A 55,127-nucleotide genomic window follows, 5' to 3' on the forward strand; every position below is an offset into this window, starting at 1 on the left:
GTCAAGCCCGTAATCGAGCTGGTCGAGCGGCCCCTGATAGATGACCAGGGTGCCGGCGGAAAGGCGAACGAAGGCGGAGCGGGTCATGTTGGGGTCTCAGCGAAGGGCACGACGTAGATGCGGATGGGACCTGGCACGGCGTAGATCCGGTGCGTCGGCGGGCGCTGGGCGTCGCCGATGGAGTAAGCGAGGCGAGCATCCTGCTGCGCCCTGCCCTGCACTGCGTAGGCCATGGGCGCATCCGTCTGCACGGTCAGGCCTTCGAGGATGCGATAGGCGATGCTGGCGTCCGCGGTGACGACCTCGCGCTCGAGGACGCGGTACGCGATACCGGCATCAGCCCGAGCCGCCTGCCGGACAAGGTAATGCGCAACCGCATCGGCGAACGCTGGCGAGCGGATGGCATAAGAGGCGGATGCAGACGTCTGCACGGCACCACGCACTGCATACCCGAGCACCACCTCCACGCCGACGGCGCCGGACACGCCGTACTGGATGGGGGCGTCGGCCTGGACAGCACTGGCCGACAGGACGGCATAGCGGATTTCGACATCGGCTGCGACCCGCCCCCGAGCACGGTACGAAACGGGCGCGTCTCCACGTGCGACCCCACGGATGGCCGCAGCAAGCACCGCATCGGCATGGACCGATCCACGCACGCGGTACGAGAGCTGCGCCTCGGCCCGCACGCCAGCACTGACCGTGTACGAGACCGCTGCACTCGCTTCTGCCGCCGCTCGGACACTGTATGCCAGCGCGGCAGAAGACCCTGCAACGCCTCGCACCGCATAGCGAATGTCGGCGCCGGACTGAACGCCACCCCGGATCCTGTAGCTGACCGTGGATTCCGCTTGCGCGGCGCGCCGCACCGCATATGCGAGGCCGGCGTCCGCGACAACCGTGGAGGTGGCGGCGCCGGTGTCGAAGAAACCAGGATCGAAGAAGCCGGGCGAGAAGAAGGCGCTCATGTTGTCACCAGGGCGTCATGAGCAGGGGGTGACGTTTGCGGCCTGCGGGGCTGAGCGCATCGGTCGGCGCGGGATCGCCATCCGTGCCAAATCCGACCGCAGCGATACGCACCCACCCCGAAGTATTCGAGCTGCCCATTGCGCCAAACCCGAAAAGGCCATCGGAGGTGATGCGGTTCGCAGCAGTGTCGGTCAGCGCGATGAAATCGCCAGGTTCATGTGTATTGGTCGCCCACACTTTCGCTCCGAACCGCACCAACGTCGGCTCAGTCTCAACTCTCACACGCATGCAATACACTGTTTCTGCGAGTAACGGAGCGGTGAAGTTTCCGAATCGCACAGATTCAGCGCCACCGACGCGTCGCCGAAGCTCGAACGCGGTATTGTCTCGGTGATGCAGCGCTTGATAACCTGTCGCCCCGGCAGCAGACGCTACGGTTCCTCGGAGCACCAACATCGGTATTGTGCCCGCCGCTACAGTCGAGTAGTAACGCATGTACATCTCTGAGACGCCGCTTGTTTTGGGCGCGTTCGGGATGTACGCAATTGCGCGGCGATTACCAGAATCGCGAAACGAGAGACACCCGCCGACGATTGTCGTCGCATCGGTAGTATCCCAGATGCGTACAATGCTGGACGGAAGCGGGCCATCGGGGAGGCCCGAGAAGTCGGCGAAATATTGCGCCATCATTCGCCCCATTGAACAGCCGCGACAACGTCCGCGACGGTCTGAGCGGCGTTGATTGCCGCTCGCATCACCTGGCTCTGCACATGAATCGCACCGCGCCACTGCAACGCAGCTACGCCGAATTCGATCATTTGCGCGGGCGTGAGCATATGCGTGATGTTTTCGAATACCGTCCAGGGCATCACCGGATCAACAACGCCCGCAGCATTGAGCGCGATAGCCCCCGTGGTCGATGCGGTGAGGTCCGACTTGACTTTATCCGTCATTTGATTGTGATGCGTGTCGCCGCTGGGATACAGATACGGCATCAGCCCACTTTGCCGCTCGTTGCGCTCGGCTTTGACGCGCTGCCACGCGAGTTCTTTAGCGGTTTCGGGGGATAGATCCTCGACAACCCAGGCAACCACATGGGGCACTCGTGACGTATCGATCTGCCGCGCACCCTGCTGCTGCCACCATTCGAGCGCCGGGCGGGTGACGGCGCAGCGGGCAATGCCGTGCTCTACCAGCTCGTCGTCCGACAGCCGCTCGGGGTTGATGATGTGCGGCAGCAATGTGCGTAGATTTGCGATCGGCTCGCCACCTGGTAGCGTGTAGTACATCATCGTCATGCCACAGTTCCTCCATCGCCGACCCAGCCGCCCGGCGTGCCGCGCAGTACGATGCAGTTCTGTGCATTCGCGGCATCGCTGAACTCCGGTGCTGAGCCGCCGATCCAGGTCACGCTTGTTACCGTGACGGCATGGCCGCCGGCGTTGTCGTTGGCGAAGATAAGCGTCAGGTGCTCGGTGGTGCCGACAGCAACAGACGGCAGCGTCAGTGTGACGTTGCCGGTCAGCGTCGCGGTCTGTACCGACCCATGCGCAAGGTCAATCGACACCGCGCCATTGATGCTGCCGAGTTCGTGCAGGGCACAGACGTGGTCCTCGTTCCACTGCGGTTCATCGATTACTGCCGTCGTCGTTTTGTGTCGTAGCCTCATGCCACTGTCCTCCCCTCGCAGTATTCGCCCAGCGTGCCGGGGCTGTACTGCTGCGGCGTCGGCAGCCCCAGCGCCTCGGCGCACCACTCGCTGCAAAACGCACCGAAGTCATTGCCGGGCCGGTTGAAGACCTGGCGCTTGATGAGATCGAGCCAGCCGTAGGGCTCGCCCTGGGTGCTCCGGAAATACCACTGGACCTGCTCGGCATCTGCCCAGGGCAGTTCGATGTAGTCCCAGTGCGCCGGATTCGGCTCGAGGCGCTTGGCCCGCACGCCGCCATCGCGCACGCTGGATGAGTACCAGATCTCGCCGATGACGAGCTCGCAGTGGCTGTACGGGCTCTTCGTCCACCAGCGGATGAGCGCGTTGCCGAGATTGCCTCGGCCCTTGTAGAGCGCGAGCTTCATGGTGGTCACGGGTTGGTGTCGCACTCGACGCGGATGAGTGCGGTGTCGAGGATTACCGTAGTGCCAGCGCCGACGGTGCGGCGTATCCAGATGGCGCGGTGTTCGCCGGGCAGGATGTCGCCAAGCACGATGCCGGTGCTGTAGTCGCTGGACACGACGAAGGCGACATCAACTGGCGCGGTTTTCTCGTCTGCAATGGTCTGCTCGGTAGCGCCGGCCGCGCTGGTGCCCACCCCGAGGTCGAATGTTGTAGTGGGGCTAGGGGTGTTCTCTTGCATCCATGCGCGTGTGCCGAGCATTGTCAGGGTAGCGTGCGCGTTGTGGATGTAGATGCAGCGGTACTCGACGTGCCCAGCGACGGCTTCGACGCTGGGCACGTCATCGAAGATCGACAGCGGCATGGCGGTGCCGGATTTGGCGCCGCCGAGCGAGGCGTTGGGGTCGGCGTTGGCGGCGCCGCCGGAGAGGCGGTAGATGATGTCGGGGGTGTCGATGGGCATGGTGATCAGTCCTCAAGGATGGCGGTCAGGCAGTCGTCGTTGATGGCTTTGCAGCGGGTGCACCAGGGGTAGCGGCGCGGGGTTGATTGGCACGGCCGATGGCGTCGACGAGCATGCGGAAAGCGTCAGGATCACGATTGCAGTCAAGACGCGCGGCGGATGCGATGACTTGTTCATAAGCGGCGGCCTCGGTCAGGTGACGAGATGCGGTCTGTGCGTCACGCGCTGCAGCCTGGGCGACGGCACGGGTTGTGGTGTCGAGCTGACGACGTGCAGCGTCGAGCGTGTCGGCAGCGGTCTGTACAGCGCCGCGGGCATCGCGCAGTTCGGAACGCGCAGCATCGCCTGTGCCCAAGCGGTAACCGCCCAGGCCACCCAGACCGAGCCCCAGCACAACGGCAACGAGAACAAAGCGGATCGAGGCCACATCACGCCCTCCCCGTGCCAGCCAGCGCCCGCGCGGCGGCTTTGGTCCGCTCGGCGCGGTCGGCGAGGCCGTTGTAGCCGCCGTTGATGCCCTTCGTGACGGCTCGGACGTCGTCGCGATCCGCCTGGGGGTTGAGGTTTTCGGTGTGCCAGTACCAGCCTGCCGACAGCGCTGCGTACAGCGGCTCTTCGAGCATCTCAGGGTGCGCAAGCAGATCCAGCCCCAAGCCGATGCCGCACTGGCGGTACCGGTCGCGGCCGGTGATCTGGATCAGGCCCCGGCCACGGTAGCGCCAGCCGTCGCCGCTCTTGACGGGGCCGTTGCCCATCCGATCGGCGTAGGTCAGGTTGGCGATGTCGGCCGGACGGAGGTGCAGGATGCGGGCGGTGGCATTGGGTGCGCCGTTGAGGGCGTAGCGCTGCGGCCAGGTGCGAGCCAGGCCTTCGGCCGAGTAGTTGAGGTTTTCGACGACGGCCGAGAAGCCGGCGGACTCGTGCGCGATCTGCGCCAGCCAGTGGGCGAGGCGCTGAGCGGTGTCGATGTGGTAGCGCTCGGCGGCGATGCGCAGCGGCTCGACGTACAGCGCGGCGTTGCGCTCGGTGGCGCCGAGGGCCTGCAGGACGGCGGCGGTGATCATGATGCCCCCCGATCGAGGCGACGCCGGGCGATTTCCTGCCCCCACGCCCTTGCCTTGTTGACGCCGTACAGGCTGATGACGGACGAGATCGCCCCGCCCCAGGCCGGGGCGAAGCCGAACTGAACGGCCAGGTAGGTGATGACGAAGCCGAGCGATCCGCACAGCCCGACTTCGAGCAGCTTGCGGATCCAGCGCGGTTCCTTGTCGTCGTACATGACCCGGAAGAAGGCGATGACGGTGCTGAAGAGCGCTGCGCGGACAGGCTCGGGGAGCGCGTCCCAGACGGCGAGCCAGAGGGTTGGGGATTTTTCAGGCATTGGCCTGTCCTTTTTGGGCTGTCGGAATCTGGAGCGTTCGTTCGCGCGCGGCATCCGCGGCGCGCTCCGCGTCGATCTGCTCGACGTCGTCGCCATTGGCGGCCACCACCCCGGTGCGGCTGCGGAAACCAGCGTCGACCTCCATCTTTTTGGCTTGGACGTCTTGCGTGGGGTGGATGTAGGGCCAGGCGTGAGGCGACCAGGTGCAGCGGCAGAACTCGGCGAGTTCGGTCTGTTTGAGCAGACCGGCGAGTACGGCAGCACGGCCGACGGTGTCGCGCACGGGCTGGCAGAACTGCGGGATGATGAGCTGCCACTGCTCCTGCTCGCAGGCGCGGCGGAACTCGTTGATGACGATGCGCAGGGTGCGGTCGGAGACGTCGCGGATGTCGCCGGTTAGCAGTTCGTAGGGCGTGCCGCCGCCGGCGGCAATGCCGAGGTGCTGCTGGCGCATGAAATCGGCGTAGTTGGCGCCGGCATCGGGCGGGCTGGAGAACTTGACGTCCTCGCCGGGTGCCAGTTCCTGGACGAGCCCGGGTTCGAGACCGATCATTGGCGCGCCGTCGTGGTCGGATTCAACAGGCTGGCCGGTGGCAGGGTCGATGATGGGGTCACTACCGGCCGGCTCGCGGGTGATGAAGGCGGCGTAGAGGTTGCTCAGCTCCTGCCGGAACACGACGGCGTCGTCGAGGTTGTCGACGCTGCGTTGGCGGGTCATGACCGAGACGTTGTTCGGCACGCCGCGCAGCGCGCCGGGGCGCGCGGGCTTGTAGATGTGCCGCATTTCGCTGGCGGGAACCCGGACCAGATCGGCATGGCTGACGGCGATGGTGGGACCATCGCCAGGGTGCTCACGGTAGCACCAGTACGCGGCGCGGCGACCGATGCGATCCAGTTCGATGCCCTGGCGGATGCGGTGCCCGATGGGCATGCCGGGCCAGGTGTCGGCGTCAAGTGTCGGCACCATGTCGGACTCGAGCAGTTGGACCTGCAGCGGGACCATCAGGCCGTCGTCGAGCCGGCGCGGGCGGAAGCGGACGAAGACTTCGCCGGCGGACTTGAGGGTTTCCACGGCGAGGGTCTGCTGACCGTAGAAGTCGAGCACCCCGTCGGCATCGGAAGATGTGACGAAGGCATCCCAGATCTCGGCGAAGCGCTGCTTGCGGGTCGCGGACTTGGATTCGGAGCGAGCGATGATGCCGACCCCGATCAAGTTGGTGGCCCAGACGCGAGCATTCGCGGCGCCGCTCCAGGTGTTGCGGGCGGCGTCGCGGGCGCGGTTGCGGATTGTGTTCAGGCCCGCGAGCGCGCGGTTGGGGCCGGTGCCGGGGGCGCGCCAGCCGCGGGTGCGGCGGCCGTGGCCGGCGGCATCGTATTGGGTACGGGCGATGAGGACGGGGCCGGCGGCGACTGCGACCGGCGCCGCTGCGGGCGCAGCGTGGGCGGCGTGCTTGGCGGCCTTGCGGGCTTTCTTGTTGCGCTTGCTCACCGGAAGCCCCTCCCGGCGTGGTACAGGCGGGCCGCGCGGCGCCGGGGCTTGCCGGCGGCGGCGGCGGCGTCTTCGGCTTTCAGGCGGGCGAGGTAGTCGCGGGCGCGGATGAGGTCGGAGACGGATCGATACTCGACGGTGGAGCCGTCCGCTTTGCGCACGAGCCGCTCGCCAAGGGCGATGGCGGCATTGAGGTCGTCGATATCGGTCTGGGGGATCGGCATGATTCGCTCAGTTTGCGTTTTTTGGCTTTTCGGCGCCCTTACGCGGATGTCCCTGCGGCTTTTTCTTTCGACCAGGGGGCAGCGTGAGCGGCAGCTGTTCCCAGTGCGCGCCCTGCTCTTCCGCTTTCGGCAGGTCGGGGGGGAGGAGCCCGAGCGTTTGAGCAGCCAGCCGATACCGCCGAATATGGCGGACGGATCGGCCGTTTTTTTCCTTTATCCCGTGGGCAATTGCTCTTTCCGAGAACCCCATCTTTGCCAGCTCTGCAACCTCGCGCATTTTTCGCAGCCGGAAAAACTCTTCGTTGCCCGGAATCCTGACCGTTTGCCCGCCGACCTCAGCGCATAGCCTGGCGGCCGCGTTGGCGCCAAGCAACAGAGTGAGCGCGTGCTGCGGGTGCGGCGTAGTTGGCACGTAGATGACCTGCCGGCCGAACACGGCGATCAACCGGCAGGCGGCAGAGAAGCCAAGCACGGCGCCTAGGTCTTCAGCGAATCCGTTCTCGTGGTCACCGATCATTTTTTGGCCTATCGGGCGAGGTAGCGAGACTGCGTGGCGCGGCGCGCCGGGCGGTGGCGGGGTTGCGTGGGCTGGTTCGTTGAGGCGGGAGGTGGCGCAGGCGCAGCGGTTGCGGCGGCGGCCGGCTGGGGGTGGTCGGCGGCTGCGGCGCCGGGCGGCTTGCCGGCCAGCGCGGCGATGCGCAGCTCGTCGGCGTCCCAGTCTTTGGCGGACTTCTTTTCGAGCTGCAGTTCGGGGTGTTGGGTGGCGGCCCAGGCATAGACCAGGGTGTCGAGTGGCTCGTTGCGGGCGGCGCCCTTGCGCTTGACGTAGCGGCCCTTGGCGGGGTCGAAGATTTCGGAGACCAGGCCACCGAAGTAGTCGTCGGACAGGCTGTCGGGGAAGCGGAAGTGCCGCAGGGCGGGGTCTTGCTTCTTCGGGTCGGCGGCGGCCTGCTCGACCAGATCCGCATCTGCGGCCAGGCGGCGGTACAGGGTGTGCTTGATGTTGACGGTGCCGACCGTCCAGGTGCGCAGCGCGTTGTCGGAAGTGTCGGCCTTGCCCTTGTAGGTGGTGTCCTCGATCTTAGGTTTGGACAGCGGCACGGCGTTGGCAGCCTTGGCGCCGAAGATGACCATGGGGCGGCGGATGAGCGCCTTGCGGGCGTAATCCTTGACGGCTTGGGTACGGTGGCCGCGGCCGTCGATGGCGGTGGCGCTGATTGGCAGCAGGAGGCCGGATTCGTGGCGGATGCCGCGGTTGATGAGGTCGGTGAGTTCGATCCAGACCTCGTCGTGCTGCGGGTCGCCGAGGATGACGACGTAGCCGAGGATGGCACCGCGGCGGTTGCGGCCCCAGCCGACGATCTGCACTTCGAGCCGGTCGTCTTGGGTATCGACGCCGGCGGTGATCCAGACGACGCCCCACGGCGCGACGCCGAGCGGGATCGGCTCGGCGCGGTCTTTGATGAGATTGGCGCGGACGTTCTTCAGGCTGCGCTCTTCCCAGGCGCGGGCGAGGCGGTCGTTGACGAAGGTCTTGAGCGCGGCGGGGTCGCCCTGGGCTTCGAGCCACATGCGGACGAGGTCCAGCCAGCGCGGGCCCATGCCGATCTGATAGTAGAGGCAGTTGATGTGGTAGCCGCGGATGCGCCGGCCGGGATGGGTCGGCACCCAGCGGGCGATGCCACCGGCCTTGGCGTCGCGCAGCATCTGGGTCTTGTGGTGTTCCTCGATGAGCGCGCCGCATTCCCGGCAGACGTACCAGACTTCCTTCAGCGTGTCGGCGGTGGAGCCTTCAGGCCAGGTGAGTCCTTCCCATTCCAGCGACTGCAGCTCGCCGCAGTGGGGGCACGGGACATTGTAAAGGCGCTGGTCGGAGCGCTCCCACAGATCGGTGGTGCGGCAGGCGCCGCGCACGCCAGGGGTAGAGACGTAGCCGCGCTTGTAGCGGGATGGGAAGGCGCTGGTGCGGCCTTCCAGCATCTTGAGGGGGTCGTCACCATCCTTGAGGCTGTTCGCGAACTCGGTGAGTTCGTCGACCAGCAGGTAGCGAACGGTGGTGGATTTGAGGCGTGCGGGGCTGCCGGCGTGCTCGACGTAGAGCTGGCCGCCGGCGAAGTCCTTGAAGTCTTTCTGGTTGGCGGCGTTGCGGCTGGCGGTGCTGGTGAGCACCTCGCGCACTTTGGGGGTTTCGTCGATCAGTGGGTTGAGCTTCTGGTTGATCCACTTGTTCATCGAAACTTCGCCCGGCAGGCAGACCATCAGCGGGCCGGGGGCATGTTCCATGATGTAGCCGACGGCGTTTGTTTCGACCTCACTCTTGCCGAACTGGATGGGGAACATCAGCACGATGTCCTGCACCGGGCTGCGTGCCGAGAAGCAGTCCATCGGCTCGCGCAGCGGCGGGTTGTTGTCGGTGCGCCAGCGGCCGGGCTTGGGGCTTTGCTTGCTGGAAAGGTATCGGTGTTCATCAGCCCACTCGGAGACGGTGAGTGCCTTGCGTGGGGCAACGGCTCGGGTGATGGCGCGCGCGACGGTGGCAACGGCTGTCATAGCTACCGAATACGGTTGAACAGGCGGCGCAGCGCATAGCTGCGGGCGAGACTGACGGCGGTGAAAATGAGGCCGATGGCGAGGTGCTGGCCGGCGCTGGCGTGCAGGCCGAACAGCGGGAAGACGGCGGCCTGGGTGGCCACGGCGATGCCGTAGCCGATGGCGACGTTGGCGATGGCTTCGAGGGCGGAGTGGCGGCGGGTTTGGGGCATGGGGCGGGCTCGGCAGGCTAGGCGGTTTGGGGCGCTTCGGGGAAGGGGTCGCCGGTTTCGGCGTGGATGGCGCGCTGACCGGTGAAGTTTTGCCAGCGGCGGACACCCACGTCGACGTAGTGGGGGTCGAGTTCCATCGCATAGCAGATACGGCCGCTCTGTTCCGCCGCGATGAGCGTGGAGCCGGAGCCGCTGAAGGGCTCGTAGATGAGGCCGCTGGGCGGGCAACTGTTGCGCATGGCTCGGGCCGGCAGCTCGACGGGCTTTTGAGTGGGGTGCTCGTAGCTGAGGCGGGGGTCGCGTTTCACCCGCCAGACGTCTGACGCTTCGTCCAGCGTGCGGCCTGAAAACCACATTTCCTTGCACCGGCCCTCTCCCTTCCAGCCGAAGTAGATGACCTCGAACTGGCTGTGGTAGTTGTTCCGGCGCAGAACCATGTTCTCTTTCACCCAAATGAGCATGGCGGGCGCACTGCGCAAGTAGGCGTCGAAAAGGCCGTAGTACATCTGGACGTTGGACGCGCCGCCGCAAAAGTAGAGGCGTGCGTGTTCCCGAGTCGCGATCTCGATCGCGTGCTTGAAGGCGATAGGGATTGCAGCCTGCGTGATGTCGCCCGCGATGGATTTTGACGCGGAGCTACCGACGTAGGCGACGCCGTAGGGCGGGTCTGTGAAAACCATGTCGGCACGCTCACCCCCCATCAGACGGCCCACGTCGCCCGATTTCATGCTGTTTCCGCACATCACCCGATGCTTGCCGAGTATCCACACGTCGCCCAGCCTGCTGATGGCGTTCGGGCGGGGTTCCGGCACGGCTTCGGCGTCGCCCAGCTCTTCCCCTTCGGCGCCGTCGGCGTCGAGCTCGCCCAGCAGGTCTTCGAGTTCGTCGGCGCCGAAGCCGGTGAGGTCAAGATCGAAGTCGAGCGCGGCGAGGTCGCGCAGTTCTTGCGCGAGCAGGTCGTTGTCCCAGCCGGCGTTGAGGGCGAGCTTGTTGTCGGCGATGACGTAGGCGCGTTTCTGGGCTTCGGTGAGGTGCGCGAGGCGGATGCAGGGGACTTCGGCCAGGCCGATGGAGCGGGCGGCCATGACGCGGCCGTGGCCGGCGATGATCTCGCCGCCCTGGTCGATGAGCACGGGGTTGGTGAAGCCGAACTCGCGGATGCTGGCGGCGACCTGAGCGATTTGCTCGGGGCTGTGGGTGCGGCTGTTGCGGGCGTAGGGGATGAGGCCGTCGATGGGCTGGTGTTCGATGGCCTGGGGAATGGTGGGCGTCATGCGGGGGTTTCCTTGGCGATCTTGTCGAAACGGGCGGCGAGGTTGCCGAGGGCGGCTTCAATTTCGTCGGCGAGCAGCAGGCGGACGCGGGCTTCGTCGGTTTCGGCGGCGAGGATGGGGGCGATGCTGTCGGGCAGGTTTTCGAGTTCGGTGCGGATCACGCTGGCGGCGTTGGCGATGGCGCTGCGGACTTCGTCGGCGGGCAGGAGCTTGCCGATGGCGACTTCGTAGTCGCGCTTGGCCGACATGGCGAGGTAGCGTTCTTTGACGGCGCGGGCGGCCTGGTAGGTGTTGCCGATTTTTTCGGCGCCGGCGGCGGCTTGCTGGACGGGGCTGGGGTCGGGGGCGACTTCGGCCGGCGTGCGGGCTTCGGCGTGGCGCTGGGCGACGTCGGCGCGGGCGGGGTTGCGGGTGGCTTCGATGCGGGCGACGGATTCGGCGACGCGGACGCGCTTGCCGTCATCGGTGAGGACGAGGCGGCCGTCTTTTTTCAGCGCGGTGATGTAGCTGGGCCGGAAGCCGAGGTAGTCGGCGAATTCCTTGAAACTGAGGGTGTCGGGCTGGCCGGCGTCGGTCATTGCTGCGGGCTCCAGGGCTGGACGTGGTCGAAGTCGCGCTCGAAGGAGCGGATGCCGTCGAAGAAGCCGCGGTAGAAGTCGGCCAGGCTGGTGTCGATGTGCAGGGCGGTTTGTTCGGCGCGGGGGTTGGTGTTGATGTTGGCGGAGGATTCGAGGACGTAGCCCTGCCCTGCCGCGTCGTAGCCGGCCATGATCTTGCTGTGGTTGCGGAACACGGCCAGCCGGCCGCCGTGGGCGTGCAGGACTTCGGCGAGCAGGACGTGCTCGTCGGGGTATTGGCTGGGGAAGATTTCGCCGCAGTAGGCGTCAACACGGCCGATGCGGCCTTCGAGCAGCCAGCGCTCGATCTGGGCGACGTCGTCGAGGGCCATGCACCAGGTGGAGAACAGCAGGTAGTCGAGCAGGGCACGGTCGAGCAGGAGCGTCAGGTAGCTGAGGCTGTCGATGTCGCCCTGGCTGATGAAGTGCCACGACGTGCCGGGTTCGAGCTGCTGGGGGAAGACTTCGGCCAGGGCCGCCGTGGATGCGGCGCGGCGGGTCGCCCGCCGGGAGGCGCGGCGCGTGGCCTGGACGTGTGCCTTGTGGTGCTGTTCGTGCACCAGGGCAGCGGTCGCGGCGAGGAATTCGTCTTCGAATAGGTCGGTCATGGTTTGGCGCCTTCCGCCTTCCTGGCCTTCAGGCAGGCTTCAGAGGCGTTGGAGAGGGTGACGGGTACAGCTCCGGGGCTGAGGGCGCCCAGCGGGCCGATACGGGCGTCACGCAGGCCCTCGATGAGGCCGAGGTGGTGGCAGGCGCGGGCAAAGGCGTGGAACTCGGGGAATTCCTGCCGGAGCCGGGCGTTGAAGGCTTCGACGTTCTCTTCGCTGCACATAAGGATTTTCGGCTGCTGCGTTTCTACTTCCACTTCTTTTCCTTTCAGGGAAGAAAACAAAGAAGTAAGGGGGGTGTGCGGCATGTGCGGCATGGTGTGCGGCATGGTGTGCGGCATGAAACCCGCGTAAACGCTGGGATGTGCGGTATGTGCGGCATGTTTACGCGTATACGTGAGGGGAAAACGCGCGCGCGTCGTGGGCGTGCTTGTTTTTTGGTCCACGTGCGCGGGCGTTTTTATGCCGCACATGCCGCACAGCCCAATAACGGCGCGGGTTTGATGCCGCACAGGTCGCCGCACAGGTTGCCGCACATGCCGCACAGAATTGGCCGAATTACGCATGCGCGGCCCCATTCCGGTCTCGCAGGGCATTGCGGAACGCGTCGATGTGATTGCCGATCCACATCGGCTCGGACATGTCGGCAGGCTTTTCGGGGTAGACGTTGCGCGTATTCCCGTTCTTTCCGGGGTGCTGCACGGGGATCATGCAAACGCCGTGGGGGCCGTAGGTCTTGTAGCCGTCCGACCAGCGCTTGCGGGCGATCTTCAGGCCATACTTTTTCTCGAGGATGTGGAGCAGCCTGGGCATGGGGGCCGCATGCACACCGATGGACGCGCTCCATGAGGTGTAGAGCTTGTACAAGTCCTGGCTGAGCACGACGATGCCGGGCTGAATGCCTTCGATGTCGCCGCGAATGAGCGTGAGCCAGAAGCGCACGGTGCTGTCGAGCCCGAGGCTGATCAAGTCGAGCTTGGACTTGGTCATCGGCGGCTTGGAATGGACGTGGAAACCGTCCAGCGGCAGGGTGAGCAGGTAGTGATGCAGCGCGGCCACCCCGCCGCTGTCGATTTCGCGCTGGACATCGAGGTAGAAGTCCTCGGAGAGCGCGTCCGGCGTCCAGATGACCAAGTGGCGGCGGTCGTCATCTTCGAGTTGGACTGGCTGGACCTCGTTGGACAGGAACACCAGATTCACGTGGTTGCGCTCGGGGTAGGGATTGACGAACTTCGGATCGACATAGACGGTGTCGCCGGTGATCAGATCCTTCAGCGCATTTTTGACGTGGTGGAGCTCCTTTCGCGCGATAACTTCCTCGGCCAGGATGTACAGCCGGCTGGCAAGCCAGGTGTTGCGCGTGCTCTCGATGGCGGACTGATTGATCGTCAGCGCGTAATTGCCGTAGATGGCGCCGACCGCCTTGAACAGCTTGCTCTTGCCGGTGCCTTGCTTGCCATGCACTACGACTGCCGATGCCATTTTGGCGCCGGGGTGCTGGATGGGATAGGCCAGCCACTTGAGCAGCCAGTCGTAGAACTTCGCGGGCGTTGGATTCTGCACTGCACAGATACCAGAGCAGTTCGAGCAGCCGTTCGCAGCCCCCCTGTTTCGGCACCGTCGGCCAGCCCGCATACACGTTGCAGATGACGGACTCGTCGGTGCCAGCGGGGTCGAAGCCGACGTTGTCGAGCATGCAGAACTGCCGATCGGGGGATTCCGTCCAGCGCGCGTAGACTTCGCGGCTGAGGGTGATGTTCTGCACGTCCTTGATCTTGACCAGCTTGTGCAGTTCGCGGTCGAAGACCACGTCGCCTTCGCCGTAGACGATGACGAAGCGTTCCAGCAGTTCGGCGATGCTGGTCACCGGCCGTACCTCGGGGACAGATGGCTTTCCCCCTCCCCCCCTTGGTTGTGCCGCCCCGCGGCGTGCCGGTGCGGGGGCAACCCCGGCGGCGGCCAGCCCTTCCTCGATCTGCGCCCGCACCGCGGCGAGGTTGGTGCCGGCGTGCAGGTCGTTCCAGTCGGTGATCTTGCGGGCGTGCTGGATCCATTGTTCGCGGCGGGCGGCTTCGTCCAGCCAGCGCGGCGCCAGCACGAAGCCGTTGACGGCGAGCGCGGCGGTTTCGGCGGCTTCGATGCCGGCGTTCTTGCGGCCGTGCAGCTTGCCGCAGCTCGGGCAGGATGGCGATTCGGCCACCACCAGCCGAGCCTGGCAGTCGCGCTCGCGGCATTTGGCGAAAGAATCGTCGTCGGCCAGCAGACCGATGCGGACGCGCTTGTACTTCTTGCGGATGGCCTGGGCGACCGGGCCGAGGTTGTTGGCGTCGAAGGCGATGGCCACGGGCAGACCGGTGGCGGCATGCACGCTGGCGCCGGTGGCGTAGCCTTCGGCGATCAGCACCACATGCTCGGGCACACCGCCCAGCCAGTGGAACTTGCCGACCTTGTCCATGCCCTGCGGCCAGTATTCCTTGTCGCGGCCGAGGCGTTCGATGCGTTCGCGGGAATGGGCGCGGGACAGGATGAACTGCAGGCCCCAGACGCGGCCGGCAGTGTCGCACATCGGGATGCAGAGCGCGCCGGACACGTCGGCTTCGTACACCTTGCCCTCGGCGGTCTCGTAGTCGATGCGCGTGCCGGCCGGCGCGAAGCGCACGCCGTGTGCGCTGACGCCCTTGCGGGTCAGGTAGTCGTGCTCGCCTTCCGGCGCCAGCTCGCCCCATTTGCGTTCGGCCTTCGCCGCCGCAGCTTCGGCCTGGGCATGGCGCAGGCCTTCAGATCGTTTCTTGTCGTCCTTCAGGCGGGCGCGCAAAGCGGCCTTCTGGTCATCGGAAAGCTGGCGGCTGCGCAGTTCGATCTTGCGGTAGCCGTTGTCATCGCCGTACCAGACGCCGTAGCTGCCGACCAGCACCTGGTCGCCGCCGTCGAGCGTGATTTCGTGCAGGGAGTACCAGCCGCGCTTCTCCGCGTCGCCTTCGACTTTGCAGCGGGTGAGCTTGCCGATGTTCAGGGACTCGAAAACCAGTCCCGCAGATTGAAGCTGCAGGATCACATCATCGTAGTTGGCTGCCATTTCAGTGTGTTCCGACCCCGCTACCTACACCGATTTCGAGCCTCTCCGTCCCCTTGTGCATGGCAGACGCGTAGGGGCCCCCGCCCTGGCTGATGCACCAAAAAAGTGCATTTGCTGAAATTTCAGCGGGTGAAATCGAATCGAGGGGGCGCCTCACACTCTCAAAGGGGCGCGGGGATTTGGTGGCGATGGTCATGTGATGGACATCCCCTGCATGCGCTTGCGGAGCTGCCAGTCGTCGCGGCAGTCGGCATTGCAGAAGGTCAGGCCTTCAGCCAGGAACTCGTCGCAGTTGTAGCAGCGGCCACACGGGACGGGTGATGATGCGGATCTCTTCCGGGCTGCCTCGATGGCCAGGGCGGTGTCGATCTGCTCGCGCTCGGCAGCAATGTCGGCGGTGTCGGGCATGGGTTATCGAACTCGTGAGATGAGGAAAGCGGCGTAGGCCACGACATCGAACAAGACATCCCGCGCCTGGGTGCGCTCGGCAACGCTTAGCGGCTTGCCGGTTGCCAGGCGGGCGATGGTGTCGTGCAGCTTGGCCTCGACCAGCGGCGGGAAGGTGGCGAAGGCCTGGGCCAGGTCACGGGGCGCGCTGACCTCGACAGCCCTGGGCGACCGCGAGATGGTGATGCAGTCGGCCAAGCTGGCGATCTCGGCCACGGCCTGCCGTGCGCCGGGGCCGAGGGCCTCGATGACCTGCAGGAACGTATGCACCGTGGGCGCGTGATCCCAGCGCGTGGGGCCGAACTGGTTGCGCAGCGTGGATTCGTTGCGGTCGATCAGATCGGCCACCTCTGCCACCCCGCTCTCGACACCGGGCGCGCAGAAGCGCTGCATGCACACGTACAGCGCACGCATCACCGGGGCGTACTCGACCTTGAGCCGTTCGCTGTGGGACGTGGGGCCGTCCAGGTCTTCAGGGGGGTGGGTCATTGGGAAACGCGCCTATGGTTGAAGGGCTGGCCTGCATACGATGCAGGCCAGGACGAAACGGGCGGCACGCCCCAGGCGGATAGAATGCGAGCTCTCACACATCACACTGTCACCACCGGAGCGCACCATGAGCTGGTACTACGAGTACGGCACCCCGTACGGAGATTTCCGCATCGAGCAGAAGCGCGTCGGCTGGGTGCCGACATTCGACGGCGAGCCGCTTTGCGGCGGCTACCACACACCGGACGAGGCGCTGGAATCCCTGATGAATGGTCACGCGGACACGCCCCCTTTCGGTTCGGCGGCATCGCTCGGCGTGTCGGCGGCCTTGGACGATTGGGACCGACTCAAGTAGTCGATGGCGTCGAGCATCTGCCCGAACTCTTCCTGCGGCAGGCGCATGCACACCGCCACGGCCCGCAGCGCGAGATAGCGCATCTGGTCGGGGGGCAAACGCATGCGAATGATTTCGCCGGTTTCCGTCTCGAAGGACAGCAAGACCGGCTTGTCGCCCTTGGCCAGCGCGTTGGACGTGCCACGCAGCCGGGCGAGCGGCGGATAGTTCTCGGCGTCGACGCATGCACCGTCGAGGATCGTCACTCTGTCAGCCTGGCCGGGATCCGGCTTCTTGCCCTTGAGCCAGTCGTTGAGCATCTGACTTGCGACATCAGGGTAGTGCACCGCGCGGTAGCTCTCCATCCAGGCTCCATTCGGGGCAAAGATCGAAAGCCGGTAGCCATGCGGGGTCACGTTGACCAGCGCTCGGCAGCCATGCCGGTCGTATTCGTCCCCTTGGTAGGGCGTCATGTCGAACGGCGCGGCGGGGCATATGCCGCTTTCAGCTACGCCGGCCTTCAGGCCGGTGGCGTGGGAATGCGGCATGTCAGGCGGACTCCTGAAGGTTGTTGTAGATATCGTCATATGTCACACCGATACCACGCTGGGAGGCCGTCTGAATGATTCGCCCCGCCACTGCTGGACTCACGGCTTGGCGCCCCGTTTCGATGTGCGAAACGCTGCCTTGCGACACCTTTATCGCCGCGGCGAACTCGGCCTGAGTCATCCCGAGGCGCTTTCGGATGGACGTGATTGCATTCATTTTTGGAATATTAGTCCGACTGTTTGAAAATATCAATAGTCAGGCTATTTGACTTGTTATCAGCCTGCCTAATAATCAGCTCATGCCAGCCCAACCCCTATCCCCAGAACAACAAGCCGACGCTGCGCGCCTAAAACAGATATTCGAGGCGAAGAAAAAGGGTCTTGGGCTTACGCAGGAGTCACTTGCGGCACGGTGCGGATGGGAATCCCAGGGCTCAGTGAGCCAGTACCTCAACGGCAAAATTCCTCTTAACCCTACGGCGGCCTTGAAGTTCTCGCAGCATCTCCATGAGCCGGTCGAGGCGTTCAGCCCTGATCTGGCGTTCGCAATTGCGCAGTTTCGCGAGTTGAGTGCTGGAGATCTCGTGTTCGGCGGCGACATACATCGGTATCCTCCGCCGACGCAGAGCGTGGTTGAGCTGCACGAGCCAGGAACAGACTTGGCCTCGGGATATGTCCGGCTTGAACATCTGTCACCACGTCCATCGATGGGCCACGGGCTGGTCATTGATGAGCCAGTGCATGTCGTCAGGCACCTCGATGTCCTTGAACGATGGCTACGGGACGAGGTGGGTTCACTCGACCCGCGGCGGATCAAGATTCTGACGGCCATAGGCCGTAGTAACCTGCCCAGCATCAAAGACCGCGACCTGGTCTTCGTCGACGTCGGGCAGCAGTACTTCGACGCACCAGGCTTTTATGTGCTCGATGTTGGCGGGCGATTCCTGCTAAAGAAAGTGTTACTCCAAGCCAGCGGTCACATCATCATCCGAAGTGACAACGTTGAAGAATTCCCGGATGAAGAGCGATACACGCTTGAACGGGCAGCCGATGAAATCACCATCAGCGGCAAGGTGCTTGCCTGGTGGACGCTGAAAAAAGGATGACGCCGAAAATGGAAGAAGCTGCACAGCCCAGGGGGCGACACCCTGCAGATCGCGACCATATCCGTGCCGCTATCCAGGACGGCAGCGGGCTTGAGGTGATCTACTTTGGTGGCTCTCATCCAGGCATGAAACGTATCATTTTCCCACGAGCGATCGTTGGGCACTTACTCCACGCCCACGACGACCGATCTTCGAGCTATCGCAGCTTTCGCCTCAACAAGTTGTTTACGTTCTCGCCAGACGATCCCGCGGAGTGGGTTCCGAAAGCCTTGAAGCACACCAAGATCGACGATCCGAGGGAATTCTTTTCTGCGTGGCACTATGTCATCCGCCCCGAACTGTGGCCGGCTCTGGGCGTCACGCTACGGGAGTACATTGACCCAGCGCCGACGAAACGAGCACGGGAAGCGGCACTAGCCAAGGGGCTGGACAAGAAGGCCGTGGCGCGCATTTCCGTGACCATCATGTGTTATGCGTCTGCCGGCCGGGATGCTATCGAATTCCACGAAGGCGACATCTTCTACGGACAAGGCTCGTCCGACCCAGCGTTACAAGTTCTACGTGTCGGGCGCTACCTTGAAGTGCATGCGATCGACAAGTTAACACCATCACGCAGCCCTTACCGCATAACTGCGGACGAATTCGCCGACTGGCTTGAAACAGGTGCTGTGCCTACACATGGGCGCATTGCGCCTATGGAGAGCGACGTCAAAGCCCTGTTCGACCACATGCGCTAGCCGCTACAGGTAATCCGCTAATCCGCCCGTGCATGAACAAGGCAGGTTGAGTTGTGGGTTAATTTATTAGTCCGACTATTGCAAAATACAAACAGTCGGGCTAATATTTGGTCACTGAAACGCTCCATAGACCGAAATCATGACCCCCACCGCGATCTCGAACGAAAAAGCCCCTGTCCCCGAAACGACCCTGCCCACCGGCCAAGTCGTGCCCGCCTTCCTGGTGGACCGATTCCACTTCTCCCGCCGCACCGATGGCCGGCCGTGGGTTCGCATCAACTACCACGAGGCCATCGCAGCCGCAGCTGCAGCCGGCGGCTACCTGATCTTCGAAACCCAGGCGCTGGCGATCGCCCATCAGATCGCCCAGCAGCCGGAGAACTGGACGGGCGGCGCCGTGGGCGAAGGGAAGATTTTCCAGGGCCTGCACGAGGGCACGGTCACCGAGGTGCAGTTGCCGGACTACGAGTCCGACGACCCCGAAGAGCGCCGCTGGCATGTCCTCGCGAACGGCGAGCGCATCTATGACTTCGCCGGGCACCTGTATTCCTGGGTGTTCGACGATGTGCAGGGACGCGTCGACGGCCTGGTTGGCCGAGCATTTGCCGACGACTCCCCGAGCATCGCCACCGCACCGCACGGCAGCATGGAGGAGGGCATGGGCTGGTATCCGCCTGCCGGTTGGAATTGGTCCGGCGGCGCCCTGCTCCGGGGCGGCTGCTGGTACGGCGACGCCGGCGCGGGCGTGTTCAGCCTCGGCCGCGACTGGCCCGGCAACCGCAACGGCAGCGTCGGCTTCCGCTGCACCTACCCCAGTCTCTGATCCCCGGTCCCGGGTCGCTGCGTAGCAGTGACCCTCCCTGCCCATTCCAGCATGGCGCCGAACGACATGAAAAGCACTGCCACCCTCAACCGCATGCAGATCCGCCGCCTGCAGCGCCAGATTGCCGAGCTGCTGTCCGAGCTCGATCAGGTCAGCAACCCGGAAATACCGCGAGGCCATCGAGAACCTGCTCGCGGAGCACCGCGCGAGCATTGCCTGGTGCGAGCGAGAAATTGCGCGCGAAGCTACCGCCGGGGTGGCGGCATGAGCCAGCGCATCCTCAGCTACACCACCGGCACCCGAACCGGCGGCGCCCTGTGTTTCAGCCTCCGGCCCGACATGTTTGAGGGAGCGCCCTTTGTGGACGGCACCGCCAGGTTCAACGAGGAAATCGGCTGCCTCGACGCCCCCCGCTGCCTCCCGGGCGGCCCTACGACCGTCGAGGACAGCTTGACGTTCAGGCACGTCAGCCAGCGGCTGATTCTGCGGCCTGACTGATGAACACCCTTTTTTTCCTGCTTGCGTGGCTCGCCATCGTCTTGATTGCGGCGCGCGTGCTCGGCTTCAACCACCTCGACGACGATGGAGCGATCGATGAATGACAACCTGATCCTGATTCCCGAAACCACCCTGTCCGACGGACGTGTGGTGCCGGCCTTCCGCGCGGGTGCGTACCACTGCAGCCGGGGTCCGGACGGTCTGGCGCAGATCACCGCCGAGGACACGCCCTGGGTGCGCATCAGCTACCACGAGGCCCGCGCGGCGTGCGCGGCGAGCGGCGGCACGTTGATGACCGAGAGCCAGGCCATCGCGCTGGCGCTGCACCTGGCCGACCAGGCGGAAAACTGGACGGGCTGCCTGTACCAGGGCCTGCACAAAGGGACAGTCGACAGCCCGATGCCGGGCACCTTCGAGCCGGAGGACCCGTGGGAGCGCCGCTGGCATGTCACCGCCACCGGCGATCGCATCTACGACGCCGGCGGGAATGTCCTGTCGTGGGTGTTCGACGATATCCAGGGCGACGAAAACGGCCTGGTCGCCCGCGCGTTTGATGAGAACTCCCCCAGCATCAGCGCGGCGCCCTTCCCGAGCCGCCAGCGCGGCATGGGCTGGTATCCGCCTGCCGGTTGGAATTGGTCCGGCTACGCCCTGCTCCGGGGCGGCTGCTGGGACGGCGACGCCCTCGCGGGCGTGTTCCGCCTCGGCGACGGCGGGCCCGTCAGCCGCGACGGCTTCGTCGGCTTCCGCTGCACCTTCGGCCTCTGATCCCCGGTCTCGGGTCGCTGCGTAGCAGTGGCCCGCCCAACAGGAGCACACCCCATGTTTTCTCGCATCCTCAACCTGATCCGCCGCGCACGCCTCGCGATGGCCGAATCCGACCTGCAATTCCTCGAGGCCCGCGCACCGATTGCGATCGAAGCGCAGCGCGAACTGGTGAGCCAGCGCCGGGCGGCCCTCGGCCTGCCGGCGATGCCCTGCGACGCCGAAACCGTGCGCCGCGAAGTCGAGCACCGTGCGAAGTGGGGTGCGGTGTGAGCAAGCCGACCCCAACCCTGCTCGAGCAGATCGTGCGCCACCTGGGCACGATCGATGACGCCACCTCCAGCACGATCGCCAAAACCCTGAAGCAGGCAGACTACCCGTCGCGCATCGTCACCGCACTGAATACGCTGCGCGCCGATGGCATCGTGGAATGCGAAGCCCGCAAGGGCAAGACCCTGCACTACTGGCTGGCGATGCCGCTGGAGCAGGCATTGACGATCGTGGCACCGGCGACGGAATCCGCCGGCATGACCTTCGACCTGCCGCCCAGCATCAAGCCCGGCACCCGCGGCGCCCAGATATGGCGCGCACTGCGCGGCGGCGCCCGAATGAGCGCCCGGGAACTCGCATCGGCGGTGCAATGCGCTACCGGCGCGCTCGACCCGCTGCTGTCCAGCCTGATCAAGGACGGCACGCTGGCCCGGGAGCGCCAGGGCAGCGTCTACAAGTATCACCTGCCGTGCAACACGGCACCCCAGCCGGCGGTGGGTCAAAACACCGGCAGCGACGCATCGGGTGGCTCTCCCGCCGTGACTCTCCCCGAGGGCGTCGCCGTCCATCCTCAACCCGCACCGGATGATGCTGCTCCCCCAGCATCTCCGGTTGCGGCGGACGATAGCCCGGCAACGGGCGAGGACATCGACGTGTGGCAGCGCCCGGAACTGCAGTACCTGGCCGACGAGGACTACGAACTGCCGGAACCCGACCCGAAGCTGCTGGCGAGCGCGAACCACTGGCTGTGCGAGCGGCTGGAGCGTGTTGCGTTCGTGCTGCGCGGCTGCGGCCTGCCGGAGCTGGCGCAAACAACCCGGTCCGATGATCTGCAGATGGCCACGGCGGCGCTGGCGGCGGCGCACCTTTTGTCGACCGCAAATGAGCGCGCACTCACCGCCGCGCTGAAAACGCGGGAGGTTGAGTGCGGCATGCTGGCCGCAGAAATCGACTGGGCACGCGAACATCTGCTGCCGCTGATCGATGACCCCGACGTGAGGTCTGGCGAAGTGGAGCCTGGCCTGGTCGAGCTGGCCTGCAATGCAGCGACTGCCCTGCACCGGCTGCGCGCCTCGCTGGAAAACGAAAAAGCCCTGGTCGCAAAGCTGGAACACTTGCTGCAGAGCAGCCGCGCCGAAGCCGAGCACCTGCGGCGACAGCTCGGCCAGGCCGACGCGGACATGGTGAATCACCCGCCGCACTACCAAGGCAAAGTCGAGTGCATCGACGCCATCGAATCGGCGCTGGGCGCGGTGGGCTTTGAGGCGTACTGCCGCGGCAACGCCCTGAAATACACGTATCGGGCTGGGAAGAAAGGCCCGGCCGACGAAGACCTGGCGAAGGCGAGCTGGTATCTGGCCCGCATCACGCCGCAACCCGAACCCACCACCACAGGAGCATGACCATGGCAGCACGCCCCATTACCGACACGCTGCGCCATATCGGCGGCGGCATTTTTATCGACATCGCCAGCGACAAGATGAACGAGCTGGTCAATGCGGTGAGCGATTCCGGCAAGTCCGGAAAGCTCACCCTCGACATCACCGTGAAGAAAGCGACCCGCGGCGGCGCCATGCACATCACCGGCAAGGTGACGATGAAGAAGCCTGCCGAGGAACCCATGGAAGCGATGCTCTTCGCGACCCCGGAAGGCAACCTCGTCGCCGACGACCCGAATCAAACCAAGCTCGATCTCAAGGTGGCGCCTGGTGCCACTGAAACCCCTGTTTCGAACCTCAAATCGGCCTAAGGACCTCAAAAATGAATGACACGAACGTTATCGAACTCGACTCCATGAGCAACATCGCGGAAACGCTGGCCCGCGAAATGAAGCAGCCGATTCAGATCGACTCGCCGGTGGCCGACATCTCCCGCGTGGCCCTGCCGCCGGGCTGGACCCTGAAAGAGACTGATGACGAAAAGCACGCGCATACCCCGCGACGCAAGTCCGCGAAGGTCAGCCTGCATGATGCGCCCAGCTTTATCGACTATGTCCGCCGTCACGGCTCGCTGGCATACAGCACGGTCTGGTGCGTTGCCGACTATGCGGCCGGAAACGTGAATTTCACCGCGATTCTGAACGACCATGGCGAACCGGCGGAAGAGCCGCAGTGGCGCGACCATCGGGCATCGTACATGCCCACGTTTTCGCAGGAGTGGGAGAACTGGGTCGGAAAGAACAAGAAGTCCTTCAGCCAGGCCGAGTTCGCGCAGTTCATCGAGGACAACCTGAAGGACGTGGCTGGCGCGGAAGGCCTGCCCACGGGCGCGCAGATGCTGGAAATGGCGCTGTATTTCGAGGCCAACCAGGATATGCGGTTCAAGTCGGCGATCAGGCTTCAGAACGGCGGCGTGCAGATGAGCTTCGTGCAGGACGACGACAGCCAGACCCTGACCCGCATGCAGCTTTTCGAGCGCTTTGCGATCGGCATCCCGGTGTTCTGGGGTGGCGATGCCTACCGCATCGATGCCCGCCTGCGCTACCGCGTGCGCGACGGCAAGCTGACGTTCTGGTTTGAGCTGATCCGGCAAGACAAGACGCTGGAATCCGCCACCAGCACGCTGATCGAGCAAATCCGCACCGGCACTGGCAACCCGTTTTTCTTCGGCAATCCCTTCTCCAACTGATGCAGATGGCCCTTCGGGGCCTCTGCTTGCCAGGAATTCAGCATGAGCCAAATCATTCCGCAGGCCGACCGCAAGGGCGCGCAGTATTTCGTCCTCGACCTGACGCAGGACCCGTTCGCGCGTAAAGCGGCCAAGGCCTACGCCAAGGCCTGCAAAGACGAATACCCGCAGCTCGCGGCCGACATCCGTGCCCAGATCGACCGCGTGCGCCCCGGCGATATCATCGATGTGCCCGAAACAACCCTGCCGAATGGCCGTGTCGTGCCGGCGTTCCGCATCGATCGCTCCCACGCGACCCGCCGCGCCGATGGCCGGCCGTGGGTGCGCATCAACTACCACGAGGCTATCGCCGCCGCGGCTGCAGCCGGCGGCGCCCTGATCGCCGAAACCCAGGCGCTGGCGATCGCCCATCAGATCGCCCAGCAGCCGGAAAACTGGACGGGCGGCGCCGTGGGCGCTGGAAAGATTTTCCAGGGCTTGCACAAGGGCGCGGTCACCGAGGTGCAGTTGCCGGGCTACGAGTCCGACGACCCCGAAGAGCGCCGCTGGCATGTCCTCGCGAACGGCGCGCGCATCTACGACTTCGCAGGGCATCTGTTTTCTTGGGTGGCCGATGACGTGCAGGGCGACGAAAACGGCTTGGTCGCCCGCGCGTTTGCAGAGGACTCTCCGAGCATCACCACTGCACCGCACGCCAGAATGGAGAAAGGCATGGGCTGGTATCCGCCTGCCGGCCGGGACTGGTCCGGCAACGCCCTGCTCCGGGGCGGCTACTGGGACGGCGTCGCCCTCGCGGGCGTGTTCGGCCTCGGCTACGGCTGGCCCGCCTACCGCGGCGGCGACGTCGGCTTCCGCTGCACCTATCCCCTGCCTCTGATCCCTGGTCTCGGGTCGCTGCGTCAGCAGTGACCCGCCCATGAAAGCCACTCCCATGACTGATACCCAAACCCCCAGCGAAACCGAGCGCCAGCAGCTCGCCATCCGCCGCGTGCGCGGCGTGGAGCTGGGCCTGGGCACCGCCGACCCTAGCGCCGTGACCGCTGCGCGCATCGAAGCGCAGTACCCGACGCACCTGGTGCTGGTGCAGGCCGGCAAGTTCCTGCACGCCTACGACCGCAGCGCCTACGCCTTGCACGTCCTCAAGAAGTACCGGCTCAAGCTGGTAGGTGCGACGGGCGAGCCGCACATCCGCGCCGGGATGCCGGCGGGCAACTTCAAGCGTCGGCTGTGGAGCATGGTGGCGGAGTGCGGCATCCCCTATGTCGTCGCGCTCGGCACCCAGGCCACGGGGCACACGCTGTACGTGTCCGACCAGCCGACGGGCAACGCCGCGGTGCTTGCGGCGGTATCGCCGGACGTTGTCCAGCAGGTGATCGAAGACCTGCGCCAGCGCGAAGCCCTGAACACCGCCGCGGCGCGCGACTTGCTCGCCCAGCCCGACAACGCCGGATTCCGCTTGAAAGCCCACGCACAGGACCTGGACACCGCGCTGCTGCAGGACATCGTCAAGCTGCCCCGCGATCTGCGCAACACCTACGGCGAAAACCTGCGGACGGTGATGGCCCGGATCATGCTCGCCGTGTTCGCGTTCGGCCTCGAGGACAACAAGCCGGCGCTGCTGCGCGCGCTGTCGGCCGACGTCGATCTGCTGAAGCACCACATCGCTCAGGCCCCACGGCTCAGCCAGGTGCGCATCGCTTTCGAGCACCGCGCCGGTTTAGCCGTTGAGCTTGGCCGCCTAGTGGGCGGGCTGCTGCGTGCCTATGAGGCGCGGTCATGATCGGCGGGCGGATCGCTCTGCAACATCCGGCAACGCCCTGCTCCGGGGCGGCTACTGGAACGACGACGCCAACGCGGGCGTGTTCAGCCTCGACAACGACTGGCCCGACAACCGCAACGACAACGTCGGCTTCCGCTGACCCAAGGCACAACGGCCCGGACGGCGGCATGCCCGCCGGGGGGCTATCTCTTGGTCGAGCGATTCGCGGGGCGACAGCCCCGAAAGCACGGCACCACGCCCAGCCGGGAACCGCCGCAGGGCCTGCGGGCGCTGCGGCGGAACACGGCGGCAATGACATGAGGAAACAATGACCGCCCGCCAGTTGATATTTGATCTGCACGACAAGCTCATCGTCGACCTGTTCGCCGGTGGCGGCGGCATGTCGGTGGCGATGGAGATGGCCTGGGGCCGTAGCCCGGACATCGCCATCAACCACAACGACGACGCGCTTTCGATGCACCGCATCAACCACCCGCAGACGCGGCACTTCGTGGCTGACGTCTTCGAAGTGTGTCCGCGCGGCGCGACGCAGGGCCGGCCGGTGGGCTGGCTGCATCTGTCGCCGGACTGCACCCATCACAGCCAGGCTCGAGGCGGGCAGCCGCGCAGTGCGCGAATTCGCGCACTGGCGTGGGTGGGGCCTCGCTGGGGCGGGCAGGTGTTGCCGGACAACATCAGCCTCGAAAACGTCAAGCAGTTCCTGAAGTGGGGGCCGCTGATCGCCAAGCGCTGCCGCACGACCAGGCGCGTGATGAAGCTGGACGGCAGTATCGCCGCGCCGGGCGAGCGTGTGCCGGTGCAGCAGCAGTTCCTGATTCCTGATCCGAAGCGCGAAGGCGAGACGTTCCGGCGGTTCGTTCGTGTGCTCGAGTCGCTGGGCTATGTCGCGGATTGGCGCCTGTTAAAAGCCGCCAACCTCGGCGGGCACACCACGCGCGAGCGGCTGTTCATGATCTTCTCGCGGACGGGGCAGCCCATCGACTGGGAAGAGCCGACGCACTTCCAGCGGCCAGGCCGTGGGCAGCACCGGTGGAAGCCGGCGGCTGACTGCATCGACTGGTCGATTCCGTGCCCGAGCATTTTCGAGCGCGCCCGGCCGCTGGCCGAGGCCACGCTGCGGCGGATTGCGCGCGGCATCGTGCGGTACGTGCTTGAGAGCGGCGATCCGTTCGTTGTCAACATGGCCCACGGCGGCAAGGTCGAGGACATCCGCCATCCGATCAGCACCATCGCCACCGAGAAAGGCGGATGCCGAGCAGTGGTCGTCCCCACCCTAATACAAATAGGTTACGGCGAACGCGCAGGCCAGGCGCCGCGCTCGCTTGACATCCAGCAGCCGCTGGGCGTGGCGGTGGCCGGCGGCATCAAGCACGCCCTCGCCTGCGCCTACCTCATGCAGGCGAATGGCGGATTCAACACCACGCCCGGCCACGACTTGCGAGCGCCGATGAGCACGGTGACGAACACCGGCAGCCAGCAGCAGCTCGTGACCTGCATGCTTTCGGCAGAGTACACAGAGGGCGCCGAGCGTGTTGCTGCTTTCCTGATGCGCTACTACGGCGAAGGCGGCCAGTGGTCTGATCTGCGCGACCCGATGACGACCGTCACCACGAAAGACCGCATGGCCCTCGTGACGGTGACGATCAAAGGCACGCCCTGGCTGATCGTCGACATCGGCCTGCGGATGCTGGAGCCGCGCGAGCTGTTCCGGGCGCAGGACTTCCCGGAGAGCTACATCATCGACCGCGGCCACGACGGCCGGCGGTTTTCGAAGTCCGCACAGGTTCGGATGGTGGGCAACAGCGTGAATCCGCTGATGGCCGTAGGCTTCCTGCGCCGCAATGCGCCGGCTATGGCGGTCAGGGGGGCGGCATGACCACCTTCGCCACCCTCACCTCGCTCGACAACCTGCACGCCTGCTGGCTCCACGCCGCGGCCGGCAAACGCCAGTCGGTGCGCGTGCAACGGTTCGCACAGGATGCCCTGCACTACCTGAGCATCATCCAGCAGCGTCTGCGCGACCGGGCCTACCAGTTCGGGCCGTACCAGATCTTCACGGTGCGCGAGAAGAAGTGGCGCGACGTGGTCGACGCCCCGATGCGCGACCGCATCGTGCACTGGATGCTGTACCGCCACCTGCTGCCGACCTGGATGCCGCGGCTCATCCACGACACCTACGGCAACCTGCCGGGGCGCGGCTCGCATGCGGCAGTGGCGAGGCTGGCCGACTTCTGCCGGCGCCCGGCGGCCCGCTGGGCACTGCAGATGGACATCTCGAAATACTTCTACTCGGTGCGCCACGATGCGCTGCTGGCCCGCGCGTTGCGCTACCAGGGCGACCAGGACACGCGCCGGCTGATCGAGCGGCTGGTGCGGTCGTTTCGCACCGACGGCCGGTACGACGCCCTGTTCCCGCCGGCCAGCCCGTACCACGCGACGGCGGACAAGGGCATGCCGATCGGCAACCTGACCAGCCAGCTTTTCGCCAACCTCTATCTCGCCGACTTCGACCACTGGTCGAAACAGGAACGCGGCCTGCGGCTCTACCTGCGCTACGTCGATGACCTGGTCGTGCTGGGCGAAAGCCCCGCCGAGCTGCAGGAGCATGCCGAAGCGATCACCGAGCGGCTGGCCCGCGTGGGGCTGGTGATCCACCCGCGCAAGGTGCGCCTGGCGCCGACCGCCGCCGGCGTGCCTTTCCTCGGCTACGTCGTCTGGCCGGGGCATGTGAGCGCCGGGCACTACATCCGCAGCCGCTACCACCGCCGGCTGCGCCAGCACGAAACCACCGGCCGCGACTACAGCGCGGCGCTGACTGCCTACCGGGCGATGCTCGCCCACACCGGATCGACAAGGAGGACCCGATGAAACGCCGTGCCATGAAACTGCCGGCCTGGCTGCAACGCGGCATCGACCGCGCCGAGCGCGAGCGCCGCTCGAATGTGATCGCCCGACCGATGCGAAACTTGATGGACATGCTCAGCCGCGGCGAGGTGTACGAGATCGAGGGCCGGGCGGTGATGCCCATGCCCGAGGTCGACGAGCAGTTCGCCCAGAGGGCGGAGTGGTGCGAGATTGCCCCGGCGATCGACGGCTGGCGAGATTGCTGGGCACGGCTGGCGCCGGACATCAGCACCTACCACCTGGGCGTGCTCGCCGCCTGCCTGCGAGAGGACAAGCCCATCACCCCGCGCCTAGTCGAACAGGCCCGCGAGGAATTCGACCGGACGGTGGCGCGGATCATGGAGCTGCCTGATGGCGCGATCACCAGCGCGATCCGCACGACTGAAATCGCCTGGGAGTTCGAGAAGCTCGGGCAGGTGGCAGCATGACCACCTGCAATATCACTGAAGCTGCCCGCCTACTCAAGGTGCACGAGGAAACCGTGGCAGAGATGATCCGCACGCACAAGCTCCCGGCTGCCAAGATCGGCCGCGCCTGGGTCATGCTCGAGCGCGACGTGCTCGAGTACATCGAGCGGCAGATCCAGATGCAAACAGCCGAGCGGCTTGGCCGCAGGTCACCACAGATGCGCCGCCAGCGACGAGCCGCGTAACCGCAGGTAGCGCATGACCATCTTGTGCGTCTTGTGGCCCGTGATCTTCATGATCGCTTCGGCAGGCAACTTCGTCCGCTCGAAGAAGCGCGACGTGGCCTCGTGCCGCAGGTCATGCTCACGCAGATCCGGGCAACCAGCCGCGTCGAAGATGTCGGCGTACAGCTTCGACAGCCAGTTCGAGCGAATCTTGAGCTGGTATGGCCGGAAGTCGCCATCGAACCAAGGCCATAGCCATTGCTCACCCTGGCGCCGCTTGAGTTGCTCGCCCAGCACCCGCAGCGCCACAGATGACAGCGGCACTTCCCGGCTGTCGCCATTCTTCGTCTTGTCGAGCACGATCTGCCTGCCGCGTAGATCCACCTGGTCGCAGGCCAGCGTGTAGCGCTCACGCATCCGCATGGCCGTCTCGATAGCCAGGTCGAAATCCACCATCAGGGCGGCAGCGTCCTCGATGACCCGGGGCCGCTGCTTTCTCGCCAGCACCCCAGCAGAGATCACCACGCGGATGCGCTTCTCTTCGTCACCGTCGAGCCGCCGATCGCGCTCGATGTCCTCGCGGCGCGCCCCGGCCACTGCGGCGTCCTTCGCGTTGTAGGTCGCGTAGCCATCTGGCAGGGTGCGGAAGGGATGATCCGGTAAAGCGATCATCTTTCTACGGATCGCCCAGTCGCATGCCCGAGCCGTCGCACCAATCTTCGCCCGGATCGTGGACGGTGCGAGCTTGTCGGCCTGCTTCATCTCCGCAATCCACCCATCCACCCAGCCAGCGTCGATCTTCAGAACGGGCGTTGCGCCTTTCGTCGCCAGGACTGTGTTGAGCACTTCCTGATCTTTTAGCGACGGGTGGGCCTCAGTCAGGTATGCACGGATCACGCTACCAAGCGTCGAGGGCCTCGACTCCGGCCGGATGTCGGCGGGGATGATGCCCTGGTCGAGCAGCTTCTCGACGTTGCGGCAGAAGGTGTCGCCCTCTTCCTCGGTGTCGAAGGTCAAATAGACGGGCTTTTCGAGCAGCCCCGCCCGCTTGATGACGAACTCCCACCGTGCACCTTTCGGACGCTTCGATGCCATACACCCCTCTCGCCGCTTAGCGTCCGCCCCTGACTGGGCGAATCTCGGGTGGATGATAGCCTTTTTTGGTTGGAAGTGGCTGTGCTAGGCTGGGGTATAAGTAGGAAGGCCCGCTTTCGCGGGCCTTCGTTTTCGCTTAATAATCAAGCTCTTGTCTGGTGGGTGCTGACGGGGTCGAACCGCCGACATTCGCCTTGTAAGGGCGACGCTCTACCAACTGAGCTAAGCACCCGCGCTGAAACCGCCTTTGGCAGGCGGCCCAGTAAAGCCCGTCAGTTTACTGCATCTTTCAGGCCTTTGCCAGCACGGAATTTCGGGACTTTCGCTGCCTTGATCTTGATGTTCTTGCCGGTACGCGGATTGCGGCCGGTGCGCGCCGCTCGCTCACCGACATAAAACGAACCGAAACCCACCAGCGTGACGCTGTCGCCGCCCCTGAGGGCTTCCACCACCCCCGCGACGACTGCATCCAGGGCTCGGCCCGCCGTGGCCTTGGAGATTTCGGCCTGTGCTGCGATGACGTCGATCAGTTCTGCTTTGTTCACTTGAATCCCTCCGAAAGTGCACTGCGATGGGATGACGCTCACTGCTTATCCGCGTCGGTACGGATGTCCGCTACAGCCTGCTGTTCTGCCGATTTCCGGTTTTTATAGCGCGCGCACTTCGGCGGGTCAACGCGTGATACACCACATGACAAAGCCGCAGCGTGCATGACACACGCTGCGGCTTTGCTCAGGGGGCCGTTATCAACTACGCCCGGAGGGTCTGCCGGAACTCAGTGCGGCCGCTGGGCGGCGCCGACCGCGTCCGGATCGGCAGGCGCCACCGGCGCCGCCACCTCTTCGGGCAGCGGCTCGGGGCGCCGTTCCAGCGCGCGCTCGAGCACCTGATCGATCCACTTGACGGGCACGATCTCCAGGGCGTTTTTGATGTTCTCCGGAATTTCCGCCAGGTCCTTGACGTTCTCTTCCGGGATCAGCGCCGTGCGGATGCCGCCGCGCACCGCGGCCAGCAGCTTCTCCTTCAGGCCGCCGATCGGCAGGACTTCGCCGCGCAGCGTGATCTCGCCGGTCATCGCCACGTCGCAGCGCACCGGAATGCCGGTCAGCACCGACACCAGCGCAGTGCTGATCGCGATGCCGGCGGACGGGCCGTCCTTCGGGATCGCGCCTTCCGGCAGGTGGATGTGCATGTCGCTCTTCTGGTGGAAATCCTCGTCGATGCCGAGCGAGCGGGCGCGCTTGCGCACGACCGACAGCGCGGCCTGGATGGACTCCTGCATCACTTCGCCGAGCTTGCCGGTGGTCAGCACCTTGCCCTTGCCGGGCAGTTGCACCGCTTCGACGGTCAGCAGTTCGCCGCCGACCTCGGTCCACGCCAGACCGGTGACTTGGCCGAGCTGGTTCTGCTTCTCGGCGATGCCGAAGCTGTACTTGCGCACGCCGAGGAACTTGTCGAGATTCTTGGCATTGACGATGATCTTGCTGCTGCGGCTCTTGAGCACGAGCTGCTTGACCACCTTGCGGCAGATCTTCGAGATCTCGCGTTCCAGGCTGCGCACGCCGGCTTCGCGGGTGTAATAGCGCACGACGTCGCGCAGGGCTTCCTCGGTGACCGAGATTTCTTCCTGCTTGAGACCGTTGTTCTTGATCTGCTTGGGCAGCAGGTAACGCTGGGCGATGTTGACCTTCTCGTCCTCGGTGTAGCCGGACAGACGGATCACCTCCATGCGGTCGAGCAGTGCCGGCGGCAGGTTCAGCGTATTGGCGGTGGCCACGAACATCACGTCGGAGAGGTCGAAATCGACTTCGATGTAATGGTCCTGGAAAGTGTGGTTCTGCTCCGGGTCGAGCACTTCGAGCAGCGCCGAGCTGGGATCGCCGCGGAAGTCCATGCCGAGCTTGTCGACTTCGTCGAGCAGGAACAGCGGGTTCTTGACGCCGACCTTGCTCATGTTCTGCAGGATCTTGCCCGGCATCGAGCCGATGTAGGTGCGGCGATGGCCGCGGATCTCGGCTTCGTCGCGCACACCGCCGAGCGCCATGCGGATGAACTTGCGGTTGGTGGCCTTGGCGATCGACTGGCCGAGGGAGGTCTTGCCCACGCCCGGGGGGCCGACCAGGCACAGGATCGGCGCCTTGACCTTGTCCACGCGCTGCTGCACGGCAAGGTATTCGAGGATGCGTTCCTTGACCCGCTCCAGGCCGTAGTGGTCCTTGTCGAGCACCTTCTCGGCCTCGGCCAGATCCTTGCTGACACGCGACTTCTTCTTCCACGGCAGGCCGATCAGGGTGTCGATGTAGTTGCGCACGACGGTGGCTTCGGCCGACATCGGCGACATCAGGCGCAGCTTCTTGAACTCGGCCTGGGCCTTGGCGAGCGCCTCCTTGGGCATGCCGGCGGCCTTGATCTTCTTGTCCATCTCCTCGAGGTCGGCGCCCTCTTCGCCTTCGCCGAGTTCCTTCTGGATGGCCTTGACCTGTTCGTTCAGGTAGTACTCGCGCTGGCTCTTCTCCATCTGCCGCTTGACGCGGCCGCGGATGCGCTTTTCGACCTGCAGGATGTCGAGTTCGGCTTCGAGCTGGTTCAGCAGCTTTTCGAGACGCTCGCCGGTGTCGAACATCTCGAGCACGTCCTGCTTCTGTTCGAGCTTGAGCGGCAGGTGGGCGGCAATGGTGTCGGCCAGGCGGCCGGCTTCCTCGATGCCGGCCAGCGAGGTCAGGATCTCGGGCGGGATCTTCTTGTTCAGTTTGACGTACTGGTCGAACTGGGCAACGATCGCGCGGCGCATGGCCTCGACTTCGTTGGTATCGACCTCGGTCACCTTCACCGGCGTCACCTTGGCGACGAACAGGTGGCGCAGGTCCTCGACCGAGTCCACCCGCGCGCGGCGCACGCCCTCGACCAGCACTTTGATGGTGCCGTCGGGCAGTTTCAGCATCTGCAGGATGTTGGCGATGCAGCCGATGGAATAGAGGTCTTCGATCGCCGGCTCGTCCTTGGCAGCCGATTTCTGCGCGACGAGCAGGATGCTCTTGCCGGCTTCCATCGCGCTTTCGAGCGCCTTGATCGACTTGGGCCGTCCGACGAACAGCGGGATGACCATGTGCGGAAACACCACCACGTCGCGCAGCGGCAGCAGCGGCATTTCCAGTTGTCCGTTGGGGAGTTCAGCGGAACCCGACATTTTAATTTTCCTTATGAGAAAGGTCATACCCATGTATGGGCATGACCTGGAAATTCAAGCGACGGGGACGACCCACGGCTGGACGACGATCACACGGGTCCGCTTCACCGGTCTCAGTTGGCACCCGACACTTTCGGCTGCTCGGCGTAGATCAGCAGCGGCTTGCCGCCTTCCTCGATGGTCGCCTCATCGACAACCACCTTTTCGACACCGTTCAGCGTCGGCAGGTCGTACATGATGTCGAGCAGCGACGCTTCGAGGATGGAGCGCAGGCCACGTGCCCCCGTCTTGCGCCGGATCGCCTTGCGCGCCACCGCATGCAGCGCCGCCGGACGAATCTCGAGTTCGACGCCTTCCATCGAAAACAGTTTCTGGTACTGCTTGACCAGTGCGTTCTTGGGCTCGACCAAGATCTGGATCAGCGCGGCCTCGTCGAGTTCCTGCAGCGTGGCGACGACCGGCAGGCGGCCGATCAGTTCGGGGATCAGGCCGAACTTGATCAGATCCTCGGGTTCGACCTGGCGGAAGGTGTCGGTGAGGTTCTTGCCTTCCTTGCTCTTGACCTCGGCGCCAAAGCCGATGCCGACCTTCTCGGTACGGTTGCGGATGACCTTTTCCAGGCCGTCGAAGGCGCCGCCGCAGATGAACAGCACGTTGGTGGTGTCGATCTGGATGAAGTCCTGGTTCGGGTGCTTGCGCCCGCCCTGCGGCGGGATCGAGGCCACCGTGCCTTCGACCAGTTTCAGCAGCGCCTGCTGCACGCCCTCGCCCGAGACGTCGCGGGTAATCGAGGGGTTGTCGGCCTTGCGCGAGATCTTGTCGATCTCGTCAATGTAGATGATGCCCTGCTGCGCCTTCTCGACGTCGTAATCGCACTTCTGCAGCAGCTTCTGGATGATGTTCTCGACGTCCTCGCCGACATAGCCGGCTTCGGTCAATGTCGTCGCATCGGCCATCACGAAGGGCACGTCGAGCAGACGGGCAAGCGTCTGCGCCAGCAGCGTCTTGCCCGAGCCGGTCGGCCCGATCAGCAGGATATTGCTCTTGGCCAGTTCGACGTCGTCGTCCCGCGCCTCGACGTGGCGCAGGCGCTTGTAGTGGTTGTAAACCGCCACCGCGAGATTGCGCTTGGCCTGTGCCTGGCCGATCACGTACTGATCGAGGGTCTCGCAGATTTCGCGCGGCGTGGGCAGCGCACCCTTGATGCCTTCCGGATCTGCGGCGCCGACGATCTCGTCACGGATGATGTCGTTGCACAGTTCGATGCATTCGTCGCAGATGAAGACCGAAGGGCCGGCGATCAGCTTGCGCACCTCGTGCTGGCTCTTGCCGCAGAAGGAGCAGTACAGCAGCTTGTTGTCGCCGCCAGCCTTCTTGTCCGTCATGTGGGGGTTCTCCTGAATCAGGTGTCGTCGCGGCTGGTCAGGATCTTGTTGAACCAGCCCGTACTCGACCGCCGCCGCGGCTGACATGAAGTTGTCGCGGTCGGTGTCCTTCTCGATGCGCTCGAGCGGCTGGCCGGTGTGCCTGGCCAGCATCTCGTTCAGGCGCGAACGCAGGTAGAGGATTTCGCGGGCATGGATCTCGATGTCCGAGGCCTGGCCCTGGAAGCCGCCCAGCGGCTGGTGGATCATGACGCGCGAGTTGGGCAGGATGAAGCGCTTGCCCTTCTCGCCCGCCGCCAACAGGAAGGCGCCCATGCTCGCCGCCTGGCCGATGCACAGCGTGCTGACGTTCGGCTTGATGAACTGCATGGTGTCGTAGATCGCCATGCCGGCGGTGACCGAACCGCCGGGCGAATTGATGTAGAACGAGATGTCCTTGTCCGGATTCTCGGATTCGAGGAACAGCAACTGGGCGACGATCAGGTTGGCGGTCACGTCATTGACGGGCCCGACCAGGAACACCACCCGCTCCTTCAGAAGGCGCGAATAGATGTCGTAGGCGCGCTCGCCGCGACCGCTCTGTTCGACCACCATCGGCACCAGGCCGAGGCCGACCGGGTTCCAGTCGCTGCTGTGCTGGGGTGTTCCTTGCATCATTGGTCAGACCCTTTGCGGACTCAGGCCGCGTTGCCCATCAGTTCGTCGAAAGTCACGTCCTTGTCGGTGGTCTGGGCCTTTTCGCTGACCCAGGCGACGACATTGTCCTCGATCACCACGGCCTCGGCCTGGGCCAGGCGCTCGGGTTGGGCGTAGTACCAGCGCACCAGTTCGGACGGATCCTCGTAGCTCTGCGCCATTTCCTCGACCAGCGCGCGGACCTGCTCGGGCTTGGCGTGCAGTTCGTTGGTCTTGACCAGTTCGGCCATGATCAGGCCCAGGCGGACGCGGCGCTCGGCCTGCTCGGCGAACCAGGACGGATCGACCGGAATGTCCTTGGTCTTCATGCCGCGCATCTCCAGGTCGCGGCGGGCGTTTTCGGCCAGTTGCTGCGACTCGGACTGCACCAGCGCCTTCGGCACTTCGATCGGGGTCACGGCGATCAGCGCGTTCATCACCTGTTCCTTGACCTTGGCCTGGATGCGGCGCTTGACCTCGCGCTCGAGGTTGCCCTTGACCTCTTCGCGCAGCTTGGCGACGTCACCGTCGGCCACGCCCAGCGAACGGGCGAAGTCGGCGTCGATCTCGGGCAGCACCGGGCCTTCGACCTGCTTGACCTTGATCTCGAACTGGACGGTCTTGCCGGCCAGATCGGCAGCGTGGTAGTCCTCAGGGAAGGTCATGTCGAAAGTCTTGCTCTCGCCTGCTTTCAGGCCGGTAACGGCGGTCTCGAAGTCCTTCAGCATGGCACCAGCACCGATGACAAAGGGGAAGTCTTCGGCCTGGCCGCCCTGGAACACCTCGCCATCCTTGCGGCCGGTGAAGTCGATCACGACGCGGTCGCCTTCGGCAGCGGCACGGTCGGCGGCAGTGAAGGAGGTGCGTTGCTTGCGCAGCACGTCGAGAGTCTTATCGACTTCGGCATCGCCGACCGCCAGCGCCGGGCGTTCGATCTGCTGGCCGGCCAGATCACCGACGGCGACCTCCGGGTAAACCTCGAACACGGCGCTGAATTCCAGCGTGCCTTCGGCGGCGCCTTCCTTCGGCTCGATGCTCGGGTAGCCGGCCATGCGCAGGTTCTGCTCGCGCACCTTGTCGCCGAGGGCCTTCTCGACCGCGGCACCGACCGCTTCGCCGCGTGCCTGGCCGCCATGCGTCTGGGCGACGATCTTCATCGGCACCTTGCCCGGGCGGAACCCCGGCATCTTCACCGTACGCGCCATGCGCTTGAGGCGGGCATCCACCTCTTTCTCGATGTCTGCCAGCGAAACGGCGATGTCGATACGGCGCTCGAGCGCGCTCGGGGTTACCTGGTTCTGCTCCATTGGGTCGATCCTGAGAAGTCAAAAAAACCGTTCTCGCCGGCGTCGGCATGCATCCTGGACAAGGACGCACGCACACGTCGCCAGCGCAAACGCGTTGAACGAAAGGCGGGATTCTAGCACAGCGCCCGCGTCTCGCTTGGGGACCGGACAAGACCGTGACACCGGACACGAAAACCGCGTGGAAACACCGCAAAACAGGCGTCTGGCGCGGAACTCGCACCCACACGGAGCCTCTGATGCTACAGAGCTGGCCAGCGCGCAAGCGCGCCTGTGCTCACCCTCATACAGGCTGGATGCAGTTGGCAGGACACCGGGCGCGTATCATCAGGCACGCACCCCTCGCATCGATCGTCAGGGAGATTGCCATGTCCATCTTCAATGCTTACCAGGCCCGCTTCGAGGCGTCACGCGAAGAGGAAATGTCGCTGCAGGAGTATCTCGAACTCTGCCGCAGCGACCGCATGGCCTACGCCTCGGCCGCGGAACGCATGCTGGCCGCGATCGGCGAGCCCGAACTGGTCGACACCCGCCTCGACCCGCGCCGCTCGCGCATCTTCTCCAACAAGCTCATCCGGCTCTACCCGGCCTTCCGCGACTTCTACGGCATGGAAGAGGCGATCGAGCAGATCGTCTCCTACTTCCGCCACGCCGCGCAGGGTCTGGAGGAGAAGAAGCAGATCCTCTACCTGCTCGGCCCGGTCGGCGGCGGCAAATCCTCGCTGGCGGAGAAGCTGAAGTCGCTGATCGAGAGGATCCCCTTCTACGCCGTCAAGGGCTCGCCGGTGCATGAGTCGCCGCTCGGCCTGTTCGACGCCCAGGAAGACGGCCGCATCCTCGAGGACGACTTCCACATCCCGCGCCGCTACCTCGACACCATCATGAGCCCATGGGCGGTCAAGCGCCTGCACGAGTTCGGCGGCGACATCACCCGGTTCCGCGTCGTCAAGCTGATGCCTTCGGTGCTGCGCCAGATCGCGGTCGCCAAGACCGAGCCGGGCGACGAGAACAACCAGGACATCTCCTCGCTGGTCGGCAAGGTCGACATCCGCAAGCTCGAACAGTATTCGCAGGACGACCCCGACGCCTACAGCTACTCCGGCGGTCTGTGCCTGGCCAACCGCGGCCTGCTCGAATTCGTCGAGATGTTCAAGGCGCCGATCAAGGTCCTGCATCCGCTGCTCACCGCGACCCAGGAAGGCAACTACAAGGGCACGGAAGGCTTCGGCGCAATCCCCTTCGACGGCATCGTGATGGCGCACTCGAACGAATCCGAATGGGTCGCGTTCAAGAACAACCGCAACAACGAGGCCTTCCTCGACCGCATCTACACGGTCAAGGTGCCCTACTGCCTGCGGGTGTCGGACGAAATCCGCATCTACGAGAAGCTGCTGGCCCACAGCTCGCTGTCCGAAGCGCCCTGCGCGCCCGACACACTGAAGATGATGGCGCAGTTCTCGGTGCTGTCGCGGCTGAAGGAGCCGGAAAACTCCAGCATCTTCTCCAAGATGCGCGTCTACGACGGCGAGAACCTCAAGGACACCGACCCCAAGGCCAAGAGCTACCCGGAATACCGCGACTATGCCGGCGTCGACGAAGGCATGACCGGGCTATCCACCCGCTTCGCCTTCAAGGCGCTGTCAAAGGTGTTCAACTTCGACCACCGCGAAGTCGCCGCCAACCCGGTGCACCTGATGTACGTGCTCGAACAGCAGATCGAGGCCGAGCAGTTCCCGGCCGAGAGCGAAGCGCGCTACATGGGCTACATCAAGGAATACCTGGCGCCGCGCTACGCGGAGTTCATCGGCAAGGAAATCCAGACCGCCTATCTCGAAAGCTACTCGGAGTACGGCCAGAACATCTTCGACCGCTACGTGACCTATGCCGACTTCTGGATCCAGGACCAGGAGTTCCGAGACCCGAACACCGGCGAGATCCTCGACCGCGGCGCGCTCAACGACGAACTGGAGAAGATCGAGAAGCCGGCCGGCATCAGCAACCCGAAGGACTTCCGCAACGAGGTGGTCAACTTCGTGCTGCGCGCCCGCGCCAAGAACGACGGCCGCAACCCGAGCTGGACTTCCTACGAAAAGCTGCGCGCGGTGATCGAGAAGAAGATGTTCTCCAACACCGAGGATCTGCTGCCGGTGATCAGCTTCAACGCCAAGGCCAGCGCCGACGAGCAGAAGAAGCACCAGGACTTCGTCGACCGCATGATCGAGAAGGGCTACACCGAAAAGCAGGTGCGCCTGCTGTGCGAATGGTATCTGCGCGTACGCAAGTCGTCATGACCCCGTGTGGATGAGGTGCGCGCCTGCCATGGCGCGCACCATTGCCGGCTTCGGCCCGAGGAGGAGGCATGGTCCGCATCATCGATCGACGCTTCGACAGCAAGAACAAGAGCGCGGTCAACCGCCAGCGCTTCATGCGTCGCTTCAAGCAGCAGATCCGCAAGGCGGTGTCCGGCGCGATCGAGGGCCGCTCGATCCGCGACCTTGAGAATGGCGAGGAAGTCGCCATCCCCGCGCGCGACCTGTCCGAGCCTTCGCTGCATCATGGCAAGGGCGGAATCTGGGAGCAGGTCTTTTCCGGCAATGACCAGTTCGGCGCCGGCGACCTGATCAACCGCCCGCTCGGCGGCGGCGCGGGCGGCGCCGGCCAGGGCAAGGCGAGCAACGAGGGCGAGCACGAGGACGAGTTCGTCTTCCAGCTCTCGCGCGAGGAATTCCTCGACCTGTTCTTCGAAGATCTCGAACTGCCGCGCCTGGTCCGCACCCAACTGGCCAAGGTCACCGATTACAAGACCCAGCGTGCCGGCTTCACCGCCGACGGCGTGCCGGCCAACATCAACATCATCCGCTCGATGCGCAGCGCGCTCGGCCGCCGGCTCGCGCTCGGTTCGCCCTACGCCGGCAGGCTGCGTCAACTCCAGCAGCAGCTCGACGAACTGCTGGCCCGCTGCAATGGCGACGAAAGCTGCGAAGACGGCGACGAAGCCCGCGCGCTGCGCGAGGAAATTGGAAAGCTGCGCGAAAAGATCGAGCAGATTCCCTTCATCGAGCGCTTCGACCTGCGCTACAACAACCGCATCCGCGTGCCCTGCCCCACCACCCAGGCCGTGATGTTCTGCCTGATGGACGTCTCCGGCTCGATGAGCGAGGAGCGAAAATCCACCGCCAAGCGCTTCTTCATGCTGCTCTACCTGTTCCTGACGCGCAGCTACGAACACATCGAAGTCGTCTTCATCCGCCATCACACCGTGGCCAAGGAAGTCGACGAGGACGAATTCTTCCACTCGCGCGAATCCGGCGGCACCGTTGTATCCAGCGCGCTGCTGCTGATGCGCGACATCCTGCGCCAGCGCTACGCCAACGGCCAGTGGAACATCTACGGCGCGCAGGCTTCGGACGGCGACAACTGGGACAACGACTCGCCGCTGTGCAGCCAGTTGCTCGGCCGCGACATCCTGCCGTGGTGCCAGTACTTCGCCTACATCGAGATCACCGCCGGCGAGCCGCAGAACCTGTGGCGCGAATACGCCCGCATCGCCGACGAACAGCCCCACTTCGCGATGCAGCGGATCGAGTCGCCGGCCGACATCTACCCGGTGTTCCGCGAACTGTTCAAGAAGACGATCCTATGACGACCACGACTATCCGCAAGCCCGAGCCCCTGCCGCGCGGCTCGGAATGGTCGATCGAGAGCATCGACCGCTACCACGCCGAAATCGCCCGCGCCGCCGCCCACTACCGGCTCGACACGTACCCGGTGCAGATCGAGATCATCACCGCCGAGCAGATGATGGACGCCTACGCCTCGGTCGGCATGCCGGTGAACTACCACCACTGGTCCTTCGGCAAGCAATTCCTCGCCACCGAGAAGGGCTACCGCCGCGGCCAGATGGGGCTGGCCTACGAGATCGTCATCAACTCCAACCCCTGCATCGCCTACCTGATGGAGGAAAACACCCTGACGATGCAGGGCCTGGTGATCGCCCATGCCGCCTACGGCCACAACAGCTTCTTCAAGGGCAACTACCTCTTCCGCACCTGGACCAACGCCGACGCCATCATCGACTACCTGATCTTCGCGCGGAACTACATCAGCGAATGCGAGGAGCGCCACGGCGAGGAAGAGGTCGAAAACCTGCTCGACGCCTGCCATGCGCTGATGAACCTCGGCGTGGACCGCTACAAGCGCCCGCCCAAGCTCTCGCTCGCCAAGGAAAAACTCCGCCAGCAGGAACGCGAAGAATATCTGCAGAGCCAGGTCAACGAACTCTGGCGCACGCTGCCGGCGCACGACATCCATGCCCGCCCCGAACCGTCGAGCCGCTTCCCGGCCGAACCCGAGGAGAATCTGCTCTATTTCATCGAGAAAAACGCCCCGCTGCTCGAACCCTGGCAGCGCGAGATCGTGCGCATCGTGCGCAAGATCGCGCAGTACTTCTTCCCCCAGCGCCAGACCCAGGTCATGAACGAAGGCTGGGCCACTTTCTGGCACTACACCCTGCTCAACCACCTGTACGACGACGGCCTGCTCGCCGACAGCTTCATGCTCGAATTCCTGCAGTCGCACACCAACGTGGTGCACCAGCCGCCCTACAACGCCGCCTGGTACAACGGCATCAACCCCTACGCGCTCGGTTTCGCGATGTGGCAGGACATCCGCCGCATCTGCGAGCACCCGGACGACGAAGACCGCCGCTGGTTCCCCGAGATCGCCGGCAGCGACTGGCTCGAGACCTTCGATTTCGCGATGCGCAATTTCAAGGACGAAAGCTTCATCGCCCAATACCTTTCACCCAAGGTCATGCGCGGCTTCCGCATGTTCGCGGTGCTCGACGACGACCGCGAGCACAAACTGAAGGTCTCGGCCATCCACGACGAGGACGGCTTCCGCCACGTACGCGACGTCCTCTCCGACCACTACAACCTCGGCGCGCGGGAACCCAACGTACAGGTCTGGAACGTTGACCTGCGCGGCGACCGTTCGCTGACGCTGCGCCACCAGCAGCACAAGCGCCGTCCGCTGGGAGACTCAACTGGTGAAGTCATGAAGCACCTGGCCCGGCTGTGGGGTTTCACCGTGCGCCTGGAGACGGTCGGGACCGACGGCCAGGTCGAACTGACGGCCGAGATACGCAGCGCGAAGCGCCGCGCAGGCGACACCGGCTGACGCGCCCCGATAGACGGTTTTTGCCATTGGGCTTGTTTATCGCGGCCTCATTGACAATAATGATTCTCATTACTTTGACAATGATCCTGCGACGGCCTCATGCCTCCACATCTCGACCGCAAACAGCGTTGGCTCTGGGCCGCGATCCGCATCCGTTGCGCACTGCTGCCGGATGAGCCGCGCCTGATCCCGCACTACCTCGCCGAAGCCGATGCGCTGGTACGCCGAGCACGGATACCGGCCTGGGAAGCGTACTGGCGCGCAGCCGAACTGCTGGCCAGCACCGCCGCCGACCGCGCTCTGCCCAATCACTGGCGCCACCTGTGCCTCGACCATCTGCACCACCCCATGGCGCAACTGGCCGGCTGCGCCTTCAGTCCGCAGCAGAAAGCACGGCTGGCCGCTCTTCGATGGCGCATTGCCAATCTGGATCTGTCCTCATCTTTCCAGCTCGACAGTCCGGACCCTCCTTTCGACTGAGCGGTCTTTCCACAACTCACCTCACTCGAGGCGGCGCCAGCGAACGCCCGCCTCTCACTTCACCAACAGGAGCATCGCCCATATGAGCACACGCCAGGAATACGACACCTTCGGCCCGATCGACGTCCCCGCCGACCGCCTGTGGGGCGCGCAGACCCAGCGCTCGCTGATCAACTTCGCCATCTCCACCGAGCGCCAGTCCACCGAACTCATCAACGCCCTCGCCCTGGTCAAGCGCGCCGCCGCGCGGGTCAACCACGGCCTGGGCCTGCTGCCCGCCGAGAAGGCCGACGCCATCATCGCCGCCGCCGACGAAGTGCTCGCCGGCAAGCACCCGGACGAATTCCCGCTCGCCGTCTGGCAGACCGGCTCAGGCACGCAGACCAACATGAACCTCAACGAAGTGCTCGCCAACCGCGCCAGCGAACTGCTCGGCGGCGAACGCGGCGAAGCGCGCCTCGTCCACCCCAACGACGACGTCAACCGCAGCCAGTCGAGCAACGACGTCTTCCCCACCGCGATGCACGTCGCCGCCACGCTGGCAATCGCCCAGAAGCTGCTGCCGGCGCTGGCCCGGCTGCGCACCACGCTGGAAGACAAATCCCGCGCCTTCGCCGACATCGTCAAGATCGGCCGCACCCACCTGCAGGACGCCACGCCGTTGACGCTGGGGCAGGAAATCTCCGGCTGGGCCGCGCAACTCGCCCACGGCGAGCGCCACCTGCGCGCCGCGCTGCCACACCTGGGCGAACTGGCGCTGGGCGGCACTGCGGTCGGCACCGGGCTCAACGCGCCCAAGGGCTATGCCGAAGCCGTCGCCGCCGAGATCACCCGCCTCAGCGGCCAGGATTTCGTCACCGCCCCCAGCAAGTTCGAGGCCCTGGCGAGTTGCGACGCGCTGGTGCATGCCCACGGCGCACTCAAGACCCTCGCCGCCAGCCTGATGAAGATCGCCAACGACGTGCGCTGGCTCGCCAGCGGCCCGCGCAGCGGCCTCGGCGAGATCTCGATCCCGGAAAACGAGCCCGGCTCCTCGATCATGCCGGGCAAGGTCAACCCGACCCAGAGCGAGGCGATGACCATGCTCGCCGCCCAGGTCATGGGCAACGACGTCGCCATCAACATCGGCGGCGCCTCGGGCAACTTCGAGCTCAACGTCTTCCGCCCGATGGTCATCCACAACTTCCTGCAGAGCGTGCGCCTGCTCGCCGACGGCATGAACAGCTTCAACGACCACTGCGCCGCCGGCATCGAACCGAACCGCGCCCGCATCACCGAACTGGTCGAACGCTCGCTGATGCTGGTCACCGCGCTGAATCCGCACATCGGCTACGACAAGGCCGCGCAGATCGCCAAGAAGGCCCACAAGGAAGGCAGCAGCCTGCGTGAAGCCGCGCTGGCGCTGGACTACGTCTCGGCGGAAGATTTCGACCGCTGGATCGACCCCGCCAGGATGGTCGGCTGATCGAGGAAACCGGACGGCCAGCCGAAAGCCGGATCGGCGGCCGCTACCGGCCGGGCTATGGCATCGAAGCCCTGCTGACCGCCGTCGAACGCAGGAATCGCGCGCACGACGACACCGTGTATCGTCCCTCGAGCTTAGCCTTGCCCGACCTGACCGGCAGCAATTTCGCGGCCAGTTTCAGCTGCCGCTTCTGACCAGTGCCCCTCGGGCAACACAGCAGAAAGGATCGCCGGGGCGGCACGTGACCGCCCCGGTGTTTCAGCAGGTTCAGCGGCGAATAAGCCGCAACGGACGTTCACGCTGCACCGCAGCGCGCCTTACAATTTCCCCTTTACCTGACGGCGCGCCCATCATGTTCCTGTCCGCCCTACCGATCTACCCCGTCGCCGGCATCCGAGAAATCGAAGGCAAGCTCATCCCCAGCGCACGTCCGCCGCTGATGGAAAGGGCCGGCCGCGCCGCTGCCGAAGACGCGGTACGCCTGATCATGGATCGCCCGGGGCCGATCCTGATCGCCTGCGGGCCAGGCAACAACGGCGGCGACGGCTTCGTCATGGCCCGCCAGTTGGCTCAGGCCGGGCGCGAAGTGCAGGTCGCCTTCGCCGCCGATGCGCAGAATCTGCCCGCCGAGGCCGCCAAGGCCTACGCCGACTTCCTCGCCGCAGGCGGCCAGACCATTTCCGACCTGCCAGCGGCACCGGCACAAGGCTGGGCCCTGGTGGTGGATGCGATCTTCGGCATCGGCCTCAAGCGCGGCATCGAAGGCCGTTACGCGGCCTGGATCCAGACCCTGAACGCCCAACCTTCGCCGCGCATGGCGCTCGACGTGCCCAGCGGCCTCGACGCCGACACCGGCCAGCCACTCGGCACGACCTTTTGCGCCACCCACACGACGACCTTCATTTCGCTCAAGCCCGGCCTGCTGACCAACGACGGCCCGGACTACTGCGGCGACATCAGCGTGCAGCGGCTGGACATCGACGCACCGGCCTGGCTGCCCGCCGCCGGCCATGCGATCACGCCCGCGCTGTTCCGCAACCTGCTGGTGCGCCGGCCGCGCAACAGCCACAAGGGCCTGTACGGCGATGCCGGCATCCTCGGCGGCAATGCCGGCATGGTCGGTGCAGCGCTGCTGGCCGGACGTGCGGCCCAATGGCTGGGTACCGGCCGGGTGTATGTCGGCCTGCTCGATCCCAACGGCCCGGCGGTGAACTTCTCGCACCCCGAACTCATGCTGCGCCGCGCCGCGCAGCTCCCGGCACGCCTGAGTGCGCTGGCGGTGGGCCCCGGCCTGGGCACCGATGCCAATGCTGCCGCACAACTGGCCGCAGCCCTCGCCCGCGACATCCCGCTCGTGCTGGACGCCGATGCATTGAACCTGATCGGCAACGATGCCGCGCTGCAGAACCAGCTTGCCGCCCGGCAGATGCCGACCGTGCTGACACCGCATCCGGCCGAGGCCGGACGCATGCTGGGCATCGGCACTGCGGCAGTACAGGCCGACCGGCTGCAGGCCGCTCTCGCCATCGCTCGCCGCTACCGGGCCCTGACGGTGCTGAAAGGCTGCGGCTCGATCATCGCCACGCCCGACTGCCGCTGGTTCATCAATACCAGCGGTCACCCCGGCATGGCCAGCGCGGGCATGGGCGACGTGCTCACCGGCCTCGTCGCCGGCCTGCTCGCCCAGGGCTGGCCCGCCGAGTCGGCATTGGTCGCGGCCGTGCACCTGCATGGCGCAGCGGCAGATCGCCTGGCGCGTGAAGGCATCGGCCCGATCGGCCTGAGCGCCAGCGAAACCATCGTCGCCGCCCGCGGCATGTTCAACGGCTGGATCGTCGAAGCGCAGCAGGACACGAACCGCGACAACCAGCGTGATTCGCGCCCGTTGATAACGCTGGGCAAGCACTGATCCCGGCACCGCCGCCCCGGCCTGCCCCGGGCGCGATGCTAGAATCGCGCCTCCTGTCACCTGCCCGCTCACCGCCATGCTCTCTGAACAGCTTCGCGTCGAAATCCAGCGCAACATCGCCGCCTCCCTGGCCGAGGACATCGGCACCGGCGACCTGACTGCGCGCCTGATCGCACCCGATACCGAGGCCCGCGGCCGCGTCGTCACCCGCGAGGATGCGGTGATCTGCGGTACCGCATGGTTCGATGCCGCCTTCGCCGCCCTCAGCCCGGCAGCCGTCGTGGACTGGCGCGTCCGCGACGGCGACGTGGTCAAGGCCGGCGACGTGCTGTGCGACATCATCGCGCGTGCGCAAGTGCTGCTGACCGCCGAGCGCACCGCACTGAACTTCCTGCAGCTGCTGTCCGGCACCGCCACGGTGACGCGCCGCTTCGTCGATGCCGTGGCCGGCACAAGAGCCAGGATCGTCGACACCCGCAAGACCCTGCCCGGCCTGCGCCTGGCACAGAAGTACGCGGTCGCGATCGGCGGCGGCACCAATCACCGGGTCGGCCTCTACGACGGCATCCTGATCAAGGAAAACCACATCATCGCCGCTGGCGGCATCCGCGAAGTGGTCGAGCAGGCGCGCTTGATCGCCCCGTCGAATGTCTTCATCGAGGTCGAAGTCGAAAACCTCGACGAACTGATGGAAGCGCTGGATGCCGGTGTGAAGATGGTGCTGCTCGACAACATGAGCCTGGACGACATGCGCGAAGCCGTCGCCATCAACGCCGGGCGCGCTGAGCTGGAAGCTTCCGGCGGGGTCAGCCTGGAGCGGGTACGGGCCATCGCCGAAACCGGCGTCGACCGCATCTCGATCGGCACGCTGACCAAGGACGTGCGCGCGCTCGACCTCTCGCTCCGCCACGTCGAAGCCGAGGCCTGAGCCTCAGCCGATGGCCGACGACGACGCCAGCGCTTCCCTGCCGTCCTGGCCGATGGTGCCGGCCTGCTACGGCTGGCTGTCGCTCGACGCCCGCGGCCGCTGGCGCCTGAAGGGCGAAGCGATCTCCCATCCCGGCTTGATCGCTTTCCTGAATGCCAACTACTCCCACGACGGCGAAGGCAACTGGCTGGTGAACAACGGCCCCCAGCGGGTTTACGTCGCGCTGGAAAGTGCCCCCTGGGTGCTGCGACTGCAAACCGATGGCAACTTTCTCACTCATACCGGGCGTGCGGTAACAGCGACCAGCCCACTGCTGCTCGACGCCGAAGGGCGGCTGTTTCTCGCCACCGACGCCGGCCCTGCTGCGCTGGACGATCGCGATCTGGCGATGCTGCTGGGCGAAGTCCGCGACTCGGCAGGCGAAATCGCTGACGAGGAAGCCTTGACTGCGCTGATCTCGGGTGCAGTTGAGCCCCAACTGCGATGGAAAGGCCTGGCGCTGCAATCACTGGCTGAAGGACGGCAGGCGGCAGCGGATCGCCTCGGCTTCATCTACGATCCACAAGCCGAGCCGGCCTGACCCCCCTTCAAGCGCAAGCGGTACCGCGAGAGCGCCGCAGAGCCGGGACTCCACGGCGCTTGCAAGCTCAGACGCGCTCGGTGATGAAACCCTTCACCGCATCCACGTCCGGCGCCATCACCTCGACGCGCTGCGGCAGCTTTTCGATGCCTTCGAGGTCGGCGGGACGCTCCGGCTCGCGCCCCAGCGCCTCGACGATGGTTTCGGCGAACTTGACCGGCAGCGCGGTTTCCAGCACCAGCACCGGCACGCCGGCGGGGACTTCGGCGGCGCGCTCCCAGGCGACCTTGACGGCGTCGGCGGTGTGGGTGTCGATCATCACGCCGTACTGCTCGTAAACCTTGCGGATGGTCGCCAGGCGGTCGGCGTGGCTGCTGGCGCCCGAAGTGAAGCCGAAGTCGCCGATGCGGGCGAATTCTTCCGAGGCCGACAGATCGAAGGGACGGCCGGCATCGACTTCCGCCCACAGCGCGGCGACCTTCTGCGGCTCGCGCCCGACCAGGTCGAAGACGAAGCGCTCGAAGTTGGACGCCTTGGAGATGTCCATCGACGGGCTGGAGGTGACGTGGGTCTCGGCGGCCTTGCGCGGGCGGTAGACGCCGGTGCGGAAGAATTCGTCGAGCACGTCGTTCTCGTTGGTGGCAAGGATCAGCTTCGCCACCGGCAGGCCCATCTGGCGGGCGATGTGGCCGGCGCAGATGTTGCCGAAGTTGCCTGAGGGCACGCAGAACGCGACCTGCTCGTCATTGCTCTTCGTCGCAGCGAAATAGCCCTTGAAGTAATAGACGATCTGCGCCGCGACACGCGCCCAGTTGATCGAATTGACCGCACCGATTTTGTGCTTCGCCTTGAAGGCATGGTCGTTCGACACCGCCTTCACGATGTCCTGGGCGTCGTCGAACATGCCGGTGACGGCGATGTTGAAGATGTTGTCGTCCTGCAGCGAATACATCTGCGCGCGCTGGAAGGCGCTCATCTTGCCGTGCGGCGACAGCATGAACACGCGCACGCCGCGCTTGCCGCGCATCGCGTACTCCGCCGCCGAGCCGGTGTCGCCCGAGGTTGCGCCGAGGATGTTGATCGTCTCGCCGCGCTTGGCCAGCACATGCTCGAACAGGTTGCCGAGCAGCTGCATCGCCATGTCCTTGAAGGCCAGCGTCGGGCCGTTGGACAGCTCCAGCAAACCCAGCCTGCCCTCTTCCAGCCAGTGCACCGGCGTGATATCGCCGGCCTTGTCGCCCTCGCGCACGTGGCAGTAAACCTCGGCGGTGTAGGTCTTGTCGCAGATCGCCTTCAGGTCGGCCGGCGGGATGTCGGTGACGAACTTCGACAGGATGGCGAACGCCAGCTCGGCGTAGGAGAGATTGCGCCAGGCATCGAGTTCGGCGCGCGTCACCTGAGGGTAGGTCTCGGGCAAGTACAGCCCGCCATCGGGTGCAAGGCCGCCGAGCAGGATGTCGCAGAACTCGGGGTTGGCAGGCTGGCCGGCGTGGCCTCGGGTGGAGATGTATTTCACGGAGGAAGTCCTCGGAGACTGGGCTGGAATCGGACCGGACGAAGCATCCGGGCGCAAACATGCGATTTTAACGAATGCTGCGACGCCCGACATACCGTTGCAACCCTGTCAGACGGCTACAATCGCTGCGCTAAACGACAAAAACCGGAGAACACCATGAGTTTCGGCAACATCATCGGCCAGATCCTGCAGCAAGGCATGGCCAGCCAGAGCCGTTCGAGGCTCGATCACACCCTCGGTTCGTCCGGGCTGGGCGGCGCCGGCGGCCTTGGCGATCTGCTCGGCACCGTGCTGGGCGCGGGCGGCGGCGGTCGCGGCGCTGCGGGCGGCGGCCTGGCGGACGTGCTCGGCAGCGTGCTCGGCGGCGGCCAGGGTGCGGCGCGCGGCACCGGCGGGATGGGTGGCCTGGGCGACCTGCTCGGCGGCGTGCTGGGCGGCGCGGCAGGCGGCCGTGGCGGCGCCGGCGGCGGCCTGGGCGATCTGCTCGGCGGCATGCTGAGTGGCGGAAGCGGCGGCGCCAGCCGCGCCGGCTCGGGCAACCCGCTCGGCGGCACCGGCATGGCCATCCTCGCCACGCTGGCGATGGCGGCATTGAAAAACTGGCAGCAGAGTTCGCGTGCGTCGGCGGCGGGCTTCACCGCAGAAGTGGCCACGCCCCAGGCCGAAGCCGCGATGGTGGCAACGATGACCTCGCCCGAGACCGAACAGCTTGTGCTGCGCGCGATGATCTCGGCAGCCAAGGCCGATGGCGAGGTGGACGAAAGCGAAATCCAGCGCATCGTCGGCAAGATCAGCGAAGACGGCGTCACTGCGGCGGAGAAGCAGTTCGTCGTGAACGAGCTGCATCGCCCGCTGGATCTGGAGGCCCTGATCGCAGCCGTGCCCAACCAGGCGGTCGCGGCTCAGATCTATGGTGCCTCGCTGCTGGCGATCGACATTGACACCGAAGCCGAAGTGGCCTACCTGCGCCAGCTTGCGCGCGGGCTGGGACTCGATGGCGAGACCGTCGCCCGTCTGCACCAGCTCACTGGCGTGCAGGCCTGACGCAAAACGTTACCGCGGGCGCGATGCCTTGCCAGCGAGGGAGCATCGCGCACAGCTGTTTATCTTCTCATTGCCAGGAGCGCCCTCATGTCCGCATTGATCGAAGCCTTGCGCCGCCGGCTGCCCGCCGAACGCGTGATCACCGACGAACTGCGCCGCCTGGCCTACGGTACGGACGGCAGCTTCTACCGCCTGATCCCGGAGGTCGTCGCCGTCGTCGATAGCGAGGATGAGGTGCGCGAGGTCGTGCACCTCGCCAGCCGTCACCGCAGGCCGGTCACCTTCCGCGCCGCCGGCACCAGCCTGTGCGGCCAGGCAGTCACCGACGGCGTGCTGGTGCTGCTCGGCGAAGGCCTGGCATCCTGTAGGATCGCTGCCGACGGCAGCGCCGTGGAAGCCGGACCGGCCATCATCGGCGCCGAGGTCAACCGCCGGCTGGCGCCGCTAGGCCTCAAGATCGGCCCCGACCCGGCATCGATCAATGCCGCGAAGATCGGCGGCATCGCCGCCGACAACAGCAGCGGCATGTGCTGCGGCACGGCGCAGAACAGCTACAACACGCTGGCCGCGATCCGCGTGCTGCTGGCCGACGGCAGCCTGCTCGACACCGCCGATGCGGCCAGCGTCGCGGCCTTCCGCGGCAGCCATGCGACACTGCTCGAACGCCTGGCCGCGCTGTCCGCCGGCATCAGGGCCGACGAGGCGCTCTGCGCCCGCATCCGCAGCAAGTACAAGATCAAGAACACCACCGGCTACAGCCTCAACGCCCTGGTCGATTTCGACGACCCGGTGGACATCCTTGCCCACCTGATGATCGGCTCGGAAGGCACGCTCGGCTTCATTTCCCGCGTCACCTACCGCACCGTGCCGGAATACGCCCACAAGGCCAGCGCGCTGGTGTTCTTCCCCGGCATGGAGAGCGCCTGTCTGGCGGTGGCCGGTTTGAAGTCGGCGCCGGTGGATGCGGTCGAACTGCTAGACCGCGCTTCGCTGCGCGCGGTGGCCGACAAGCCGGGCATGCCGCCTGTGCTGCGCGACCTGGCCGACGGCGTCACCGCGCTGCTGATCGAGACGCGGGCGCCGTCCGCCGCGGAGCTGGGCGAACGCATGGATGCCGTGCTGGCCGAACTGGCTCGCCATCCGCTGATCGAAGCGCCCGCCTTCACCACCGATGCCACCGAGATCGCACGCCTGTGGAACGTGCGCAAGGGCACTTTCCCGGCAGTCGGCGCCGTGCGCAAGCCCGGTACCACCGTCATCATCGAGGACGTCGCGGTCGCGGTGCCCGACCTCGCCGCCTGCTGCCTGGACCTGCAAGCGCTGTTTGCCAAGCATGGCTACCACGAGGCGATCATCTTCGGCCATGCGCTGGAAGGCAACGTCCATTTCGTGTTTACCCAGGATTTCGGCATCGACAGCGAAGTTGCCCGCTACGCCGCCTTCATGGACGAGCTCTGCACCCTGCTGGTGGAAAAGTACGACGGCTCGCTGAAGGCCGAACACGGCACCGGGCGCAACATGGCGCCCTTCGTCGAGCTGGAATGGGGCGCGCAGGCCTATGCGCTGATGAAGGAGATCAAGCAGCTGTTCGACCCCGAAGGCCTGCTCAACCCAGGCGTCATCATCAACGACGATGCCGAGGCCCACATCAAGCACCTGAAGCCGATGCCTGCCGCCGGAGAGCTGTACGCGCCGGTCGATCGCTGCATCGAGTGCGGCTTCTGCGAGCCGCAATGCCCCTCGCACGGCCTCACGCTGTCGCCACGCCAGCGCATCGTCGGCTGGCGCGAGCTGTCGCGGCGCAAGGCGGCAGGCGAAGCGCCCGGCGAACTCGGCCAGGATTACCTCTACATGGGCCTGGACACCTGTGCCACCTGCGGCCTGTGCGCCACCGCCTGTCCGGTCGGCATCGAGACCGGCGCGCTGACCCGCGCGGTGCGCGGCGAGAACCTGTCCTCGGTCGCCCGCAAGCTGGGCCGCGTCGCCGCCAACCATTTCGGCGCCACCCAGGCGCTGGCCCGTACCGCCCTGAAAGCCGGCCATGCCGCCGAATCCCTGCTCGGCCTGCCGCGCCTCGCCAGCCTCAGCGGCGGCGCATGGAAAGCCGGCATGCCGCGGCCCCAGCCCCTGGGCCGCACCACCCGCGCCGACGGCGACAAGGTGGTCTATTTCCCGACCTGCGCCGGCCGCATGTTCGGCGCCGATACGCCGGAGGATGCGCTGTCGGCCACCGTGATCCGCGTGCTCGAACGTGCGGGCTACGCGCCGATCGTGCCCGAGGGCGTCAATGCACTGTGCTGCGGCCAGTCCTTCGCCAGCCGCGGCCTCGCCGAGGACGCCGAGCGCAAATCGGCCGAACTGGAAGCCGCGCTGCGCCTTGCCAGCGAGAACGGCCGCTACCCCATCGTGCTGGATGCCAGCGCCTGTTCGCTGCGGATGAAGACCTTCCTCGGCGAGCGCCTGCCGGTGTACGACCTCGTCGAGTTCGCCCACGACGCCCTGCTGCCGCGCCTGATGCTGGCGAAGAAGAACTCGCCGGTACTGGTGCATCTGAACTGCAGCGCGCGCCGCATGGGTTTCGAAGACAAGCTCACCCGGCTCGCTCGCGCCTGTGCCGAACAGGTGACGCTGCCGGCGGAAGTCAAATGCTGCGGCTTCGGCGGCGACCGCGGCTTCGTCGTGCCCGAACTGAACGCTCACGCGCTGCGCAAGCTGGGCGGCGATGTGCCGGCAGGCTGTTGCGGCGGCTACTCCAGCAACCAGACCTGCGAGATCGGCCTCACCGCCGCCACCGGCCTGCCCTACCGCTCCATCGTGCACCTGCTGGACGAATGCAGCCGGGAAGCGATGGAACAGGCCCGCTGCTGACGAAGCCATGCTGCGACGCATCGAGTCCATCGTCCGCTTCGTGCCGGACATCGAAGCCGCCGCGGCGTGGTACGCCGAGCTCCTGGGCGGCAGCCTGCGGCACGAGAATCCGCGCTACGCTTTCGTTCACGCGGACGGCATCACCCTGGGCTTTCACCCGGCGGATGCGAAATGTCCGGGCGGCGTCGGCGGCACCACGGTGTATTGGGAAGTGCCGGACATCGACGCCGCGATCCGTCATCTGGAAGCCAGGGGCGCCGTGCGGCATCGCGGCCCGATCACCACCGACTTCGGCGCCCGCGCCGCGATGCTGCTCGATCCCTTCGGCTGCACCATCGGTCTCAACCAGGGCAGTGCCCGCTCCCGCGACCTGATCCAGGGCGGCTGAGCGGGCAACACCTGGAGCATTCAGTCGGTTTCCAGCCGGAAGCCGATCTTCAGCGTGACCTGGAAGTGCGCGACCTTGCCATCGACGACGTGGCCGCGGGTTTCGATGACCTCGAACCAGTCGATGTGGCGGATGGACTGCGCCGCAGCCTCGATGGCGTTGCGAATCGCGGCATCGCTACCTTCACTGGACGAACCGACGATTTCGACGAGCTTGTAGAACGTGATCGGACATGTCTGCCTCCTGTTGGTGAGTTGATATTCAGGCATCGTCGTCATCACGGCCCTGCCGCGCCTCGAAACCCCGCACCGAGGAACGATAGGCACGGACGCCGAGCACGGCGACCGCGACGAGGATGCCGATGAAGACGATGAGCTTGAATGCCATGAAAGCCGGTCCTGTTTGCCGCCGGTACCAGCGGCCGCTGTGCATGTAAGCAGTGTAGCCGCGAGTCCGCAGAAGCGCTCGCGGCTCGGCGCCCCACACTCGGCGCGCCCGGCTTTCAGCCGGCGTTCGCCTCCAGCCAGGCCGCCCGCTCCAGCCAGCGGCTGGCCTTGTCCGCCGCGAGCCCGGGCGCGGCCGCGATGCGGCGCAGTGCCGCAGGATCGGGCCGGTGCGCGATCACCGTGTCCCAGTACTCGGCCAGCGTCAGCCAGGGGTTCGGCCGTTCGAGCAGTTCGATGCCGTCGCCGGCGCACAGGCGGCCTTCGCGCAGCACCCGGTAGTACCAGCCGGTCACCCCTGCAGCCTCGACGAAGCGCGAAGCGTCCTTCACTTTCAGCCGCAGATCGATCTTCCAGCACGGCGAGCGCGGCTGGCTGACCTGTACCTCGGCCTCACCGATGCGCAGCACGTCGCCGATGCAGACATCGTGTTCGGTCAGGCCGCGCGTGCTGAGGTTTTCTCCCAGCACTCCCGGCCCGACCATCGCCGCGCACTGCGGCCACTCCTCGGCCAGCAGCGCATAGTGCTCTGCCGGGTAATGATGCAGCGCCTTGTCCGGCCCGCCGTGGTGGCGCAGGTCGGCCTGCTCGTCTCCCTCCAGTCCGGTCGGGCCCAGCTGCACCGGGCCATCGACCGCCGACTTGAAGATTCCGCTGGCCTCGCCTTCGGGCAGCATCAGGCGCACGCGCCCGATGAAGACCTGATCGACCGTGCTCGTCAACGCTGCGCCTGCCATTTCCGTTCCATGCTCCGGGACAAAGGCGGTCAGCTTACCGGGGCCAGTCCACCCGCGCCAGCGGGCATCGGAAATGAAGGGGCGAAGGGACGTCTGGCCAGCACTAGGGAAATTTTCTTATACCCATGCCAATAGCGGGGAAATAAGCTGCCCGGCAAGTCAGATCGTCATGAGCCAAAGGGAGCTTTCCATGAATACGCGAGCGATCCTGCGAACCGCCTGCATCGGCTGTTCGCTGTTGCTGGCCTCCGCAGCCGCATCGGCCGACGCCGATGCGATCAAGCGCGGCGAATACGTTGCCCGCATGGGCGACTGCGTCGCCTGTCACACCGCGCCGGACGGCAAGCAGATGGCCGGCGGTCTGGCGCTGGAGACGCCGTTCGGCACGTTGCACTCCACCAACATCACGCCCGACAAAAAGGCCGGCATCGGGCAATACAGCTTCGAGCAGTTCGACCGCGCGATGCGCAAGGGCGTGGCCGCCGACGGCCACAACCTGTACCCGGCGATGCCCTACCCGTCCTACGCCAGGATGACGGAAGCGGACATGCGCGACCTGTACGCCTACATGATGAACGGCGTCGAGCCGGTCGAGCAGGCGAACAAGGAAAACGACATGCAATGGCCCTACAGCATGCGCTGGGGCCTGTCGCTGTGGAACGCCTTCTTCCTCGACGACGAAGCCTTCAAGCCCGATCCCGAGCAGTCCGAACAGTGGAACCGCGGCGCCTACATCGTGCAGAGCCTGGGCCACTGCGGCGCCTGCCACACCCCGCGCGGCTTCGCCTTCCAGGAAAAGACGATGAGCGACAAGGGCGGCACGGGAGACAGCTTCCTCGCCGGCGAAACCGTCGAAGGCTGGCGCGCGCTGAGCCTGCGCAACCTGTGGACGCCCGAGGACACCGCCGAACTGCTCAAGACCGGCCGCAACAAGCACGGCACGGTGTCGGGCAACATGGTGGACGTGGTGCAGCACAGCACCCAGTACATGACGGCCGAAGACCTGCTC

General features: G+C 65.6%; 60 protein-coding genes, 1 tRNA gene and 3 pseudogenes (2 of these 64 cut by a window edge). 28 read left to right on the forward strand and 36 right to left on the reverse strand.

The annotated features are described in order from the left end of the window. From QM748_RS06290 to QM748_RS06410, 25 genes and pseudogenes are all read right to left on the reverse strand, one after another. A protein-coding gene (locus tag QM748_RS06290) for a hypothetical protein (RefSeq protein WP_415246173.1) crosses the window boundary here: on the reverse strand, positions 1–87 show its start. It extends 219 nt beyond the left edge of the window; 87 of the gene's 306 nt are visible here — the first part of the coding sequence; its start codon is at positions 85–87; the stop codon falls past the left edge of the window. Next, positions 84–968, reverse strand: a complete 885-nt coding sequence (locus tag QM748_RS06295; RefSeq protein ID WP_415246174.1) for a hypothetical protein — start codon at positions 966–968, stop codon at positions 84–86. The genes QM748_RS06290 and QM748_RS06295 overlap by 4 nt, the downstream gene beginning before the upstream one ends. A gap of 4 nt (positions 969–972) precedes the next feature. After that, positions 973–1,659, reverse strand: a complete 687-nt coding sequence (locus QM748_RS06300) for a hypothetical protein (protein WP_415246175.1) — start codon at positions 1,657–1,659, stop codon at positions 973–975. Then, the gene (locus QM748_RS06305) at positions 1,656–2,267 is read right to left on the reverse strand and encodes a hypothetical protein (RefSeq protein ID WP_415246176.1); all 612 of its coding nucleotides are present in this window, start codon (positions 2,265–2,267) and stop codon (positions 1,656–1,658) included. Before QM748_RS06305 ends, QM748_RS06300 begins: the two co-directional genes overlap by 4 nt. Beyond that, positions 2,264–2,638 (reverse strand): hypothetical protein, encoded by a 375-nt coding sequence (locus QM748_RS06310; RefSeq protein ID WP_415246177.1) that lies wholly within the window; start codon positions 2,636–2,638, stop codon positions 2,264–2,266. Before QM748_RS06310 ends, QM748_RS06305 begins: the two co-directional genes overlap by 4 nt. After that, a complete protein-coding gene (locus QM748_RS06315) occupies positions 2,635–3,045 on the reverse strand; it encodes a hypothetical protein (RefSeq protein WP_415248029.1) in 411 nt (136 codons plus the stop codon). The genes QM748_RS06310 and QM748_RS06315 overlap by 4 nt, the downstream gene beginning before the upstream one ends. Before the next feature lie 5 nt (positions 3,046–3,050). After that, the gene (locus QM748_RS06320; RefSeq protein WP_415246178.1) at positions 3,051–3,545 is read right to left on the reverse strand and encodes a hypothetical protein; all 495 of its coding nucleotides are present in this window, start codon (positions 3,543–3,545) and stop codon (positions 3,051–3,053) included. 25 nt (positions 3,546–3,570) lie between these two features. Continuing rightward, positions 3,571–3,972, reverse strand: coding sequence for a hypothetical protein (locus QM748_RS06325; protein ID WP_415246179.1), 402 nt, complete (start codon positions 3,970–3,972; stop codon positions 3,571–3,573). A 1-nt stretch (position 3,973) separates the two neighbouring features. Beyond that, positions 3,974–4,609, reverse strand: coding sequence for a glycoside hydrolase family 19 protein (locus tag QM748_RS06330; RefSeq protein WP_415246180.1), 636 nt, complete (start codon positions 4,607–4,609; stop codon positions 3,974–3,976). Beyond that, positions 4,606–4,926, reverse strand: coding sequence for a phage holin family protein (locus tag QM748_RS06335; RefSeq protein WP_415246181.1), 321 nt, complete (start codon positions 4,924–4,926; stop codon positions 4,606–4,608). Before QM748_RS06335 ends, QM748_RS06330 begins: the two co-directional genes overlap by 4 nt. After that, entirely contained in the window at positions 4,919–6,415 is a 1,497-nt protein-coding gene (locus tag QM748_RS06340; RefSeq protein WP_415246182.1) for a phage portal protein, read from the reverse strand. The genes QM748_RS06335 and QM748_RS06340 overlap by 8 nt, the downstream gene beginning before the upstream one ends. Further along, positions 6,412–6,639: a phage head-tail joining protein gene (locus QM748_RS06345; protein ID WP_415246183.1), complete on the reverse strand. Its 228-nt coding sequence runs from the start codon at positions 6,637–6,639 to the stop codon at positions 6,412–6,414. Before QM748_RS06345 ends, QM748_RS06340 begins: the two co-directional genes overlap by 4 nt. Before the next feature lie 7 nt (positions 6,640–6,646). Beyond that, the gene (locus QM748_RS06350) at positions 6,647–7,156 is read right to left on the reverse strand and encodes a hypothetical protein (RefSeq protein ID WP_415246184.1); all 510 of its coding nucleotides are present in this window, start codon (positions 7,154–7,156) and stop codon (positions 6,647–6,649) included. Positions 7,157–7,164: 8 nt separating this feature from the next. Continuing rightward, on the reverse strand, positions 7,165–9,189 hold the full coding sequence (locus QM748_RS06355; RefSeq protein ID WP_415246185.1) for a phage terminase large subunit family protein: 2,025 nt from the start codon (positions 9,187–9,189) through the stop codon (positions 7,165–7,167). Positions 9,190–9,191: 2 nt separating this feature from the next. Continuing rightward, positions 9,192–9,401 carry a hypothetical protein gene (locus QM748_RS06360; protein ID WP_415246186.1) on the reverse strand — a complete coding sequence of 70 codons (210 nt, stop codon included), beginning with the start codon at positions 9,399–9,401 and terminating at the stop codon, positions 9,192–9,194. A gap of 17 nt (positions 9,402–9,418) precedes the next feature. Next, positions 9,419–10,675, reverse strand: a complete 1,257-nt coding sequence (locus QM748_RS06365; protein ID WP_415246187.1) for a site-specific DNA-methyltransferase — start codon at positions 10,673–10,675, stop codon at positions 9,419–9,421. Further along, positions 10,672–11,253: a hypothetical protein gene (locus QM748_RS06370; protein WP_415246188.1), complete on the reverse strand. Its 582-nt coding sequence runs from the start codon at positions 11,251–11,253 to the stop codon at positions 10,672–10,674. Before QM748_RS06370 ends, QM748_RS06365 begins: the two co-directional genes overlap by 4 nt. Then, positions 11,250–11,900, reverse strand: a complete 651-nt coding sequence (locus tag QM748_RS06375; protein WP_415246189.1) for a hypothetical protein — start codon at positions 11,898–11,900, stop codon at positions 11,250–11,252. Before QM748_RS06375 ends, QM748_RS06370 begins: the two co-directional genes overlap by 4 nt. Beyond that, a complete protein-coding gene (locus QM748_RS06380) occupies positions 11,897–12,241 on the reverse strand; it encodes a hypothetical protein (protein ID WP_415246190.1) in 345 nt (114 codons plus the stop codon). The genes QM748_RS06375 and QM748_RS06380 overlap by 4 nt, the downstream gene beginning before the upstream one ends. A gap of 217 nt (positions 12,242–12,458) precedes the next feature. Beyond that, positions 12,459–13,535 carry a primase-helicase family protein gene (locus QM748_RS06385; RefSeq protein WP_415246191.1) on the reverse strand — a complete coding sequence of 359 codons (1,077 nt, stop codon included), beginning with the start codon at positions 13,533–13,535 and terminating at the stop codon, positions 12,459–12,461. A gap of 433 nt (positions 13,536–13,968) precedes the next feature. After that, positions 13,969–14,976: pseudogene (locus QM748_RS06390) on the reverse strand (toprim domain-containing protein); the annotation flags it as partial. A gap of 192 nt (positions 14,977–15,168) precedes the next feature. Continuing rightward, entirely contained in the window at positions 15,169–15,384 is a 216-nt protein-coding gene (locus QM748_RS06395; protein ID WP_415246192.1) for a hypothetical protein, read from the reverse strand. A 3-nt stretch (positions 15,385–15,387) separates the two neighbouring features. Beyond that, positions 15,388–15,912 (reverse strand): hypothetical protein, encoded by a 525-nt coding sequence (locus tag QM748_RS06400; RefSeq protein WP_415246193.1) that lies wholly within the window; start codon positions 15,910–15,912, stop codon positions 15,388–15,390. A 273-nt stretch (positions 15,913–16,185) separates the two neighbouring features. Beyond that, a complete protein-coding gene (locus QM748_RS06405) occupies positions 16,186–16,794 on the reverse strand; it encodes a hypothetical protein (RefSeq protein ID WP_415246194.1) in 609 nt (202 codons plus the stop codon). A gap of 1 nt (position 16,795) precedes the next feature. Then, positions 16,796–17,011 (reverse strand): helix-turn-helix transcriptional regulator, encoded by a 216-nt coding sequence (locus QM748_RS06410; RefSeq protein ID WP_415246195.1) that lies wholly within the window; start codon positions 17,009–17,011, stop codon positions 16,796–16,798. 82 nt (positions 17,012–17,093) lie between these two features. Here QM748_RS06410 and QM748_RS06415 point away from each other — a divergent pair, with 82 nt between their 5' ends. The 16 genes from QM748_RS06415 to QM748_RS06490 all read left to right on the forward strand — a co-directional run bounded on the left by QM748_RS06415 (position 17,094) and on the right by QM748_RS06490 (position 28,957). Beyond that, positions 17,094–17,900, forward strand: a complete 807-nt coding sequence (locus tag QM748_RS06415) for a LexA family transcriptional regulator (RefSeq protein ID WP_415246196.1) — start codon at positions 17,094–17,096, stop codon at positions 17,898–17,900. Between the two features lie 8 nt (positions 17,901–17,908). Then, positions 17,909–18,637 (forward strand): hypothetical protein, encoded by a 729-nt coding sequence (locus QM748_RS06420; RefSeq protein WP_415246197.1) that lies wholly within the window; start codon positions 17,909–17,911, stop codon positions 18,635–18,637. Positions 18,638–18,776: 139 nt separating this feature from the next. Further along, positions 18,777–19,460: a hypothetical protein gene (locus QM748_RS06425; protein WP_415246198.1), complete on the forward strand. Its 684-nt coding sequence runs from the start codon at positions 18,777–18,779 to the stop codon at positions 19,458–19,460. 51 nt (positions 19,461–19,511) lie between these two features. Further along, the gene (locus QM748_RS06430) at positions 19,512–19,958 is read left to right on the forward strand and encodes a hypothetical protein (RefSeq protein ID WP_415246199.1); all 447 of its coding nucleotides are present in this window, start codon (positions 19,512–19,514) and stop codon (positions 19,956–19,958) included. A 96-nt stretch (positions 19,959–20,054) separates the two neighbouring features. Continuing rightward, positions 20,055–20,726 carry a hypothetical protein gene (locus QM748_RS06435; protein WP_415246200.1) on the forward strand — a complete coding sequence of 224 codons (672 nt, stop codon included), beginning with the start codon at positions 20,055–20,057 and terminating at the stop codon, positions 20,724–20,726. 54 nt (positions 20,727–20,780) lie between these two features. After that, on the forward strand, positions 20,781–20,996 hold the full coding sequence (locus QM748_RS06440) for a hypothetical protein (RefSeq protein ID WP_415246201.1): 216 nt from the start codon (positions 20,781–20,783) through the stop codon (positions 20,994–20,996). Further along, a complete protein-coding gene (locus QM748_RS06445; protein ID WP_415246202.1) occupies positions 20,993–22,396 on the forward strand; it encodes a DUF3310 domain-containing protein in 1,404 nt (467 codons plus the stop codon). The genes QM748_RS06440 and QM748_RS06445 overlap by 4 nt, the downstream gene beginning before the upstream one ends. A gap of 2 nt (positions 22,397–22,398) precedes the next feature. Then, positions 22,399–22,743 carry a hypothetical protein gene (locus QM748_RS06450; protein ID WP_415246203.1) on the forward strand — a complete coding sequence of 115 codons (345 nt, stop codon included), beginning with the start codon at positions 22,399–22,401 and terminating at the stop codon, positions 22,741–22,743. A gap of 11 nt (positions 22,744–22,754) precedes the next feature. Then, positions 22,755–23,621 (forward strand): DUF2303 family protein, encoded by an 867-nt coding sequence (locus QM748_RS06455; protein WP_415246204.1) that lies wholly within the window; start codon positions 22,755–22,757, stop codon positions 23,619–23,621. Positions 23,622–23,663: 42 nt separating this feature from the next. Continuing rightward, the gene (locus QM748_RS06460) at positions 23,664–24,530 is read left to right on the forward strand and encodes a hypothetical protein (protein WP_415246205.1); all 867 of its coding nucleotides are present in this window, start codon (positions 23,664–23,666) and stop codon (positions 24,528–24,530) included. A gap of 22 nt (positions 24,531–24,552) precedes the next feature. After that, positions 24,553–25,401, forward strand: coding sequence for a hypothetical protein (locus tag QM748_RS06465; RefSeq protein WP_415246206.1), 849 nt, complete (start codon positions 24,553–24,555; stop codon positions 25,399–25,401). Beyond that, positions 25,385–25,540: a hypothetical protein gene (locus QM748_RS06470; protein ID WP_415246207.1), complete on the forward strand. Its 156-nt coding sequence runs from the start codon at positions 25,385–25,387 to the stop codon at positions 25,538–25,540. The genes QM748_RS06465 and QM748_RS06470 overlap by 17 nt, the downstream gene beginning before the upstream one ends. Positions 25,541–25,708: 168 nt before the next feature. Beyond that, a complete protein-coding gene (locus QM748_RS06475) occupies positions 25,709–27,277 on the forward strand; it encodes a DNA cytosine methyltransferase (RefSeq protein WP_415246208.1) in 1,569 nt (522 codons plus the stop codon). Continuing rightward, positions 27,274–28,269, forward strand: coding sequence for an RNA-directed DNA polymerase (locus QM748_RS06480; RefSeq protein WP_415246209.1), 996 nt, complete (start codon positions 27,274–27,276; stop codon positions 28,267–28,269). The genes QM748_RS06475 and QM748_RS06480 overlap by 4 nt, the downstream gene beginning before the upstream one ends. Continuing rightward, entirely contained in the window at positions 28,266–28,733 is a 468-nt protein-coding gene (locus QM748_RS06485) for a hypothetical protein (RefSeq protein ID WP_415246210.1), read from the forward strand. Before QM748_RS06480 ends, QM748_RS06485 begins: the two co-directional genes overlap by 4 nt. Beyond that, a complete protein-coding gene (locus tag QM748_RS06490; RefSeq protein ID WP_415246211.1) occupies positions 28,730–28,957 on the forward strand; it encodes a helix-turn-helix domain-containing protein in 228 nt (75 codons plus the stop codon). The genes QM748_RS06485 and QM748_RS06490 overlap by 4 nt, the downstream gene beginning before the upstream one ends. Here the strand turns inward: QM748_RS06490 and QM748_RS06495 are convergent. The 7 genes and pseudogenes from QM748_RS06495 to tig all read right to left on the reverse strand — a co-directional run bounded on the left by QM748_RS06495 (position 28,922) and on the right by tig (position 36,585). After that, on the reverse strand, positions 28,922–30,031 hold the full coding sequence (locus QM748_RS06495) for a tyrosine-type recombinase/integrase (RefSeq protein WP_415246212.1): 1,110 nt from the start codon (positions 30,029–30,031) through the stop codon (positions 28,922–28,924). The genes QM748_RS06490 and QM748_RS06495 overlap by 36 nt on opposite strands. A 156-nt stretch (positions 30,032–30,187) precedes the next feature. After that, positions 30,188–30,263 (reverse strand) — tRNA-Val (locus QM748_RS06500). Between the two features lie 40 nt (positions 30,264–30,303). Further along, positions 30,304–30,576: an HU family DNA-binding protein gene (locus tag QM748_RS06505; RefSeq protein ID WP_415246213.1), complete on the reverse strand. Its 273-nt coding sequence runs from the start codon at positions 30,574–30,576 to the stop codon at positions 30,304–30,306. A 230-nt stretch (positions 30,577–30,806) separates the two neighbouring features. Then, positions 30,807–33,218 (reverse strand): endopeptidase La, encoded by a 2,412-nt coding sequence (gene lon / locus QM748_RS06510; protein WP_341644620.1) that lies wholly within the window; start codon positions 33,216–33,218, stop codon positions 30,807–30,809. A gap of 113 nt (positions 33,219–33,331) precedes the next feature. Then, on the reverse strand, positions 33,332–34,603 hold the full coding sequence (gene clpX / locus QM748_RS06515; RefSeq protein WP_415246214.1) for an ATP-dependent Clp protease ATP-binding subunit ClpX: 1,272 nt from the start codon (positions 34,601–34,603) through the stop codon (positions 33,332–33,334). A gap of 17 nt (positions 34,604–34,620) precedes the next feature. Next, a pseudogene (gene clpP, locus QM748_RS06520) lies at positions 34,621–35,260 on the reverse strand (ATP-dependent Clp endopeptidase proteolytic subunit ClpP). Positions 35,261–35,280: 20 nt separating this feature from the next. Next, positions 35,281–36,585 carry a trigger factor gene (tig, locus tag QM748_RS06525; protein ID WP_415246215.1) on the reverse strand — a complete coding sequence of 435 codons (1,305 nt, stop codon included), beginning with the start codon at positions 36,583–36,585 and terminating at the stop codon, positions 35,281–35,283. Between the two features lie 365 nt (positions 36,586–36,950). Between tig and QM748_RS06530 the strand changes: the two genes are divergently transcribed. The 8 genes from QM748_RS06530 to QM748_RS06565 all read left to right on the forward strand — a co-directional run bounded on the left by QM748_RS06530 (position 36,951) and on the right by QM748_RS06565 (position 47,122). Then, positions 36,951–38,873 carry a PrkA family serine protein kinase gene (locus tag QM748_RS06530; RefSeq protein WP_415246216.1) on the forward strand — a complete coding sequence of 641 codons (1,923 nt, stop codon included), beginning with the start codon at positions 36,951–36,953 and terminating at the stop codon, positions 38,871–38,873. 68 nt (positions 38,874–38,941) lie between these two features. After that, entirely contained in the window at positions 38,942–40,225 is a 1,284-nt protein-coding gene (locus tag QM748_RS06535) for a YeaH/YhbH family protein (RefSeq protein ID WP_415246217.1), read from the forward strand. Next, a complete protein-coding gene (locus QM748_RS06540; protein ID WP_415246218.1) occupies positions 40,222–41,760 on the forward strand; it encodes a SpoVR family protein in 1,539 nt (512 codons plus the stop codon). Before QM748_RS06535 ends, QM748_RS06540 begins: the two co-directional genes overlap by 4 nt. Positions 41,761–41,859: 99 nt before the next feature. Further along, a complete protein-coding gene (locus tag QM748_RS06545) occupies positions 41,860–42,240 on the forward strand; it encodes a hypothetical protein (RefSeq protein ID WP_415246219.1) in 381 nt (126 codons plus the stop codon). Positions 42,241–42,322: 82 nt separating this feature from the next. After that, entirely contained in the window at positions 42,323–43,705 is a 1,383-nt protein-coding gene (gene fumC / locus QM748_RS06550) for a class II fumarate hydratase (RefSeq protein ID WP_415246220.1), read from the forward strand. A gap of 352 nt (positions 43,706–44,057) precedes the next feature. Then, positions 44,058–45,614 carry an NAD(P)H-hydrate dehydratase gene (locus QM748_RS06555; protein WP_415246221.1) on the forward strand — a complete coding sequence of 519 codons (1,557 nt, stop codon included), beginning with the start codon at positions 44,058–44,060 and terminating at the stop codon, positions 45,612–45,614. Between the two features lie 76 nt (positions 45,615–45,690). After that, positions 45,691–46,542, forward strand: coding sequence for a carboxylating nicotinate-nucleotide diphosphorylase (nadC, locus tag QM748_RS06560; protein WP_415246222.1), 852 nt, complete (start codon positions 45,691–45,693; stop codon positions 46,540–46,542). 10 nt (positions 46,543–46,552) lie between these two features. After that, positions 46,553–47,122 (forward strand): DUF2946 family protein, encoded by a 570-nt coding sequence (locus QM748_RS06565; protein WP_415246223.1) that lies wholly within the window; start codon positions 46,553–46,555, stop codon positions 47,120–47,122. Positions 47,123–47,189: 67 nt separating this feature from the next. Here QM748_RS06565 and thrC read toward each other — a convergent pair whose 3' ends face one another. Beyond that, complete coding sequence (gene thrC, locus QM748_RS06570; protein WP_415246224.1) at positions 47,190–48,638, reverse strand: threonine synthase; 1,449 nt, start codon at positions 48,636–48,638, stop codon at positions 47,190–47,192. 156 nt (positions 48,639–48,794) lie between these two features. On the opposite strand from thrC, the gene QM748_RS06575 reads away from it, so the two are divergent. From QM748_RS06575 to QM748_RS06585, 3 genes are all read left to right on the forward strand, one after another. Continuing rightward, positions 48,795–49,682 carry a tellurite resistance TerB family protein gene (locus tag QM748_RS06575; RefSeq protein ID WP_415246225.1) on the forward strand — a complete coding sequence of 296 codons (888 nt, stop codon included), beginning with the start codon at positions 48,795–48,797 and terminating at the stop codon, positions 49,680–49,682. An 87-nt stretch (positions 49,683–49,769) separates the two neighbouring features. Beyond that, entirely contained in the window at positions 49,770–52,550 is a 2,781-nt protein-coding gene (locus tag QM748_RS06580; RefSeq protein ID WP_415246226.1) for an FAD-binding and (Fe-S)-binding domain-containing protein, read from the forward strand. A gap of 7 nt (positions 52,551–52,557) precedes the next feature. Beyond that, a complete protein-coding gene (locus QM748_RS06585) occupies positions 52,558–52,938 on the forward strand; it encodes a VOC family protein (RefSeq protein WP_415246227.1) in 381 nt (126 codons plus the stop codon). A gap of 20 nt (positions 52,939–52,958) precedes the next feature. On the opposite strand, the pseudogene QM748_RS06590 reads toward QM748_RS06585, so the two are convergent. From QM748_RS06590 to QM748_RS06600, 3 genes and pseudogenes are all read right to left on the reverse strand, one after another. Continuing rightward, positions 52,959–53,172 (reverse strand): annotated as a pseudogene (locus QM748_RS06590) (dodecin). Positions 53,173–53,199: 27 nt separating this feature from the next. Continuing rightward, a complete protein-coding gene (locus QM748_RS06595) occupies positions 53,200–53,325 on the reverse strand; it encodes a hypothetical protein (protein ID WP_415246228.1) in 126 nt (41 codons plus the stop codon). A 115-nt stretch (positions 53,326–53,440) separates the two neighbouring features. Beyond that, a complete protein-coding gene (locus tag QM748_RS06600; RefSeq protein ID WP_415248030.1) occupies positions 53,441–54,103 on the reverse strand; it encodes an MOSC domain-containing protein in 663 nt (220 codons plus the stop codon). Between the two features lie 205 nt (positions 54,104–54,308). Between QM748_RS06600 and QM748_RS06605 the strand changes: the two genes are divergently transcribed. Further along, positions 54,309–55,127, forward strand: the 5' end (the start) of a protein-coding gene (locus QM748_RS06605) for a c-type cytochrome (RefSeq protein ID WP_415246229.1). Its footprint extends 1,251 nt past the window's final position; 819 of the gene's 2,070 nt are visible here — the first part of the coding sequence; its start codon is at positions 54,309–54,311; its stop codon lies beyond the right edge, outside the window.

This window comes from Thauera sp. (assembly GCF_047601425.1).
Taxonomy (GTDB): Bacteria; Pseudomonadota; Gammaproteobacteria; order Burkholderiales; family Rhodocyclaceae; genus Thauera.

What these genes read in the sequence shown, in the direction of transcription:
- QM748_RS06295 (WP_415246174.1), bottom strand. Translation starts at nt 968, where the DNA reads ATGAGCGCCTTCTTCTCGCCCGGCTTCTTCGATCCTGGTTTCTTCGAC.
- QM748_RS06300 (WP_415246175.1), bottom strand. Translation starts at nt 1,659, where the DNA reads ATGATGGCGCAATATTTCGCCGACTTCTCGGGCCTCCCCGATGGCCCG.
- QM748_RS06305 (WP_415246176.1), bottom strand. Translation starts at nt 2,267, where the DNA reads ATGACGATGATGTACTACACGCTACCAGGTGGCGAGCCGATCGCAAAT.
- QM748_RS06310 (WP_415246177.1), bottom strand. Translation starts at nt 2,638, where the DNA reads ATGAGGCTACGACACAAAACGACGACGGCAGTAATCGATGAACCGCAG.
- QM748_RS06315 (WP_415248029.1), bottom strand. Translation starts at nt 3,045, where the DNA reads ATGAAGCTCGCGCTCTACAAGGGCCGAGGCAATCTCGGCAACGCGCTC.
- QM748_RS06320 (WP_415246178.1), bottom strand. Translation starts at nt 3,545, where the DNA reads ATGCCCATCGACACCCCCGACATCATCTACCGCCTCTCCGGCGGCGCC.
- QM748_RS06330 (WP_415246180.1), bottom strand. Translation starts at nt 4,609, where the DNA reads ATGATCACCGCCGCCGTCCTGCAGGCCCTCGGCGCCACCGAGCGCAAC.
- QM748_RS06335 (WP_415246181.1), bottom strand. Translation starts at nt 4,926, where the DNA reads ATGCCTGAAAAATCCCCAACCCTCTGGCTCGCCGTCTGGGACGCGCTC.
- QM748_RS06345 (WP_415246183.1), bottom strand. Translation starts at nt 6,639, where the DNA reads ATGCCGATCCCCCAGACCGATATCGACGACCTCAATGCCGCCATCGCC.
- QM748_RS06350 (WP_415246184.1), bottom strand. Translation starts at nt 7,156, where the DNA reads ATGATCGGTGACCACGAGAACGGATTCGCTGAAGACCTAGGCGCCGTG.
- QM748_RS06355 (WP_415246185.1), bottom strand. Translation starts at nt 9,189, where the DNA reads ATGACAGCCGTTGCCACCGTCGCGCGCGCCATCACCCGAGCCGTTGCC.
- QM748_RS06360 (WP_415246186.1), bottom strand. Translation starts at nt 9,401, where the DNA reads ATGCCCCAAACCCGCCGCCACTCCGCCCTCGAAGCCATCGCCAACGTC.
- QM748_RS06365 (WP_415246187.1), bottom strand. Translation starts at nt 10,675, where the DNA reads ATGACGCCCACCATTCCCCAGGCCATCGAACACCAGCCCATCGACGGC.
- QM748_RS06370 (WP_415246188.1), bottom strand. Translation starts at nt 11,253, where the DNA reads ATGACCGACGCCGGCCAGCCCGACACCCTCAGTTTCAAGGAATTCGCC.
- QM748_RS06375 (WP_415246189.1), bottom strand. Translation starts at nt 11,900, where the DNA reads ATGACCGACCTATTCGAAGACGAATTCCTCGCCGCGACCGCTGCCCTG.
- QM748_RS06380 (WP_415246190.1), bottom strand. Translation starts at nt 12,241, where the DNA reads ATGCCGCACACCATGCCGCACACCATGCCGCACATGCCGCACACCCCC.
- QM748_RS06385 (WP_415246191.1), bottom strand. Translation starts at nt 13,535, where the DNA reads ATGCGGGCTGGCCGACGGTGCCGAAACAGGGGGGCTGCGAACGGCTGC.
- QM748_RS06395 (WP_415246192.1), bottom strand. Translation starts at nt 15,384, where the DNA reads ATGCCCGACACCGCCGACATTGCTGCCGAGCGCGAGCAGATCGACACC.
- QM748_RS06400 (WP_415246193.1), bottom strand. Translation starts at nt 15,912, where the DNA reads ATGACCCACCCCCCTGAAGACCTGGACGGCCCCACGTCCCACAGCGAA.
- QM748_RS06405 (WP_415246194.1), bottom strand. Translation starts at nt 16,794, where the DNA reads ATGCCGCATTCCCACGCCACCGGCCTGAAGGCCGGCGTAGCTGAAAGC.
- QM748_RS06410 (WP_415246195.1), bottom strand. Translation starts at nt 17,011, where the DNA reads ATGAATGCAATCACGTCCATCCGAAAGCGCCTCGGGATGACTCAGGCC.
- QM748_RS06415 (WP_415246196.1), top strand. Translation starts at nt 17,094, where the DNA reads ATGCCAGCCCAACCCCTATCCCCAGAACAACAAGCCGACGCTGCGCGC.
- QM748_RS06420 (WP_415246197.1), top strand. Translation starts at nt 17,909, where the DNA reads ATGGAAGAAGCTGCACAGCCCAGGGGGCGACACCCTGCAGATCGCGAC.
- QM748_RS06425 (WP_415246198.1), top strand. Translation starts at nt 18,777, where the DNA reads ATGACCCCCACCGCGATCTCGAACGAAAAAGCCCCTGTCCCCGAAACG.
- QM748_RS06430 (WP_415246199.1), top strand. Translation starts at nt 19,512, where the DNA reads ATGGCGCCGAACGACATGAAAAGCACTGCCACCCTCAACCGCATGCAG.
- QM748_RS06435 (WP_415246200.1), top strand. Translation starts at nt 20,055, where the DNA reads ATGAATGACAACCTGATCCTGATTCCCGAAACCACCCTGTCCGACGGA.
- QM748_RS06440 (WP_415246201.1), top strand. Translation starts at nt 20,781, where the DNA reads ATGTTTTCTCGCATCCTCAACCTGATCCGCCGCGCACGCCTCGCGATG.
- QM748_RS06450 (WP_415246203.1), top strand. Translation starts at nt 22,399, where the DNA reads ATGGCAGCACGCCCCATTACCGACACGCTGCGCCATATCGGCGGCGGC.
- QM748_RS06455 (WP_415246204.1), top strand. Translation starts at nt 22,755, where the DNA reads ATGAATGACACGAACGTTATCGAACTCGACTCCATGAGCAACATCGCG.
- QM748_RS06460 (WP_415246205.1), top strand. Translation starts at nt 23,664, where the DNA reads ATGAGCCAAATCATTCCGCAGGCCGACCGCAAGGGCGCGCAGTATTTC.
- QM748_RS06465 (WP_415246206.1), top strand. Translation starts at nt 24,553, where the DNA reads ATGACTGATACCCAAACCCCCAGCGAAACCGAGCGCCAGCAGCTCGCC.
- QM748_RS06470 (WP_415246207.1), top strand. Translation starts at nt 25,385, where the DNA reads ATGAGGCGCGGTCATGATCGGCGGGCGGATCGCTCTGCAACATCCGGC.
- QM748_RS06475 (WP_415246208.1), top strand. Translation starts at nt 25,709, where the DNA reads ATGACCGCCCGCCAGTTGATATTTGATCTGCACGACAAGCTCATCGTC.
- QM748_RS06480 (WP_415246209.1), top strand. Translation starts at nt 27,274, where the DNA reads ATGACCACCTTCGCCACCCTCACCTCGCTCGACAACCTGCACGCCTGC.
- QM748_RS06485 (WP_415246210.1), top strand. Translation starts at nt 28,266, where the DNA reads ATGAAACGCCGTGCCATGAAACTGCCGGCCTGGCTGCAACGCGGCATC.
- QM748_RS06490 (WP_415246211.1), top strand. Translation starts at nt 28,730, where the DNA reads ATGACCACCTGCAATATCACTGAAGCTGCCCGCCTACTCAAGGTGCAC.
- QM748_RS06495 (WP_415246212.1), bottom strand. Translation starts at nt 30,031, where the DNA reads ATGGCATCGAAGCGTCCGAAAGGTGCACGGTGGGAGTTCGTCATCAAG.
- lon (WP_341644620.1), bottom strand. Translation starts at nt 33,218, where the DNA reads ATGTCGGGTTCCGCTGAACTCCCCAACGGACAACTGGAAATGCCGCTG.
- clpX (WP_415246214.1), bottom strand. Translation starts at nt 34,603, where the DNA reads ATGACGGACAAGAAGGCTGGCGGCGACAACAAGCTGCTGTACTGCTCC.
- tig (WP_415246215.1), bottom strand. Translation starts at nt 36,585, where the DNA reads ATGGAGCAGAACCAGGTAACCCCGAGCGCGCTCGAGCGCCGTATCGAC.
- QM748_RS06530 (WP_415246216.1), top strand. Translation starts at nt 36,951, where the DNA reads ATGTCCATCTTCAATGCTTACCAGGCCCGCTTCGAGGCGTCACGCGAA.
- QM748_RS06535 (WP_415246217.1), top strand. Translation starts at nt 38,942, where the DNA reads ATGGTCCGCATCATCGATCGACGCTTCGACAGCAAGAACAAGAGCGCG.
- QM748_RS06540 (WP_415246218.1), top strand. Translation starts at nt 40,222, where the DNA reads ATGACGACCACGACTATCCGCAAGCCCGAGCCCCTGCCGCGCGGCTCG.
- QM748_RS06545 (WP_415246219.1), top strand. Translation starts at nt 41,860, where the DNA reads ATGCCTCCACATCTCGACCGCAAACAGCGTTGGCTCTGGGCCGCGATC.
- fumC (WP_415246220.1), top strand. Translation starts at nt 42,323, where the DNA reads ATGAGCACACGCCAGGAATACGACACCTTCGGCCCGATCGACGTCCCC.
- QM748_RS06555 (WP_415246221.1), top strand. Translation starts at nt 44,058, where the DNA reads ATGTTCCTGTCCGCCCTACCGATCTACCCCGTCGCCGGCATCCGAGAA.
- nadC (WP_415246222.1), top strand. Translation starts at nt 45,691, where the DNA reads ATGCTCTCTGAACAGCTTCGCGTCGAAATCCAGCGCAACATCGCCGCC.
- QM748_RS06565 (WP_415246223.1), top strand. Translation starts at nt 46,553, where the DNA reads ATGGCCGACGACGACGCCAGCGCTTCCCTGCCGTCCTGGCCGATGGTG.
- QM748_RS06575 (WP_415246225.1), top strand. Translation starts at nt 48,795, where the DNA reads ATGAGTTTCGGCAACATCATCGGCCAGATCCTGCAGCAAGGCATGGCC.
- QM748_RS06580 (WP_415246226.1), top strand. Translation starts at nt 49,770, where the DNA reads ATGTCCGCATTGATCGAAGCCTTGCGCCGCCGGCTGCCCGCCGAACGC.
- QM748_RS06585 (WP_415246227.1), top strand. Translation starts at nt 52,558, where the DNA reads ATGCTGCGACGCATCGAGTCCATCGTCCGCTTCGTGCCGGACATCGAA.
- QM748_RS06595 (WP_415246228.1), bottom strand. Translation starts at nt 53,325, where the DNA reads ATGGCATTCAAGCTCATCGTCTTCATCGGCATCCTCGTCGCGGTCGCC.